Below are 56,414 nucleotides of genomic sequence, written 5' to 3'. Positions count from 1 at the left end.
CCCGCACGCGCCCATGCTGCCGCTGCTGCGGGAACTGCTGCGCGATCGCTGGATCTGGTCACACGCGTTGCTGGTGATGGCCTTCAACGTGGCGATGTACAGCTGGTATGTGCTCGGCCCCTTCGTGTTTGCGCGCCTGCACTGGCCAGCCACCTGGTTCGGCGCCAGCGGCGCGGTGCTGGCACTGGGCTCGGCACTGGGCGCGTGGGGCAATGGCCGCCTGCTGCGTGCAGGCGTTGCCGCAACCACGCGTATCCGCATCGCCGCAGTACTGGTTCTGACGGGAGGCCTGCTGGCCGCGCTGCTGCATGATCACCCTGCCCTGATCGCGGCGATGGTGCCGGTGGTGACGGGCTTCGGCCTTGCCATTCCCAATGTGCTCGGCCAGGCCCTGCGCGGCTATCCACACTGTCTCGGCAGCGCAGGCGCGCTGTTCGGCCTGCTCTACTACCTGTTGATCGGTGCGGCAATGGCGCTGGTCGGTGCAGTGCAGATGCTGGCACCGACCGTTATCGCGTGTGGCCTGCTGGCCTTGTGGCTGCAACGGCGGCGTCCCGCTGCAGCCTAGGAATTGCTGCAAAAGCAGCGCACTGTGCTGGCCTTCCGGGAACGGCTTTGATTCCCCGGCTATCGTGCGCGCGCTCCCACACAAGGCAGATGCCCATGATCACCATCACCGCCGAACAGGCCCGCGCCAACGTCGATGCCGCCAAGCGCCCAATCGAACTGTTCTACCGCGACCTCGACAACGCCATCCAGATCGGCTCGGAAAATGGCCGCCGCTACATCGTGTTCGGCTTCAGCCAGGTGATGGCCAGCGAGCAGCTCGTCGAAGATGTGGTCGCACAGCTGCTGAAGAATGGTTTCGGTGTCGAACGGTTGTTGAGCGATTCCGAACAGCACTACATCCGCATCAGCTGGGGAACTGCCGCGCCGTCGCGCCTCAGCGCCGGCTGAGGGTGAACGCGGTGCCGTCCACGCCCAGATCCCAGCCCTTGCCGGTACCGGACAGGGCCAGCGAGATGTCGCCCTTGGTCATCACCTGCGCGTTGCTGGACTTCACCGCACCGGCATGCGCGCCCACCGAGGCGTAAGTACCCAGCAGCTCGTTGACGCTGACTGCGCCGGTGAAGCTGCCACGCCCGTTGGTGATCTTCGACTTGCCCACGGTCAGACCGCCGCCCTTCATCTGGATGCGCACCGGCATGCTGGCGCCATTGCTGCAGGTGACCGTGCCATTGCCGGATGCAGTCTTGTAGATCAGCGACCAGCCAGAGAGGTTGTAGCGCAGCTCGCAGTCGAGGTTGCCAGCGGCGTGCGCGGCCGGGGCCAGCGATGCGGCAGACAGGCCAAGCAGCAGGGCGAAGGGCTTGTTCATGGCAGGACTTCCAGTTCGGTCGGACTGCTGGCGAATCTAGCAGCGCGCGCGTGCACGTTGGATGCAGGCGCGCGCGCTGGTGCAGCAGTGTTCAGGCCGTCGCTCAGGCCTGTTCGTCCAGGTGGAAGGCATCGGCATCGAGCATCGCCGGGAAACGCGCGCGGTGAGCGGCCAGCGCCTCGGCCGAGATGGTGGTGGTGACCACCTGTTCGCGCTCGCGGATCTCCACCTGCGGCTGGCCGAGGAAATCCAGCACCGCGCTGTCGCCTGCGTAGTGCAGCTGGTTGCCATCGACGCCGACGCGGTTCACCGCCGCCACGAAGCACAGGTTTTCAATCGCACGTGCACGCAGCAGGGTCTTCCACGCATAAGCGCGTGCCGACGGCCAGTTGGCGACGAAGATCTGCAGGTCGAAATCCAGCTGCTGCGGACGCTCCACGTTGTAGCGGTTGCGGCAGAACACCGGGAAACGCAGGTCGTAGCAGACCTGCGGATTGATCCGCCAGCCCTTCCATTCCACGCTCAGGCGGTCGCGACCGGCGGCATAGCGCTCGTGCTCGCCGCCGTAGCGGAACAGGTGGCGCTTGTCGTAGTACTGCAGGTCGCCATCGGGCGTGGCGAACAGCAGGCGGTTGTAGACGCCCTCGCCGTCGCGCAGCTGCACGCTGCCGATCACCGCCGCGTTCAAGGTGCTGGCCTGTTCGCGCACCCAGGCCACGGTCGGGCCGTCCATGCCTTCGGCCTGGGCAATGGCGTCGTTGGAGAAACCACTGGTGAAGGTCTCCGGCAGGATCACCAGGTCGGTGGTGCCGGCCAGCGGTGCCAGCAGCGCGCCGTAGTAGGCGCGGTTGCCGGCCGGATCGTGCCAGCGGGTGTCGCCCTGGACGAGGGAAATGCGCAGGTCCTGCATGTTCACGCCTCCGCTCAGAGCAGGCGCAGGCGTTCGATCGCCGCGTCCATCGTTGCTTCATTCTTGGCAAAGCACAGGCGCACCAGGCGCTGGCCGGCCGGCGGGTTTTCGTAGAACGGCGACAGCGGGATCGCGGTCACGCCCTTCTCGATGGTCAGCCACTTCACGAACTCATGGTCCGGCAGGTCGCTGATGGCCGAGTAGTCGACCAGCTGGAAGTAGCCGCCGGGGACCGGCAGCGCCTTCAGGCGGGTGCCGGCCAGCTGCTCGCGGAAACGGTCGCGCTTGGCCTGGTAGAACGCGCCCAGCTCCAGGTGGTGTTCGGGTTCGTCGCGGATCATCGCGGCGAAGCCGTACTGCGCCGGGCCGAAGCTGGTGAAGGTGTTGTACTGGTGCACCTTGCGGAACTCGGCGGTCAGTGCCGGCGGTGCGATCGCATAGCCGATCTTCCAGCCGGTGCAGTGATAGGTCTTGCCGAAGCTGGAGATGACGAACGCGCGCTCGCGCAGTTCCGGGTAGCGCAGCGCCGATTCATGGCGGCGGCCGTCGTAGATGATGTGTTCGTACACCTCATCGGAGATCAGGTAGATCTGCGTGCCACGCAGCAGCTCGGCCAGTGCCTGCATGTCCTGCGCCGACAGCATCGCGCCGGACGGGTTGTGCGGGGTGTTGACGATCAGCATGCGGGTGCGCGGGGTGATCGCCGCACGCACGCGGTCCCAGTCGACCGCGAAGGTCTGCGGATCCAGCGACACATGCACGGCCTTGGCACCGGCCAGGTCGATCGCCGGTTCATAGCAGTCATACGCCGGGTCGAGCACGATCACTTCCTCGCCGGCACGCACCACGGCGTGGATGGCGTTGAAGATGGCCTCGGTACCGCCACTGGTGACGGTGATCTCGCTGTCCGCATCGACCTGCGCGCCGTAGCAGTCCAGCGCCTTCTGCGCGATGGCCTGGCGCAGCGGCGCCACGCCGGTCATCGGCGGGTACTGGTTCAGCCCGGCGGCCATCGCCCTGGCGGTCTCGTCGATCAGGCGCTGCGGCGCCGAAAAGTCCGGGAAACCCTGGCCCAGGTTGACTGCGCCGTGTTCGGCGGCGAGCTGGGACATCACGGTGAAGATCGTGGTACCGACCTTGGGCAGCTTGGTGTTCGGTTGCATCGGCCTGGGCTGTGGGGGAACAGGCCTGCGAGTTTACGCAATCCGCGCGTCGGTAGTGCCGGCCGCTGGCCGGCACCCCTGGGACGATCTGCGGCGCCGGGTCGCATCTGCCGGCCAGCGGCCGGCACTACCATCGGCATTCACCGCTACAATTGCCATCGCACTCCGGCATGAAGACCCCTGCCCCTTGAACACCCCTGCATTGCTGGCCGCCAGCGGCCTGAGCTTCTCCCGCAATGACGAGCCGGTGTTCGGCCCGCTGGACTTCCATGTGGACGCCGGCGAAGCCCTGCTGGTGCAGGGCGGCAATGGCGCCGGCAAGACCACCCTGCTGCGCGTGCTGGCCGGCCTGGCCCGGCCCGGCGCCGGCCAGGTGCGGATCGACGGCAAGCCGGCGAACAATGCCGAACGTGCACGCTACGTGGCCTACCTCAGCCATCTGCCGGCCCTGAAGCCAGACCTGGACACGCTGGAGAACCTGCACTTCCTGTGCGGCCTGCATGGACGGCGTGCGCGGCAGATGCCCGGCAACGCGCTGGCCATCGTGGGCCTGGCCGGTTATGAGGACACCCTCGTTCGGCAGCTGTCCGCCGGGCAGAAGCGGCGGCTGGCACTGGCACGCATCTGGCTGTCGCCGGCGCCGCTGTGGCTGCTGGACGAGCCCTATGCCAACCTCGACCTGGAGGGCATCACCCTGGTCAACCGGATGATCTCGGCGCACCTGCGTGCCGGCGGCGCTGCGCTGGTCACCACCCATGGCGCCTACGCCGCACCGCCGGTGCGTACCCGCCAGCTCGACCTCGGCGGTGCCGCATGATCGCGCCGGGTACCGAACCAGGCCTGTGGCAGACCGCAGGCGCCCTGCTCAAGCGCGACCTGCGCCTGCTCTGGCGCCGCCGCGGCGATGCGCTGCAACCACTGCTCTTCGCGGTGCTGGTAGTGGTGCTGTTCGCGCTGGCCCAAGGCCGCGAACCACAGCTGCTGGCCGCCACCGCGGGCGCGGTGCTGTGGCTGGCCGTGCTGCTGGCGGGACAGCTGTCGCTGGATTCACTGTTCCGTTCCGACGCCGAAGATGGCTCGCTGGAACAGTGGCTGCTGGCGCCGGTGCCGCTGGCCTGGCTGGTGCTGGTGCGCGTGCTCCTGCACTGGGCGACCACTGCGCTGCCGCTGATCGTGGTCAGCCCGCTGTTGGCCGAAATGCTGCATCTGCCGCATGACCAGCTGCCGATGTTGCTGGCATCGTTGCTGCTGGGAACGCCGTTGCTGAGCCTGATCGGTGGCGTGGTCGCCGCACTGACCGTTGGCATCCGACGCTCTGGTATTCTCGTGGCGCTGCTGTCGCTGCCGCTGTACGCGCCGGTGCTTGTGTTCGGCGCCGGCAGCCTGGCGGCAGCCGGACGCGGGCAGGATCCGGTCGGTGCGCTGCTGATGCTGGGCGCTGGCCTGCTGCTCGCGCTGGTGCTGGCTCCGCTGGCCACTGCCGCTGCAATACGTATTTCTCTGAGTTGACCGAGCTGAGAGCCAATCCACCCCTGCTGGATAGCCGCCACGCATGAATCCGATTGTCCGCTGGTTCCACCAACTCGGTTCGCCTCCCACGTTCGACCGTTTCGCTGCCCGCTGGTCGCGGGTGTTCTACCTCGCGGCGGTGCCGGTGCTGCTGGTCGGCATGTGGCAGGCGCTGCTGGTGGTGCCGCCGGAAGCCAAGCAGCTGGACAGCTTCCGCATCCTTTACATCCACGTGCCCAGTGCCTGGATGAGCCTGTTCGTGTTCGCGCTGATGGCGCTGTATGCCGCCATCGCGCTGATCTGGCGGATCAAGGTCTGCGAGATCCTGGCCATGGCCTGTGCACCGATGGGCGCCGGTTTCACCCTGATCACCCTGCTGACCGGCAGCATCTGGGGCAAGGGCACCTGGGGCACCTGGTGGGACTGGGACCCGCGCATGACCAGCGAGCTGGTGCTGCTGTTCCTGTACCTGGGCGTGATCGGCCTCTACCACGCCATCGAGGACCGCCGCAGCGCCGCACGTGCGGCGGGACTGCTGGCCATCGTCGGCGTCAGCCTGCTGCCGGTGATCCGCTATTCGGTGGACTGGTGGGGCGGCCTGCATCAGCGCCAGTCGATCAACGTGTTCGGTGAATCGGCGATCAGCAGCGCGATGATCGCGCCGCTGTGGTGGATGGTGATCGGCACCAAGTTCTGGTTCGCCGGTTCGGTGCTGGCCAAGGCGCGCGCCGACAATCTCGACCGCGAGGCCGGCAAGGCCTGGGTCGGTGGACGCGTCGGTGCCGAACGCCCGGTCCGGGAGGCCCAGCCATGACCCACCTTCCCTATGTGATCGGCGCCTACGCCGTGTTCGTGCTGGTGCTCGGCGCCGACGCCATCGGTTCGTGGCTGCGCCTGCGCGTGGCACGCCGGCTGGCACTGGCCCGCCAGCAGCGGCAGCAGACCCGCGCCGGCAGGCAGGACGCAGCTGTGCCGCTGTCGACGGAGCTGGAACGATGACCCCGGTACAGCGTCGCCGCTTGGCATGGGTGCTGCTGGCCCTGCTCGCCTCCGGGCTGGCCACTGCGCTGGTGGCGATGGCACTGGAGCGCAACATCGCCTACCTGTACACGCCTTCGGAAGTGCTGCGCGGTGATGTCGATGCGCAGTCGCGCTTCCGCTTGGGCGGCATGGTGGTGAAAGGCTCCTTCAATCGGCCGGTCGGCTCGCTGGAAGCACGTTTCGAAGTGACCGACGGCGACGCGCAGCTGGCAGTGACCACCTCGCGGATCCTGCCGGACATGTTTGCCGAAGGCACGGCGGTGGTCGCCAGCGGCCGCCTGCAGGACGGCACCTTCGTCGCCGACGAAGTGCTGGCCAAGCACGATGAGAAGTACGTGCCGAAGGAAGTGGCCGACAAGATGGGCGATGCCCACCGCAAGCACGATGTGCCGGTGACAGCCCCCGAGGTGCGCTGAGTGCTGCCCGAACTGGGTCAGATCCTGCTGATGTGCGCATTGCTGGCCTCGCTGCTGCAGGCCGGCCTGCCGCTGGTCGGCGCACATCGCAACAACACGGCATGGATGGCGGTCGCACGGCCAGCCGCGTTCGCGCAGCTGCTGCTGCTCGCCGGCGCGTTCGCGGTGCTGACCGCCGCGTTCGTGCAGCAGGATTTCTCAGTGCGCTACGTGGCCGAGAACTCCAATTCGCTGCTGCCGATGATCTACCGCTATTCGGCGGTCTGGGGCGCGCATGAAGGCTCACTGCTGATGTGGGCGCTGGTGCTGGCATTGTGGACCGGCGCGGTGGCGCTGTTCTCCCGGCACCTGCCGGCACCGGTGCAGGCGCGTGTACTGGCGGTGATGGGCATCGTCAGCGTCGGCTTCCTCGCCTTCCTGATCTTCACTTCCAACCCGTTCCTGCGCCTGAACCCGGCGCCGCTGGAAGGACGCGATCTCAACCCACTGCTGCAGGACCCGGGGCTGATCATCCATCCACCGATGCTGTACATCGGTTACGTGGGTTTCGCCGTTCCGTTCGCATTCGCGGTGGCGGCGCTGCTGGAAGGTCGCGTGGATGCGCGCTGGCTGCGCTGGACGCGGCCGTGGACGAACGTCGCGTGGGGCTTCCTGACCCTGGGCATCGCGCTGGGCAGCTGGTGGGCCTACTACGAGCTGGGCTGGGGTGGCTGGTGGTTCTGGGACCCGGTGGAAAATGCCAGCTTCATGCCCTGGCTGGTCGGCGCGGCACTGATCCATTCGCAGGCGGTCACTGAGAAGCGCGGCACCTTCGGCAGCTGGACCCTGCTGCTGGCGATCGCCGCCTTCGCGCTGTCGCTGCTGGGCACCTTCCTGGTGCGCTCCGGTGTGCTGACCAGCGTGCATTCGTTCGCTGCCGATCCCTCGCGCGGCCTGTTCATCCTGGTGTTCCTGTCGGTGCTGGTCGGCGGCAGCCTGCTGCTGTACGCGCTGCGCGCCAGCCAGCTGAGCGTGGATGCCGACGACCCGCGCCGTGGTTTCACCGCCACCTCGCGCGAGACCCTGCTGCTGGCCAACAACCTGCTGCTGGCCACGGCCTGCGCGATGGTGCTGCTCGGCACGCTGTATCCGTTGCTGGCCGATGCGCTGTCGCTGGGCAAGATCTCGGTCGGCCCGCCCTACTTCGGCAGCCTGTTCCTGCTGCTGATGGCGCCAATGATCCTGCTGCTGCCGTTCGGCCCACTGGTGAAATGGCAGCATGACCAGCCCTCGCGCGCCTTCGCGCTGCTGGCACCGTGGCTGGGCCTGGCGCTGCTGCTGGGCGCGCTGGCCTGGTGGCAGGCGCCGCAGAACGGCTGGAAGGCCGGCATCGGCGTGGCCGCTGCGGCCTGGGTCGCACTCGGTACCGCACGCTTCGTCTGGCAGCGACTGCGCGGCAACGGCCGCTTCACCGCCGAAATGCTCGGCATGATCGTTGCCCACGCCGGCATCGCCGTGTTCCTGGCCGGCGCGCTGCTGGTGGAAGCCTTGAACGTGCAGCGCGAAGTGGCGCTGGCCCCGGGCCAGCAGCTGGTGGTCGGTCGCTACGAAGTGCGCTTCGAGGGCGTGGACCATCGCGAAGGCCCCAATTTCATCGCCGACCGCGGTCACCTGCGGGTGTTCCGCGACGGCCGCGAACTGGACCTGCTGCACCCGGAGAAGCGCCAGTACGCCAGCGGCGGCCAGGTGATGACCGAGGCCGGCATCGATGCACGCTTCGACGGCGATGTCTACGTGGCATTGGGCGAGCCGCTGGGCAACAATGCATGGGCGGTACGGGTGCACATCAAGCCGTTCGTGCGCTGGATCTGGCTGGGCGCGCTGTTGATGGCCCTGGGCGGATTCATCGCCGCCGCCGACCGCCGTTTCCGTCGTCCGTAGGAGTTTCCATGTCCGAGTCCCCCGCCCCGCGCCCCTCCCGCCCGCTGCCGCCGGTAGCCATCGTGATCGGCGTGCTGTTTTTCTTCGGCCTGCTCGGGCTGATGATCTACGGGGTTATGAAATCGGGTGATCCGCAGCGCGACGTGCTGCCATCGGCGCTGATCGACAAGCCGGCGCCAGCGTTCGCGCTGCCGGTGCTGCACGACCCGGAAATGATCGTGCACAGCGACGAACTGCGTGGCGCGCCGTACCTGTTGAACGTGTGGGGCAGCTGGTGCGCGGCCTGCCGCGAGGAACACCCGGTGCTGACCCGTTTCGCCGAGAGCAAGCGCGTGCGCGTGATCGGCTACAACTGGAAGGATGAACCGACCGATGCCCTGCATTGGCTGGAACAGCTGGGCAACCCGTTCATGGTCGTGCTCAGCGACGTGGAAGGCCGCACCGCGATCGACTGGGGCGTGACCGCCGCACCGGAAACCTTCCTTGTCGACGGCAGCGGCATCGTGCGCTGGAAGTACAGCGGTGCGATGACCCAGCGCGTGGTCGACGAGAAGCTGATCCCGGCGCTGGAGAAGATCGAGAAGGCCCAGGGCAATGCCGGCAGCACGTTGCACACGGCGCCCTGAGCCCATGCGCTGGCTGCTGGCGCTGCTGCTCCTGATGCTGCCGCTGGCCGCGCTGGCACAGCAGCCGCTGCATGATCCGCAGCCGCTGCAGTTCCGCGATGGCGCCGAAGAACGCCGCTTCCACGACCTGGCCGCGCAGCTCCGCTGCGTGCAGTGCCAGAACCAGTCGCTGGCCGATTCCAACGCGCAGATCGCGCAGGACCTGCGCCGCGAGGTGCTGCAGCTGATGCAGCAGGGCCACGACGACGCGCAGATCAAGCAGTTCCTGGTCGCCCGCTACGGTGAGTTCGTGCTCTATCAGCCACCGTTGCAGCCGGGCACCTGGCTGCTGTGGGGCGGTCCCCTGCTGATGCTCGGTGCGGGTGCTCTGGTGGTGCTGGGCATCGTCCGCCGCCGTGGCCGTACGGTTGGCGCCGCAGCGGCCGGCAAGGCCGATGAAGGAGACGGATGGTGAGCCATTGGCTGCCGATGCTGGCCGGTCTGGTTGCTGCGTTGATGGCAGCGCTGGTGCTGTGGCCGCTGCGCCACTCTGGCCGCCGCGGTTTCGTGGTCGGCGTATTCGCACTGGGCGTGGCCGGTGCCTGCCTGTACCTGCTGGTCGGTGATCCACGTGCCGCACAGGTGCAACCGACGCCTTCGGTAGCCACCCTGCGCGATGGCGTGCAGGCCCTGCAGGATGCACTGAAGCGTGACCCACAGCGGGCCGATGGCTGGGCGCTGCTTGGCCGGTCGCAAGCCGAACTGGGCAACGCCGCTGCCGCGGCGGACGCGTTCGCGCGGGCCGCCACTCTCGCCCCGGAAGACCCCGGCGTGCTGGTGGAAGCGGCGCAGGCACGTGCGCAGGCCGATGCCGGCAAGCAGTTCGATGACACGGCGATGGCCTGGCTGCAGCAGGCGCGTGCGCTGGCACCCGATGCCGAGCGTGCCAGCTGGCTGCTGGGGATCGCCCTGCGCCAGCGCGGAAAGAATGCCGAGGCCGCAGATGTGTGGAGCGGCCTGCTGCCACGGCTTGAGCCCGGCGCCGCGCAGGCGCTGCAGGCGCAGATCGCCATCGCCCGTGAAGCCGCCGGTCAGCCGTCCGACGCAGCCGTTGCGGCGCCACCGGCGCTGTTGCAGGTGCGCGTGCAGTTGCCTGCGTTGAAGGGCACCGAGTGGCCGGCCAGCACCCAGGTATTCGTGCTGGCCCGCGCCGTGGGTGGACCGCCGATGCCGGTGGCCGCACGCAAGCTGCCCTTGGCAGGATTCCCGGCCACGGTCGGGCTGGGTGACGCTGACAGCCCGATGCCAACCGCACCGCTGTCGGCCCATCGCGAAGTGGAAGTGCTGGCACGCATCTCGCGCACCGGCAGCGCCAACCGCAGCGAAGATGACCTGCAGAGCGTACCGGTGAAGGTGAGCCTGCCCCACGACGGTGTTGTGGAGCTGCGCTTCCCGTAACGCGCCGCGGTAGTGCCGGCCGCTGGCCGGCAAGCTCATGAATCGTGATGCGCCTGCGAGGTTGCCGGCCAGCAGCCGGCACTACCTGCATCGCCGATGGAAACCAGCGTGTCGCCAGCTCCACATGCGGCCCCGCTAGAATGCCTGCATGACCGAATTCATCCCGCCCGGCACCCGCTTCCACGCCCTGCCCTCGCCCTTCCCGTTCAAGCGCGGCGGCGCCCTGCACGGCGCGCGCGTGGCCTATGAAACCTGGGGAACACTGGCGGCCGACGCCAGCAACGCGATCCTGATCGTGACCGGCCTCTCGCCGGATGCACACGCGGCAGCCAACGACGCCAACCCGGCAGCGGGCTGGTGGGAAGGCATGGTCGGACCCGGCAAGGCGATCGATACCGACCGCTGGTTCGTGGTCTGCGTGAACTCGCTGGGCAGCTGCAAGGGCTCGACCGGTCCGGCCTCGCTCAACCCGGCCACCGGCCAACCGTATCGTCTCGACTTCCCCGAGCTATCGATCGAAGACGGCGCGCGCGCCGCGATCGAAGTCGTGCGCGCCCTGGGCATCGAACAGCTGGCCTGCGTGGTCGGCAATTCGATGGGCGGCATGACCGCGTTGGCCGTGCTGATGCTGCACCCGGGCATTGCGCGCAGCCACGTCAACATTTCCGGCAGCGCGCAGGCGCTGCCGTTCTCGATCGCGATCCGCTCGCTGCAGCGCGAAGCGATCCGCCTTGATCCACGCTGGAATGGTGGCCACTACGACGACGACGCGTATCCCGAGTCCGGCATGCGCATGGCGCGCAAGCTGGGCGTGATCACCTACCGCTCGGCACTGGAATGGGATGGCCGCTTCGGCCGCGTGCGGCTGGATTCGGACCAGACCGACGACGATCCGTTCGGTCTGGAATTCCAGGTGGAAAGCTACCTGGAAGGCCACGCACGGCGCTTCGTGCGTTTCTTCGACCCCAACTGCTATCTGTACCTGAGCCGCTCGATGGACTGGTTCGACCTGGCCGAGTATGCCGATGGCGATGTGCTGGCCGGGCTGGCGAAGATCCGGGTGGAGAAGGCGCTGGCCATCGGCGCCAACACCGACATCCTGTTCCCGGTGCAGCAGCAGCAACAGGTCGCCGATGGCCTGCGTGCCGGAGGCGCTGACGCCCATTTCATCGGATTGGAGTCACCGCAGGGTCACGACGCCTTCCTGGTCGATTTCGAGCGTTTCGGCCCCGCCGTGCGCGGCTTCCTCGACGCGCTGTAAGTGGCGTGGCGGCGTAACCTCGCGTTGGCCGCGTTCGGCGCGTTGATCGCGCTGATGGTCAGCGGTGTGCTGCCGCTGTGGCTGGGCGGCTGGTGCATGCTGACCAGCGCGGTGTCGTTCGCGCTGTACGGCCAGGACAAGCGCGCGGCGCAGCGAAAGCAATGGCGCATTCCCGAACGCACCCTGCAAATGCTGGCCTTTGCCGGTGGCTGGCCGGGCGCGCTGCTGGGCCAGGCGCTGTTCCGACACAAGCACCGCAAGGCCGCATTCCAGTGGGTGTTCTGGTTGTGCGTGCTGGCCAACGTGGCCTCGATCGCGGTGATGCTGCGCGAGTTCTCGCGGTAACCGTTCGAATGGGTAATGCCGGCCGCTGGCCGGCAATTCCGTGTCCGTATCAGGCGCCATGAGGTTGCCGGCCAGCGGCCGGCACTACCGGTTCACGCTTCGCGGACCAGAGCCCCGTCGCGCAACCGGTACTGCGCATCGACCACGCCTTCGGGCAGGTCGTCGTGGGTGATCATCAACAGGCTGCGCCCGTCCAGCAAACCGGAAAGGTCCTGCAACAGCGCGCGTGCGGTATCCACGTCGAGGCCTTCGGTCGGTTCGTCCAGCAGCAGGATCGGCGCATTGCGCAGCAGTGCACGGGCCAACGCCAACCGCCGCGCCTGCCCGGCCGACATCGTCGCGCCGTTCTCGCCCACCCAGGCCTGCAGGCCGCCGTTGCGCTCGGCCCATTCGCCCAGGCGCACGCGGCGCAGCACCGCCCACAAGGCGGCGTCGCTGGCATCGGGATCACCCAACCGCAGGTTCTCGGCCACGCTGCCGGCAAACACCGGCGCGTTCTGCGGCAGCCACGCCAGTTGCCGGTGCCATTCGGCCTGGGCGAAATCACGCAGGTCGCGGCCACCGTAGGTCAGCCGTCCCTGCTGCGGATCCCACAGCCGCAGCAGCAGGCTCGACAGCGTGGTCTTGCCACTGCCGCTGTCGCCGCGAATCGCGATGCGTTCGCCTGGCGCCAGGGTCAGCTGCAGGCCGGACAACACCGGCCGCGCGCCGCCTGGCCACTGGAAATGCACGTCATCCCAATGCACGCGCGCAGCCGGCGGCACCACCTGTGGCGCCTGCGGATCGTCCACCGTCGGCGGTTGCTCGACGATCGCCTGCAGGCGATCGGCGGCAATGCGCCCGGACTGCAGCGACTGCCAGGCCAGGCCCATGCCGGCCCACAGCTCGACCAACGCCACGGTGAGGAACACCAAACCTGCGGCCATTTCCGGTGCGATGCGCTGCTGCTCGGCCGCGTGCAGGGCCAACGCCAGCATCGCCACCAGGCCCAGCCCCGCCACCAGGCCGTGCAGGGTCGAGGCCGCGATCAGGCGCCAGCGGCGGCGGCGGTCACGCGAGGCCAGCTGCTTGGCTGCCACGCGCACCTTCAGCTGCCACGCTGCATCGGCATGCAGCGCGGCCAGGTCACCCGCACCTTCCAACCCCTCAAAGGCCGCGGTGCGCAATGCGGCACGGTGCGCGGCACGGTCGGCCTCTTCGTCGTCATGGCCACGCACGCCCAGCCACGGCACGCCGAAGGCGATCAGCAGCGCCAGCACCGCCAGCAGCACCGCAGCCGACGGCAGGATCAGTGCTGCCGAAACGATCGCGACCAGCGACAATCCGCCCAACGCCAGCAGCGGCCCGATCGCACGCACCAGCAGGCCGTCCACTTCACCGATGTCGCCGAGCAGGCGCGCCAGAAGGTCGCCGGTGCGCGTAGCCCCCAACCGTGCGGGTGCCAGCGGCAACGCGCGGCGGAAGAACCACACGCGCAGGTCGCGGGCGATGCGCAGCGTGGCGTCGTGGCCGACCAGCTTCTCGAAATAGCGCGACACGATGCGCGCCATCGTCAGCCCGCGTATGCCCGCGGACGGTGAGAAGAAGTTGAAGCCTTGGCCGAGGCCGGCCGCACCAGCCAACGCGGCGGCGGTGAGAAAGCCACCGGACAGGCCGAGCAATGCGGTGCCGGCCAGCATGGTGGTCCACAGCAGCAGCACGGTCAGCAGCAGGCGCGGCCGATGGCGCAGAAACACCGCGCGCAGCGAATCAGGCGAACGGCTCATGCGCGCACCGCCTGTGCCGGTTCGACCAGGCGCCCTTCCGGCAGCAGCAGGCAGCGGTCGGCCCAGGCGATCACCGCCGGGCTGTGGGTGGCGACCACCACACTGCGACCCCGCGCATAGGCAGCCAGGCTGCGCAGCAGTGCGGCCTCGGTATCGGCGTCGAGAAACGCGGTGGGTTCGTCCAGCAACAGGACCTGCGGGTCGCGCAGCAACAACCGGGCCAGGCCGATACGACGGGCTTCGCCGCCGGACAGGCCGAAGCCACGTTCGCCGATCACCGTGTCCAGGCCCTGTGGCAGGCGCTGTGCGAACTGCAGCACCTGCGCGGCCTCGGCCACCGCGCGCAGCCGCGCATCGCTGGCACCGGGATCAGCCAGCCGCAGGTTGTCGGCGATGCTGCCGTGGAACAGGTAGGGGCGCTGGCTGGCATAAGCCACCTGCACGCCAGGCCGCAGCTGCAGCTTGCCGGCGCGCGGCGGCAGCCAGCCGGCCAGCGCTTCCAGCAGGGTGCTTTTACCGGAGCCGCTGGGACCAACCAGGGCCAGGCGCTGGCCCGGCTCCAGCCGCAGGTCCAGATCCTGCAGCACATCCTGCGGCGCGCCCAGCGGGCGCAGCACCAGCCCTTGTGCCTGCAGCGGCGGCAACGCGGCCTCGGCCGGCTCCACCGCCAGCGGTGCAACCTCGTTCTCGACCAGGCCCTGCTCATCGGGCAGCGACTGCAGCAGGCGCTCCACTTCGGCGGCGGCGGCCAGTGCATTGGCGCGATCATGGTAGTGCGCGGCCAGCCGTCGCAGCGGCGCATAGAATTCCGGTGCCAGCAGCAGGCAGAACAGCCCCGCACCCAGCGTCGGCACCGCTGCATGCAGCGACATCATGCCCAGATAGCTCAGGCCCAGGTACAGCGCCACCATCGCCACGCTCACCGAGGCGAAGAATTCCAGCACCGTGGACGACAGGAAGGCAATCCGCAGCACCTTCAGCGTGCGCACGCGCACGCCTTCAGCGGCGGCCTCGATACCCTCCAGCTCGGCGTCACCGCGGCCATACAGGCGTAGCAGGCCCAGGCCCTTGATCCGGTCGGCGAAATGGCCGCTCATGCGTGCCAGCTCACCCAGCTGCGCACGGCCGGCCGCTTCGGCGCCCCAGCCCACCAGCATCATGAAGAACGGCACCAGTGGCGCGGTGAACAGCAGGATCAGCGCCACCACCCAGTCCACCCAGGCCACCGCGGCCAGGATCAGCAGCGGCACCACCACCACTTCAGTGCGCACCGGCAGGAAGCCGCTGTAATAGCTCTCGATCGCATCACCGTGATGCAGCATCAGTTCGCCCAGTTCGCCGGTGCGGCGCTGCCGCAGCCACAGTGGGCCGTGGCCCAGCAGGCGTGCGAACACGCGTTCGCGCAATGCCAGGCGTGCGGCGTCGGCCACGTCACCGGCGGCGGCCTGGGTGGCGCTGCCCAGCAGGGTGCGCAGCACCAGGATCACCGCCAATCCCGCCAGCACCGGCAGGCCAGATTCCAGCGGCACGCGCTCCACCAGCACCTGCTGCACCAGCCAGGCGATGGCGGCAGCCTGGCCGATCAACAGTGCGCCGGACAGGCTGATGCACAGCGCGGCCAGGCGCTGGCGGCCCCGGGCGGAGCGTGCCAGGTCGGCCAGCCAGGCCGTGCGCACACGCCGCTGGCGGGCGGTTTCAGCTTCCGGGGACAGGCCATCAGGGGTCGTTTCGGCAGCGCTCAAGAGGTCTTCACGGGCAACGGGGGAGACACGGCATTGTAGGCGCAGGCAATAGCCCGCCCCTGCGGCCGGCGGTCGCAGTCTTCATCAGGTTGGCATACGATCAACCGGGGCACCTGTTCATACATTGATCTGGATCAAGGCTGTTTGAAGTAGTCGGTCACATCATTCACGTCGTAGACCACCCTTCCCGCCACCTGCAACGGCACTATCCAACGAGGTAGCCAGGCCATGATTGATCAGACAGTCGTAGAACTGTCGCGGCTGCAATTCGCGCTGACCGCGATGTACCACTTCCTATTCGTACCGCTCACCCTCGGCCTGTCCTTCATGGTGGCCATCATGGAGAGCGTGTATGTGATGACCGGCAAGGAGATCTGGCGCAGGATGACCCTGTTCTGGGGCGTCCTGTTCGGCATCAACTTCGCCATGGGCGTTGCCACCGGCATCGTCATGGAATTCCAGTTCGGCATGAACTGGTCCTACTACAGCCACTACGTGGGTGACATCTTCGGTGCGCCACTGGCCATCGAAGGCCTGATGGCGTTCTTCCTGGAAGCGACCTTCGTCGGCCTGTTCTTCTTCGGCTGGAACCGCCTGAGCAAGGTCAAGCACCTGATGGTGACCTGGCTGATGGCGCTGGGGACCAACCTGTCGGCGATCTGGATCCTGGTGGCCAATGGCTGGATGCAGAACCCGACCGGTGCGGTGTTCAACCCGGAAACCATGCGCATGGAAGTGGTCGACTTCATGGCGGTGGTGTTCAACCCGGTGGCGCAGGCCAAGTTCGTGCACACCGTCAGCGCCGGCTACGTGACCGGTGCGGTGTTCGTGATGGCGATCAGCGCGCTGTTCCTGCTGCGCAACAAGCACAAGGACCTGGCCCGTCGTTCGTTTGCGGTGGCCGCGGCGTTCGGCCTGCTGTCATCGCTGTCGGTGGTCGTGCTGGGTGACGAGAGCGGTTACGCCGCCAGCGAACACCAGAAGATGAAGCTGGCCGCGATCGAAGCGATGTGGGAGACCGAGCGTGCGCCGGCCGACTTCACCGCCTTCGGCATCCCGAACCAGGAGACCCACCAGAACGACTACGCGGTGAAGATCCCCTACCTGATGGGCCTGATCGCCACCCGCTCGTTGAACCAGCCGATTCCCGGCATCCTGGAACTGGTCGAGCGCGCCGAACACCGCGTGCGTGGCGGCCAGCTGGCCTACGGTGCATTGGAACGCCTGCGCGCCAACAAGAACGACGTTGAAGCGCGCGAGATGTTCGACCGTCACTGGCAGGACCTGGGCCACGGCCTGCTGCTCAAGCGCTATCGCGATGACATCCTCAACGCCACCCCGCAGGAAATCTCGCAGGCGGCGATGGACACGGTGCCGCGCGTGATGCCGTTGTTCTGGACCTTCCGCGTGATGGCCGGCCTCGGCTTCTACCTCATCGCCTTCTTCGCCCTGGCCTTCTACTACTCCTGCCGCAACAATTTCCAGGACAAGCGCTGGTTCCTCAAGCTGGCCCTGTGGACGCTGCCGGCGCCGTGGATCGCGATCGAGTGCGGCTGGTTCGTGGCCGAGTATGGTCGCCAGCCGTGGGCGGTCGATGGCGTGCTCCCGACCTTCTATGCAGCATCGGGGCTGGCCCTGCATGAAATCGTGCTGACCCTGGCCGGCTTCACTGCCATCTACACCGCGCTGATCGTGGTCGAGATCAAGCTGATGCTCAAGGCGATCCGCAAGGGTCCGGACGAGGTGCTGCCGTCACTGCAGTCGCCCCAGCCGCATGCTTCCCACAATGCCTCGGCGCCGGCCGCCGGCCAGGCCTGAGGCAGGAGAACCAAGATGGATTTCATTCTTCTGGACTACACCACGCTGCGCGTGATCTGGTGGCTGCTACTCGGCATCCTGCTGATCGGTTTCGCCGTGATGGATGGTTTCGACCTGGGCGTGGGCACCCTGCTGCCCTTCGTCGCCCGCAACGACGCTGAGCGCCGGCTGGTGATCAATACCATCGGTCCGGTATGGGAAGGCAACCAGGTGTGGCTGATCCTGGGCGGCGGCGCGATCTTCGCCGCATGGCCGCCGCTCTACGCGGTCAGCTTCTCCGGGTTCTACCTGGCGATGTTCGTGATCCTGTTCGCGCTGATCCTGCGACCGGTCGGCTTCAAGTTCCGCAGCAAGATGCCCAGCGAGCGCTGGCGCAACACCTGGGACTGGGCGCTGTTCATCGGTGGCTTCATCCCGGCGCTGATCATGGGCGTGGCGGTGGGCAACGTGGTGCTGGGCGTGCCGTTCCACTTCGATGACAGCATGCGCATCTTCTACACCGGCTCGTTCTTCGGCCTGCTGATGCCCTTCGCGCTGCTGGCCGGCCTGCTCAGCGTGTCGATGCTGGTCGCCCACGGTGCCGCCATGCTGGTGCTGAAGACCGACGGCCCGGTGGCCGAACGTGCGGCCCGTTTCGGCAGCATCGCCGCGATCATCGCCTTCGTGCTGTTCGCGGTGGGCGGTGCCTGGGTGGCCTTCGGCCTGCCGGGTTACCAGATCACCTCGCAGGTGGTCACCGACGGCGCCACCAATCCGCTGCTGAAGACCGCCGAACTCGGCGCCGCCGGTGGCTGGATGCGCAACTACAGCGCCATGCCGGCCACGATCCTGGCGCCGCTGCTGGGCCTGGCCGGACTGCTGGCCAGTGCGGTACTGCTGCGGGCCCGTCGCGGCGGCCTGGCCTTCATCGCCTCGGGGGCCGCCATCGCCGGCATCATCCTGACCGTCGGCTTTGCGATCTTCCCGTTCCTGCTGCCGTCCTCGAGCCAGCCCACCTCCAGCCTGACCGTGTGGGACGCCTCGTCCAGCCACCTGACCCTGTGGATCATGCTGCTGGCCACGGCGGTATTCCTGCCGATCATCCTCGCCTACACCACCTGGGTGTACCGCGTGCTGAAGGGCAAGACCACCACCGAAGAGATGGGTAACAACCCGAACGCGTATTGATTGCTTGCACGTGTGCCGACCAACGGTCGGCACCTACCCGGAATGAAGGAGACTGATCATGTGGTATTTCGCCTGGATTCTCGGTGCCGGCCTCGCCTCGACGGTGGCCATCCTCAACGGCATGTGGTTCGAAGCCCGCGAGCAGAACCGCATCGAGAAGGAAAATCGTCGCTGAGCTGTAAAAAAGCCTTGCCGCCTTGGCCTTCACACGGTATCTTAGGCGGCTCCTTCGGGGTGTAGCTCAGTCTGGTAGAGCGCTACGTTCGGGACGTAGAGGTCGCAGGTTCGAATCCTGTCTCCCCGACCACTTCGGTGGTCGCATTGAAGCCTGGTGAAGTCGTCCAGGCTTTTTTGTTCCCTGAAGTGGCACTGCTTCGGCAGTGTGAAGAAAACAGCATTCACCCCTTGCCGCCATCGGGGTGAATCGCTAGAATAGGCGGCTCCCTTCGGGGTGTAGCTCAGTCTGGTAGAGCGCTACGTTCGGGACGTAGAGGTCGCAGGTTCGAATCCTGTCTCCCCGACCACTTCGGTGGTCACCAAGAAGCCTGGAAGACATCACTGTCCTCCGGGTTTTTTTGTATCAGGCACCTGGCCGCCCGCATGACGGGACCTTGCCGGAGCCCGCACGTACAATGGCCGCGCTGCCGGCCCGCCAGCAGCCCCTCCCCCACCTGCCGCTTCGGCGTAGACCGATGCCGGCGCTGCATGCCATTGCCCCGGCGTGCGACACCTGCAAGGACCACCGATGAGTTCCTCCACTTCCGATTCGCCGTCGCTGCTGCACGGCCGCGTCCTCGCATTCGCCGCGATCCTGCTGGCAGCGATCAACCTGCGCACCGCGGTCACCTCGATCACCCCGCTGCTGGACGTGCTCGGCCAGCAGTTCGGTTTCGGTACCACCATGACCGGCGTGCTGGGCATGCTGCCGACCGCGTCGTTCGCACTGTTCGGCGTGGCCACGCCGGCGCTGGCGCGGCGCCTGGGCCTGGAGCGCACCACGCTGCTGGCGATGGTGATGGCGATGGCCGGCCTGCTGCTGCGTTCCAGCGCCGGCAACGTCGGCACGCTGCTGTTGGGTTCGGTGGTGGCACTGGCCGGCATGGGCATCGGCAACGTGGTGGTGCCGCCGCTGGTGAAGCGCTATTTCGCCAACAAGGTCGGCACCATGAGCACGCTCTACATCAGCGTGCTGCAGCTGGGCACCATGCTGCCGGCGCTGCTGGCGGTGCCGGTGGCCAACGCCGCAGGCTGGCGCGTGTCGCTGGGCATGTGGGCACTGCTGGCACTGGCCGCAGCATTGCCGTGGCTGGTTCTGGCCAGGCGCGCACCGAAGCCGCAGGCAGATGCCACCGACCCGGCCGCACAGCCGCATGGGAAAGTCTGGCGCACCTCACTGGGCTGGAGCATGACGCTGATGTTCGGCATGACTTCGCTGATGACCTATTCGATGTTCACCTGGCTGCCACGCATCGTGGTCGAGGCCGGCGGCACACCGGCCTTTGGTGGCGTGATGGTGGCGGTGTTCTCGGCGCTCGGGCTGCTGCCGTCGCTGGTCATTCCATCCATGGCAGTTCGCATGCAGAACCCGTTCCCGCTGGTGCTGATCGGCTTCTTCTCGTTCGTGATCGCCTTCACCGGCCTGCTGCTGGCACCGATGAAGGCCCCCCTGCTGTGGGCGTGCCTGCTCGGCGTCGGTCCATCCACCTTCCCGCTGGCGCTGACCCTGATCAACCTGCGCACGCGCACCCCCACCGGCTCGGCGGCACTGTCCGGCTTCATGCAGGGCGTGGGTTACAGCTTCAGCTGCCTGGGGCCGTTCCTGGTCGGCTGGCTGCATACGGTCAGCAACGGCTGGACGCTCCCGTTCAGCTTCCTGTTCGGCTGCGCCACCCTGATGCTGTGCGCCTCCTGGGTGGCCTGCAAGCCGCGCAAGCTGGAAGACCTCTGGTAAGCCGCGCAGGGCCTCGCAACCGGCCCTACCTACCGCTCGTCAGCCCGTCTGCGCATTTTGACACCGGGCTGACAATTCCGGGCGGATAGTGCCCACGAATGCCCATCCTTGCCGCGTGCCGGCATCGGGCATGGGGGCGGCAGCGCCGCCCAGGCCGCCATTCGGTGTGCGGGGGACTCTCGTTTCAGACAAGACATTGCAGGTCGCTGTCCGGGTTTGTATCCGTCCTTGCTGGACGGGAATGCACGAAGGGAGTGACGCGGGCCACGGCCACGCCAAAAGCTGGCATGTGATGTGCGTCACATTTCTCAGGTTGTCTGGTTCGGAAGCCAAGGGGGTCCCCAATGGTTGTCCACCGCCGGCTGGCGCTCTGCGTCGGCCTTGCCTGTACCGCCCTGGCCTGGGCCAGCAGCGCTGCCCCGCCTGACCGCGAGGCGGCCCTGGCCGAGATCGGCCGCTACCGCGACCAAGCCCGCTGGCTGGATGCCCTCGGCGCGATCGAGCGCGCCAGCCAAGAGCAACCCAACGACGACCTGCTGTTCAAGCTGCGCGTACTGACCCTGGGCGACATCGGCAACGCCTGGCGCGCCTGGGAGCTGTACCAGCAGCGCCCACAGCTGTTCGACGCTGCACAGAAGCAGCGCATCGAAGGCGACTACCTGGCCAAGCTTGTGGTCTGGAGCCTGGCCTACAGCAGCAGCGAAGACAGCCGCCTGGAAGAAGCCGAATCGACCCTGGCGCGCATGCAGCGCTACCTGGGCAGCGAAGGCACCCCGCCCGCGCAGGCGCCGCTTCGCGTCCGCATGGACCGGCTGATCCTGCTCAACCGGCTGGGCCGCCATGCGCAGGTGCGCGAGGAAGCCCGCGCACTGCAGGCCGAAGGCCATGCCCTGCCCGACTATGTGCTGCCTGCGGTCGGCGATTCGCTGATGGGCACCCTGCATCCGGAAGAAGCCATACCGGTGCTGCAGGCGGCAGTGGCCGGCGACCCGACACGCGATGCTTCGCACTCGGAACTGGCCTATGCCTACCTGGAGAGCGAGCAGCAGGAAAAGGCGATCGACCTGCTGCAGGCCTGGCGTGACAAGGAGCCGGCGTGGCGCTGGAGCAACGGCAAGTCACCGTACGCGAACTGGTCACGTTACGAGGCCGACCTGAATCTGGCGATGGTACGCGCCTACAGTGGCGACCTGCGCACCGCACAGCACGACCTGGAATCGATGGTCGACATCGCACCGGGCAACGGCGGCCTGCAGAGCGCGCTGGGCAGCGTGTACATGATGCGCGGATGGCCACGCATGGCACTGCAGCGCCAGCAGATGGCACATGCGCTGGACCCTCGCGACATCGAGCCGCGGCTGGGCATGGAGGAGGCCTACGTCGCCCTGCAGCGTGATGACCTGGCAAGGCCACTGCACGACGATCTTGTCGCACACTACCCGACTCAACCCGCCGTCGAACGCATGGACCAGGCCTGGCGGGCGCATCGCGGTTGGCAGCTGAAGGCATGGACCGACATTGGTCGCAGCTCCGGCGGTGGCGGCACCTCGCCGCTGGGCAACAACGACCGTCACTACGGCATGGAAGTGCAGACACCGGTGCTCGACGACCGCTGGCGGTTGTTCGCCTTCGCCGACAGGCGCTCGGTCGACTTCCAGGACCAGCGCATCGACCCGCTGTGGCTGGGCGCGGGCGTACGCTACCGCTTTGGCCAGCTGGATGCGGAAGCGGCGGTACTGCGCGCCAACGACCACATTGGCGATACCGGCCTGCGCATCGGCGTGGGTTGGCAGTTCAACGATTACTGGCATGCCGGGCTGGTGGCCGCACGCAATGACCCGGAAGCCTCGATGCAGGCGCGCGTGGCGGGCATCACCGCTGACAGCGTGAGCGCGCAGGTCGACTACCGGCGCAGCGAGCTGACCCACTGGATGTTCGGCGCCAGCCGCTTCCGCTACGACGACGGCAACCACCGCGAGCTGTTCAGCACCAGCATCGAACAGCGCCTGCTGACCCGCCCGCGCTGGTTGATCGACGGCCTGGCCAGTGCCTACACCAGCCGGGGCAGCCGCGACGACGCGCCCTACTTCAACCCGAAGCGCGACCGCATGGTCGAGATCGGGCTGCGCATCGACCAGCAGCTGTGGCGGCACTACGAGCGCCACTTCCGGCACCGCCTGACGGTCTCGCTGGGTGACTACTGGCAGGACGGCTTCGGCAGCGCTCTGGTCCCTTCGGTGTCCTACATGCACGAGTGGCAGCTGGGCCAGGGCCGCGTGTTCGAGTACGGCGTGCGCTGGTCGCGGCCGGTCTACGACGGCCACCGCGAGCGTCATATCGGCTTCGAAGCCGCACTGCGCTGGGGAGAGTGACATGGCCCGCATCCTGCGACTGATCGTGCTCCTGCTGCTGGCCGCCACGCCGCCGGCGTTCGCGCAGCAGGCCCTGCATCTCGATGCCACTGACAACGGCCTGCTGATCCTCAGCTACCACGACATCCGCGACCGGGTCGCGGCCAAGGGCGACGCCGACACCTACGCGGTGAGCACGCAGAACTTCGCCGCGCACCTGGATTGGCTGGGGGCACACGGCTACCACCCGGTGTCGCTGTCGCAGGTGATCGACGCCTCCCAGGGACGCGCCACGCTGCCACCGAAACCGGTACTGCTGACCTTCGATGATGGCCTGCGCAGCGTCTACGACAAGGCGTTCCCGCTGCTGCAGGCGTACCGCTACCCGGCGCTGGTGGCAGTGATCACCGATTACGTGGACATGGCGCCCGGGCGCACGATCGACTATGGCTACCGGCCGTTCGGCCACGATGACTTCGTTACCTGGGCGCAGCTGAAGCAGATGCACGACAGCGGCCTGATCGAAGTGGCCAGCCATACCGACGACCTGCACCACGGAGTGCTTGCCAATCCGCAGGGCAATTCGACGCCAGCGGTGGTCACCCGCATCTACCGGCCGGCCACGCGCAGCTATGAGAGCGAGGCGCAGTACGAGCAGCGCCTGCGCGCCGATCTCGGCCGCAGCGTGCAGCGCATCCAGCAGCACCTGGGCGTGCGCCCGCGCGCCATCGTCTGGCCGTACGCCGCCTACAACCAGTTGAGCAACGACATCGCCGAACAGCTGGGCATGCCGGTGTCCTTCGATCTGGAAGGCCGCAGCACGCCAGTGGCCAGCGACCTGCATGGGCTGGCGCGCTTCCTGGTCAGCGACAACCCGACCGTGGAGGGCCTGGCCTACGAGCTGCGGCGCGACGTTGCGCTCGACGGCATCCGCGCGTTGCAGGTCGACCTGGATGATGTGTACGACCCGGACCCGGCGCAGCAGGGGCGCAACCTCGATGCGCTGATCGAGCGGGTCAAGCGCATTTCGCCCACCCACGTCTACCTGCAGGCGTTCGCCGATCCGGACGGCAACAACACCGCCGATGCACTGTACTTCCCCAACCGGCACATGCCGATGCGCGCGGACCTGTTCAGCCGGGTCGCCTGGCAGCTGAAGTCGCGCGCGGGGGTGAAGGTTTACGCATGGCTGCCGGTGCTCGGCTTCGAGCTGCCCGACCCCGTGCAGCGCAAGGCACTGGCGATCGACAACGGCGATGCCGACGGCATGTACCGGCTGGACTTCACCAATCCGAAGGCACGCCAGATCATGCTCGACATCTACGAGGATCTGGCCGTCAACTCGTATTTCGAAGGCCTGCTCTTCCATGATGATGGCTACCTGCGCGACACAGAACTGCCCACGCTGGCGGCCGGCGACGATGGCAGCGCTCGCACCCGGGCGCTGATCGACTTCACCCTGGCCCTGCGCGACAGTGCGCAGCGTTGGCGGCCGAAGCTGGCCACAGTGCGCAACCTGTACGCGGAGCCGGTGCTGCGTCCGCAGAGCGAGGCCTGGTTCGCGCAGCGCCTGGACCTGTTCAACAAGGCCTACGACCAGACCGCACTGATGGCGATGCCGTGGATGGAAGGCAGCAGGCATCCGGAACGCTGGCTCGACCAGCTGCTGGCCGCGGTGCGTGCGCACGATCCCCAGTTGCAGCACACCCTGTTCGAACTGCAGACCGTCGATTGGCGCAGCGGGCAACCGATTCCCGCCGAGCGGCTGCGCGCGCAGATCCGCCAGCTGCAGGCGCACGGCGTGCACCACTTCGCCTGGTACCCGGATGACTTCATCGCCGGCCAGCCTTCCACCCATGATGCCCGCGCGGCGATGTCCGCCGGCAACTTCCCGTACCCGGAGAAGTGACATGGACATGCACCCGCTGCTGCAGGTCCTGTTCCAGTTCGCCTTCTACTACCCGATGGTGATGGCGTTCTTCTGGATGTCGGGCGGCCTGTATTACTACTTCCGGCGCGAACGCCATTCGCGCCCACGCAACGACCCGCCGCTGATGGTCGATCCACCGTTCGCGAGCCTGTTGATTCCCTGCCACAACGAGTCCCCGAACCTCGACGACACACTCGGCGCGGCGCTGGCACAGCGCTATCCGGCCGACTACGAGGTGATCGCCATCGACGATGGCAGCAGTGATGACACCGGCGCCCGGCTCGACGTGCTGGCGGCGAAGCATCCGCGGCTGCGCGTGCTGCACCTGGACCGCAACCTCGGCAAGGCCAACGCGCTGCGCATGGGTGCGCTGGCGGCCCGCTCGGAGTACCTGGTGTGCATCGATGGCGATGCCATGCTGGAGGAACACGCCCTGCACTGGATGGTCTGGCACCTGGTCAGCGGCAACCGCGTCGGTGCGGTCACCGGCAACCCGCGCATCCGCAACCGTTCCACCCTGCTTGGACGCCTGCAGGTGGCCGAATTCTCCTCGATCATCGGCATGATCAAGCGCGCGCAGCGCGTGTACGGGCGCATCTTCACCATCTCCGGAGTGATCGCAGGCTTTCGCCGCACCGCCCTGCACCAGGTCGGCTGGTGGTCGGACGACATGGTGACCGAGGACATCGACATCAGCTGGCGCCTGCAGCGTGCGCATTGGGACATCCGCTACGAACCCAACGCGCTGTGCTTCATCCTGATGCCGGAAACGCTGAAGGGTCTGTGGCGGCAACGGCTGCGCTGGGCGCAGGGTGGCGTGGAAGTGATGCTGCGGCATGCGCGTTCACTGCTGCACTGGAAGGAACGGCGCATGTGGGGCGTACTGCTGGAGTACGTGCTGAGCGTGATCTGGGCCTACACCATGTTGTTCATCGTGGTGCTGTGGGTGCTGGGCAAGCTCATCGACGTACCGCCGCAGCTGTACATCGCCAGCCTGCTGCCGCAATGGCATGGCGTGATCCTGGCCCTGGTCTGCCTGATGCAGTTCGCCAGCAGCCTGATCATCGACCGTCGTTACGAAACACAGATTGGACGCAACTACTTCTGGGTCATCTGGTACCCGATGGCGTACTGGCTGATCAGTCTTTCCACCACCCTGGTGGCGTTGCCGAAGACCCTGCTGCGCCGTCGCAGCAAGCGCGCCACCTGGACCAGTCCCGATCGGGGGATCCGATGAACGCACAACGCCCGTCCAACCGCTTCGACTCGCGGATGATTCGCAAGCCGCATCGCCAACCACGCTTCCAGCGCACCGCCTGGGGCTTCGTCACCCTCGCGTTCTGGGGGTTCTACTTCTACCTGTGGGCACCGTTGGTGACCCTGTTCTCGTGGCTGATCGGCGGCCAGCTGGCCTGGCAGCAGCTGTACGAACGGCAAAGCCAGTTCGACCCCTATGTGCTGGTGGCACTGCCGCTGATGCTGCTGTGTGCCAGCGTGCTGCTGATCGGCTGGGCCGAGTACAACCGCGCGCGCTTCCGTGGCCACGAGCGACGCCTGCCGCGACCGCTGGCCAGCCTCAATGAAGTCGCGGCCGATCTGGGTGCCAGCACCGGCCTTGCCGAGCGCCTGCTGGGCTGCAAGGCCGCCACGCTGCACATGGACGATCACGCGCGGCCGATCGGTATCCGCCGCGAGGTGGTGTGACGCCCCGGTAGTCGCCGACCCGGGTCGGCGCTTGCTTGGGTAGCTGCCGACCCTGGTCGGCGCTTGGGCCTGGTGGGCGCCGACCTTGGTCGGCACCGGGGTCTACCGCGAAGGGCATCCGCGCATCGCGTGGATCTACTTGCGCGTCTGCCCTTCACCGCGCACGACGAATCGTTCGACGGTGAGTGCTTCCAGGCCCATTGGGCCGTACGCATGCAGGCGCGTGGTGGAAATGCCGATCTCGCTGCCCAGGCCCAGCTGTCCACCGTCGGAGAAGCGCGACGAGGCATTGACCATCACCACCGCCGAGCGCAGTGCGTTGACGAAGCGCTCGGCATGGCCGGCGTCTTCGGTGACGATCACTTCGGTATGGTCGGAGGTATAGGCACGGATATGCGCGATGGCCGCATCGAGGTCGTCGACCACCCGCACGGCCAGCACCAGGTCGAGGAACTCGGCAGCGTAGTCGTCTTCGCTGGCGGCGGTGCTGCCCGGCAGCAGCGGCTGCGCGTTCGTGTCGGCGCGCAGCTCCACGCCACGCTCACCGAGCGCCTGCGCCACGCGCGGCAGGAAGGCTTCGGCCACATCACGATGCACCAGCAGGGTTTCCAGCGAGTTGCAGGCCGACGGACGGCTGCACTTGCCGTCCACCAGAAGGTCGATGGCTTTGCCGAGGTCGGCGCTGGCATCCACGAACAGGTGGCAGACACCCTTGTAGTGCTTGATCACCGGCACCCGCGCATGCTCGGAAACGAAGCGGATCAGGCCTTCGCCGCCGCGCGGAATCGCCAGATCGATCAGTTCATGCAGCTGCAGCAGCTCCAGCATTGCTTCGCGGCGCAGGTCGGTCAGCACGGTCACTGCCGCCGCCGGTACGCCATTGGCCTGCAGGGCGACGGCCAGCGCCTGGGCGATGGCGGTGTTGGAGTGGACCGCTTCGGAACCACCGCGCAGGATCACGCCATTGCCGGCCTTCAGGCACAGCGCAGCCGCTTCGGCGGTCACGTTCGGGCGCGCCTCGTAGATCATCGCGATCACGCCCAGCGGCACGCGCACCTTCTGCACGCGGATGCCGTTTGGACGCACATCGTCGCGGGTGATCTGGCCGACGGGATCGGGCAGCGCGGCGACCTCACGCACGGCTTCGGCCATCGCGAACAGGCGTGCCGGGTCCAGCGCCAGGCGGTCGAGCATGGCACTGCCAATGCCTTTCTCGCGCGCAGCGGCAAGGTCGCGCGCATTACCGGCCAGGATCAGCCCGGCATTCACTTCCAGTGCCTGGGCCATTGCCAGCAGCAGCGTGCGGCGCGCCGCACTGTCGAGGCCGGCAACGATCTGGGCCGCGTCACGGCAGGCACGCGCCTGCGCTTCGATTTCGCTCATCGGGGAGTCCTTCAAACCGGTCATGGCAGCACCAGATCGTCGCGATGGACGACACTGCCACCGTAGTTGTAGCCCAGCACGGCCTCGATGTCGCGCGAATGGCGGCCGGCGATCCGGCGCACATCATCGGCCGCGTACTGGCTGACGCCGCGCGCCACGCAGACGCGGCCCTGTGGCGCGTTCCAGCACACCTGCACCATGTCGCCACGGCGGAACATGCCCTCCGCGCCGGTGATGCCGCCGGGCAGCAGCGAGGCGCCCTTCTCGCGCATCGCCTGCGCCGCGCCGGCATCGATCACGATCGCTCCCTCGACCAGCGGCGCGTGCCGCAGCCAGTGCTTGCGGGCCGCCTCACGGCTGCGCGCGGCGTGGATACGGGTACCGAACAGGCGGTCCTGGGCCAGCGCGCGTACCACGTCACCGCTGCGGCCATTGAACAGATAGGTTTCGATGCCGAGACGACCCGCCTTCGCTGCCGCTTCCAGCTTGGTCCGCATGCCGCCGGTACCGGCGCGCGAGCCGGCGCCGCCGGCCATCGCCAGCACCTCGTCACTCAGTTCCGGCACGTCGTGCAGCGGCCGCGCGTCGGCCACGGTGCGCGGGTCGGCGCTGTACAGGCCATCGATATCGGTGGCGATGAACAGCGCATCGGCATCGACCAGCGCCGCCACCGTCGCCGCCAGGTTGTCGTTGTCGCCAAGCTTGAGCTCGTCCACCGACACGGTGTCGTTCTCGTTGACCACCGGCAACGCGCCCAGCCGCAGCAGTTCGTTGAGCGTGGCGCGTGCGTTGAGGTAGCGGCGGCGGTTGCGCAGGTCGTCATGGGTCAGCAGCACCTGCGCCACCGGGCGCTCGAAGAAGCGCTGCCAGAGCCCGATCAGCTGGGCCTGGCCGAGCGCAGCCAGCGCCTGCCGCGCCGCCATCGCCGCGCCAGGCTCATCGGCCCGCGGCAGGATCGCGCGCCCGGCAGCGACCGCGCCGGAAGACACGATCACCACCTCGCGCCCGGCCAGGACATTGGCCGAGACGAACTGCGCCAGGCCCAGCGCGTGGCGTGGTGACAGGCCGCCGCCATCGGCTGCCAGCAGGCTGCTGCCGACCTTCAGCACCGCACGCCGCCATGGCGGCAGCGCTTGTTCGGGGAACGGCGAGGCGACGTTGGCAGCGTGCGGGATCATCGGTCAGTGTCTCAGCGGGTGTTCCATTCGTGCACGGTCAGCTCGGAGGCCTGCATCGTCACCAGCGGATCGGTGGCGACGATGGCCTGCGCCTGCGCCAGGCTGTCCACGTTGCACAGCACATAGGCGCCACCACTGCCGTCGGCGAAACCACCGGTCAGCTGCAGCTTGCCCTGCGCCTGCAACGCATCGAGGAAATCGCGGTGCGGCTGCACCGCTGCATCGTTGAAGTCCGGCCGGCGCATCGCCATCACCAGGTAGACAGTGCCCGCCATCAGGACAGCGCCTGCCAGCGCGCGCGCAGTTCGTCCAGGCGCAGGTCGGCGGCCGAACCCGGCGACACGCGCGCGGCGAGGCTGCCTTCCGGGGTACGCCCCTGCCCTGCACTGTCGGCACCGGCCGCAGCGGCCTTGTAGGCCTCACGGAACGGCACGCCGGCCACGGCCGCTTCCACCGCCACGTCGGTGGCATACATGCCCGAATCGATGGCCGCACGCAGCTTGTCGTCACGCCATTCCAGGTTGGCCAGCAGCGCCGGCAGCAGCTCCAGCGCGGCCAGGCCACGGCCGAAGCCGTGGAAGATGGCACCCTTGGACGACTGCAGGTCGCGGTGGTAGCCCGACGGCAGCGACAGCAGCTGCTCGATCTCGGTGCGCGCTGCGGCGACGCTGGCGTGGGTCGCACGCATCAGCTCGATCACGTCCGGGTTGCGCTTGTTGGGCATGATCGAACTGCCGGTGGTGTACTGCGCCGGCAGCGCGACGAAGCCGAACTCGGCGCTGGTGAACAGCGACAGGTCCCAAGCGATGCGGCGCAGGTCCAGCGTGGCACCACCGAGCGCTTCCAGCGCGGCCAGCTCGAACTTGCCGCGCGACAGCTGTGCGTAGATCGGCGAGATCTGCATGCGCGCGAAACCGAGCGCGGCCGTGGTGTGTTCGCGGTCCAGCGGCAGGTTCACGCCGTAGCCGGCAGCCGTGCCGAGCGGATTGGCATCGACCAGCGCATGGGTGTCACGCGCGCGGATGGCATTGTCGATGAAGGCCTCGGCCCAGCCCGCCCACCACATGCCGGCCGAGGACACTACGGCGCGCTGGATGTGGGTGTAGCCGGGAATCGGCAGGTCCTTCTCGGCCTGTGCGCGGTCCAGCGCGACCTTGGCCACTTCGGCGCTGAGCTGTGCCACGCGCTGCAGCTTCTCCTTCAGCCACAGGCGGGTGGCGACCAGGATCTGGTCGTTGCGGCTGCGGCCGGTGTGGATCTTGCGGCCGGCATCGCCGAGGCGTTCGGTCAGGCGCGCTTCGATCGCCGAGTGGCCATCCTCATACTGGGTATCGAGCACGAAGCGGCCTTCGCGGAAGTCCTGCGCCAGCACCTCCAGTTCGCGCAGCAGGCCGTCCAGCTCGTCGGCACTGAGGATGCCGATGTGCTGCAGGCCTTGTGCATGTGCGGCGCTGGCGGCGATGTCATGCAGGAAGAACTCGCGGTCGAGGATCACGTCGTCGCCGGCGAGGAAGGTCTGGATCTGGGCGTCGACAGCGACGCCGGGCTTCTGCCAAAGAAGGTCTGCCATGGGGGCTCCGGAAGGCGTGTTCAGTGCGGGATGGACATCAGTTCATCGATGCCCAGCGCGAGGTTGAGGTTCTGCATGGCCTGGGTGGCCGCGCCCTTGAGCAGGTTGTCCAGGGTCGCCACCACGACGACCCGCTTGCCGCCCGGCGCGAGCGTGAAGCCACCGACCTGGGCACCGTGTCGGCCGGCGATGCGACTGACCCACGGCGCGTCATCCACCACGTCGATCAGGGGTTCGCCGGCATAGGCCTGCTGGAAGCGCTCGACGATCTGTTCGCGGGTCTGCACGCGGTTCAGCCACAGGTTGGCGGTAAGCGTGATGCCCCGGAAATGCGGCGCGACATGTGGCATGAATTCAACAGCCACGCCCAGCTGCACCGACACCTCGCGCTCGTGCACGTGGTTGGTCAGCGCGTAGGGCATCAGGTTGTCGGCCAGCAGTTCGACGTTGTTCTTGTCCGACGGCGTGGTACCGGCGCCGGAGTAGCCGGAGACACCGAAGCACTGCGGCGGACCGGCCAGCAGGTCCAGCAGCGGATGCACCGCCAGCTGCATCGCCGTGGCATAGCAGCCCGGGTTGCTGATGTGCTTCTGGCCGTTGTAGCGGCCGCGGGTCAGCTCCGGCAGGCCGTAGTACCAGCTGTTGTCGAAGCGATAGTCGGCCGAGAGATCGACGATGACGGTGTCCGGCTTCGCGGCTTCCAGCGCAGCCACGAACGGTGCGGCCAGGCCATTGGGCAGGGCCAGGATCACTGCGTCCACACCCTTGGCCGCCACCGCGTCGGCGTCCAGGTTCTCGTACTGCAGATCGCCCTGGAATTCCGGGTGATGGTCGGACAGGCGCTGCCCGGCGCGCTCGCGCGAGGAGACGAAAGCCAGTTCCAGCCGCGGATGGGCGGCCACCAGCTTGATCAGCTCGGCACCGGTATGGCCGCGGGCACCGACGATGCCAAGGGTAAAGGTCGAATCGTTCATGCGTGGCTGTCCAGGCGGTACTGCAGGTGGCGCTTCACGCCCTGCCATTCCGCATCGATGATGGAGAAGATGACGGTGTCGCGCGGCGTGCCGTCGGCATGCCGCTTGTGATTGCGCAGCACGCCGTCCTGCTTGGCGCCGAGGCGGGCGATGGCAGTGCGCGAGGTGGCGTTGAACCAGCTGGTTTCCAGCACCACGCTGATGCAGCCCAGCGTTTCGAAGGCGTGCTGCAGCAGCAACAGCTTGGCTTCGGTGTTGGCGCCGGTACGCTGCACGCGCGGCGCATACCAGGTGTAGCCGAGGCTGAGTTTCGGCACACCGGCATCCATGTCATAGAAACGGGTACTGCCGACGATTCCGCCAGCCGCATCACGGATCACGAACGGCAGCACCTTGCCTTCGCTCTGCGCCTGCAGCGCGGCCCGCACATAGGTCTCGGCCTGTTCCGGCGACGGCACCTGGGTGTACCAGAGCTGGTCCAGGCCGCTGCCTTCAAGCGCATCGCGCAGGCCGGGCACGTGTTCCATCTGCAGCGGCTGCAGGGTTACGTGCTGGCCGCGCAGGGTAGGAACCGTGTTCCAGGCATCGAGGTTGCTCATTGCTCAGCCCTGCAGGCTCGGGGTGCGCTGCGCGCAATGATCGACATAGGTCTTGATCCGGTCGATGCCATCGGCACCGAACCAGAATACCTTCCAGTGGTCCTGCTTGTAGCAGCCGTCGGATTCGGCGTAGTAGAAGTGATTGATCGGGTTGCCATGGCGCGAGCGCCAGAACAGCTGCGGCGTCTCTTCCAGCATCACGTTCCAGACCGCACGGCCCAGGCCCTCGCCCTGCGCGTCGTCGAGCACGGCGAACTTGTCCAGGTACACGCCCTCTGCCTCGTCGGTGAGGATGACCGCGGTGCGGTAGTTCTCGCTGACGTAGGCGCGCAACAGCTTGGTCTTCTCGAAATAGTCCGGCACCAGCGCGCGGCCGAAGCTGGATTCGATCAGGCCCTTCAGGCGCGGCAGGTCCAGTTCGTTCCAGGCGGTGGCGCGCAGCACCTTTTCACCCTTGCGCACCAGCGTGCCCGAACCCTTGTGGGTGAACAGTTCCTTGGCCAGGTCGGCCGGGCGCGTGATCGACACCGACGATTCCAGCGGCAGGCGGTCGAGCAGATCCTTGATCTGTTCGATCTTCACCTTCATGCCGCCGTGGATCCACGGCTGCGCGATCAGGTGGTCGTACTCGGTGGACAGGTTGATCGAATCGATCACGTTGCCCGCCTCGTCCAGCAGGCCGCCCGTGCCGGTCAGGAAGATGATCTTGTACGGCTGCAGTTCCTGTACCAGCTCGTTGGCGGCGAAGTCGGCGTTGACGTTGAGGATCTGGCCGCCGGCGGTCTCGCCCAGGCTGGTGATGACCGGGATCGAGCCGGCGCGCAGGCTGGCCTCGATCGGTGCCAGGTTGACCTTCTTCACCTCGCCGACCAGGCCGTAGGTATCCACATCCAGGTACTCGGCTTCGAACACGCCGCCGGTGATCGAGGTGGCGCGCGCGCCGTTCTGCTGCAGCGCCTCGACCAGCCGCAGGTTGGACTGCTGGAACACCCGGCGCACGATCGCCAGCGCTTCCGGCGAGGTCACGCGCAGGCCGTTCACGGTCTGCTTCTCGATGCCGGCGGCCGACAGTTCGGCATCCAGCTGCGGGCCGGCGCCGTGCAGCACGATCGGGGTCAGCCCGACTTCCTGCAGGAACGACAGCGAAGAGGTCAGCGCGTCGAGGTCGTCGCGCAGCACCGCGCCGCCGACCTTGACCACGGCGAAGCGCTTGGCATCCAGCTGCGAGAAGCGCTTGAGGTACTGGCTGATCTCCTTCGCGCTGGCCATGCTGGAAAGCAGGCGCACGATGGTCTGGCGGGTCTGGCGATGGGGCTGGAGGGCAGGAGACATTTCGGTTTCGTCGGAAAGGGAAGAATCAGGCGCCGGCGGCGATGATGCGGTGCACGGCGTCGGTGTAGCGCTGCAACTGCTCCAGCGTCACGAACTCATCGGCGGTGTGGGCCTGGGCGATGTCACCCGGGCCGAACACCAGCGTGGTGTAACCACCGGCCGAGAACAGCGAGGCCTCGGTCCAGAAGTCCACCGCGTTGCCGATCGGCAGTTCCAGCGCATCGGCCACGTCACGTGCCAGCAGGCGGCGGTTCTCGGCTTCGGCGATGTCGCCGGCCGGCAGGCTGGGGCCACGGAAGGTTTCGGTGAACAACGCCGCTTCCGGCTCGGCGAAACCGGCGAAGGTGGCCAGCAACGCGTCGATGTTCATCGACGGCAGCGGCCGGAAGCCGAAGCGCACTTCAGCAGCGGGCGCGATCATGTTGGCCTTGATCCCGCCTTCGACGCGGCCGATGTTGAAGCGCAGGCCCGTCAGCCCACCGAAGCGCGCCGAAGCCAGCGATTCCACATGGTCCAGCGCGCGGTTGCCCCAGCGCATCGCCTGGTGCAGCGCGCTGGCAGCCGCATCCTGCTTGCCCGAGGCGTGCCCTGCACGACCGGCGAACTGCATCAGCACCGAGCTGATGCCGCGATGCGCCAGCACCGCTTCGCTCATGGTCGGCTCGGCCACCAGCACCGCGTCGTACGGAATGCCGCGGGCCAGGAACGCGGCGATGCAGCGCGGATCGTTGGCTTCTTCATCGCTGGAGAACAGGAACGCGGCATCACCATCGCTGGCATTGGCCGCAGCCACCAGTGCAGCGGCCGCGCCCTTGATATCACACACGCCCAGGCCGACCACGCGGTCGTCCAGGCGCCGCATCACATGCGGGTCCGCACTCCAGTGCGGCGAGTCCGGCACCGTATCCAGGTGCACGTTGAACAGGTACTTCGGCGTACCACGCACGGCGTACAGGCTGACCGCGCCCGCGCCATGGTCGATCACCTCGACGTTGAAGCGGGGCAGGTTCGCGCGCAGGTAATCGAAGATGCCACCGGTGGTGATCGCACGCGGCGGGTTGCGGGTGTCGAAAGACACCAGGGCCTGCAGGTGATCGAGCGTCTGTTCAAGCATGTGTCTGAATATCCGTAGGGTTCGAAATCGGTAGTGCCGGCCGCTGGCCGGCTCCGCAATGATCCAGCCGTGCCACGAGCCGGCCAGCGGCCGGCACTACCCTCCATCGACGTTGCGAGGCGCCGGCCAGCGGCCGGCACCCCGTCACAGGTCAACCACGATTGACCTGCGCATAGACAGTGGAGCTCATCCCGAACAGCTTGATGAAGCCTTCGGCCTCTTCCACGCCCCAGTCGGCCGACTGCGCGTAGGTGGCGCCCTTGGTGTTGAGCAGGTGCGGCGACTTCACCGCCACTGCATCGACGCGGCCACCGCGGGTTTCCAGCACCACTTCGCCGTTGACCTTGGCCTGCGAGGACTTCAGGAAGGCTTCGATGTCGGTCTTCAGCGGGTCGTGGTAGAAGCCTTCGTACACCAGCTCCACCCACTTGCGCGCCACGTCCGGCTTGAAGCGGTTCTGCTGCTTGGTCAGCACCGCATCTTCCAGCGCGCGGTGTGCGGCCAGCAGCGAGACCAGGCCCGGGGCCTCGAACACGATGCGGCCCTTCAGGCCGATCACGGTGTCGCCGGTGTACACGCCGCGACCGACGCCGTACGGGGCGAACAGCTTGTTGAGCTGGGCCAGGATCTGGTCGCCCGGCAGCGCCTTGCCGTTCAGTTCAACGGCTTCGCCTTCAACGAACTTCAGGGTGACGGTCAGCGCCTGCTCCGGCCACTCGCTGCGCGGTGCGCACCAGCCACGGGCGCCCTCGCCCGGGGCTTCCCAACGGTCGATCTCGCCGCCGGACATGGTCAGGCCCAGCAGGTTCTCGTTGATGGTGTAGGCCTGCTGCTTGGCGCGCACGCCGAAGCCGCGCTCTTCCAGGTACTTCTGCTCGTAGGCGCGGGTCTGGGTGTGTTCCTTCTGGATCTCGCGGATCGGCGCGATGATCTGGTAGTCACCCAGCGCCTTCACGGCCAGGTCGAAGCGGACCTGGTCGTTGCCCATGCCGGTGCAGCCGTGGGCGATGATGTTGGTGCCCAGTTCGGCGGCACGCTTCAGCGCGGCATCGACGATCAGGTAGCGGTCCGAGACCAGCAGCGGGTACTGGCCCTGGTAGCCTTCGCCGGCCCACACGAACGGCTTGACGAAGCCTTCCCAGATGGCCGGGCCACCGTTGACGGTGACGTGGCTGGTCACGCCCAGTTCGGCGGCGCGCTTTTCGATGAAATCGCGCTCTTCATCATCCACGCCGCCGGTGTCGGCGAACACGGTGTGCACGTTGTAGCCGCGCTCCTGCAGGTACGGCACGCAGAAGCTGGTATCCAGGCCGCCGGAGAAGGCGAGAACGACGTCTTTGTTGCTCATGGGAGTCAGGTCCACTTGGGGGATGGGAATTCGGTAGAGCCGACCGTTGGTCGGCTGGAATGTTGGATGCGCCGCTGCGGGAGCAGCCGACCAACGGTCGGCGCTACCCCTTGTTCGATCTAGCGCCCGGCAACCGCCGCCATGATCGCCTTCTGCACGTGCAGGCGGTTCTCGGCTTCGTTGATGGCGATGCACTGCGGCGAATCCATCACCGCGTCGGTGGCCTTCACGTTCCGGCGCAGCGGCAGGCAGTGGCTGAACACACCGTTGTTGGTCAGTGCCATCTTCCGCTCGTCCACGATGAAGTGCTTGAACTGGTCGCGGATCGGCTTCTCCGGCTCCCAGTTGCCGAAGAACGGCAGCGCGCCCCAGCTCTTGGCGTAGACCACGTCGGCGCCGGCGTAGGCGCTGTCGATGTCATGGCTGATCTTCAGCGAACCGCCGCTCTCGGCCACGTTCTGCTCGGCCCAGCCCATGTAGCGATCGTCGAGGATGTAGTCGGCGGTCGGGCACAGCAGGGTCACGTCCATGCCCATGCGGGTGGCGATGGTCAGTGCCGAGTTGGCCACGGCGGTGTTCAGCGGCTTGGGGTGGTAGGTCCAGGTCAGCACGTACTTCTTGCCACGCAGGTCCTGGGTGCCGAAGTGCTCCTGCAGGGCCATGACGTGGGCCAGTTCCTGGCACGGGTGGGTGATGGTCTCCATGTTGATGACCGGCACCGGCGAATACTTGGCGAAGCTGTTGAGGACGATGTCCTGGCGGTCGTAGGCCCAGTCGATGAACTTGGGGAACGCACGCACGGCGATGATGTCGCAGTAACGGCCCAGCACCTTGGCCACTTCCGCAATGTGTTCTTCGGTATCGCCGTCCATCACCGTGCCGAGGTTGAACTCGATCGGCCACGCATCCTTGCCCGGCTGCAGCACCACCGCGTGGGCGCCGAGCTGGAACGCGCCCAGTTCAAAGCTGGTGCGGGTGCGCATGGAGGGGTTGAAGAACACCAGCGCGATCGACTTGCCCTTGAGCTGGTCGCCGAGCTTGTTGCGCTTGAACAGCGCGGCCTGGGTCAGCAGCGCGTCAAGATCGCTGCGGCTCCAGTCCTGGGTGTTCAGGAAGTGCTTGGGGGACATCATCTTTCCTTGCGTGGCGGCGCCGGGTTCGACGCGGTGGAAGGGAAAAGCAGGAAGCAAAGGTGGATCGAAAAGGTTGCAGTTGCAGCTTTCAGCACATGCATTTTTGAAGCGCGGAAACGAAAAAACCCAGCCGGCGGGCTGGGTTTTTTTCGGACGAACAGCAGAAAGCTCCGGTTACCCAGCGAGGATGTGGGGTTCCGGTCGACGCGCACGCGAGGTCATGCCCGACGCCTGTCGGGCTGCGCTGCTGTCGTGCTGGAAGTCGGTGAGCTTCATGGCCGCCAATCTTTGCATGCGGCCGGGGCCGACGCAAGGGGCCGGGGTCGCAGAATCAGGGATTACCGGCGGCGCCCTGCTCGGGGCCGACCCAGGGGGTGATCGAAACCCGGATCTTCAGCCGGTTGCCGGGGTCTTCCGGCAGGCGCGACCGGTACTTGGTGCCCTTGTAGACGTAATCCACGTCATAGGCGATCGGCCGGCGGAATTCACGCCCGACCGGCACGATGCGGCAGTCGCGGGTCAGCATCGGGCCGTTGTTGGCCGGTGCCGGGGCAGGCGTCTCGGCGGCGGTCTCCTCGGAGACCTCTTCATCGCTGCGCTTGAACATCGAGCGCACCGAGTCCCAGAAGCGGCTGATCCGGCCCTTGTCCTCGACCGGCTCTTCACCGGTGACGTTGACCGGGGCCAGGGTGCGGGTCGAGATCGGCTCGCAATGCTCCTCGGTGCGGGTCGCGCGCAGGGTCTGGAACACCGGCTCGACGTTCAGCACCTGCGCATAGTCGAACTTCACGTTCTCGACGATCACCACCCGGTTGCGCGGCTCGGCCTCCTGCGCCTGGGCCACGGCGGCCGTCGCCGACAGGCAGGCCAGGGTCAGCAACGCGGTGGATTTCAGTGGCGACGGGAGCAAGGACACGGCAATAGTGTAGGCAGTGACGAGCGCAAGGGGCTGAACATTACCCGTCCACGCCGCTCCTGCCCACCCCACCTTGGGTGGAGCCGGCGTCCACCGGTGGCAATCGGCGCCCCAAAGCGGGCCGACACGTTCTAAAATCACAGGCTTGTCCCCCAGCCACAGCCCCATGACCCTGCGCCTGCACAACAACCTGACTCGCCAGCTCGAACCGTTCACCCCGCTCGATCCGGCCTGTCCGACCCTGTATGTGTGCGGCCCCACGGTCTACAACTACGTGCACATCGGCAACGCCCGTGGCCCGGTGGTGTTCGGGGTGCTGGCCGATCTGCTGCGGCGGCGTTTCGGTGGCCTGCGCTACGCGCGCAACATCACCGACGTGGACGACAAGATCAACACCGCTGCACGCGAGCAGGGGGTGCCGATCAGCACCATCACCGACAGGTTCGCCGCCGCCTACCGTGAAGACATGGCCGCGCTGGGCGTGGTGCCGCCGGACATCGAGCCGGAAGTGACTGCGCACATGCCGCAGATCATCACCATGATCGAGCAGCTGATCGCCAATGGTCATGCCTATGCCGCCGAAGGCCATGTGCTGTTCGCGGTGGCCAGCTTCGACGGCTACGGCAAGCTCTCGCGACGCGATCCGGAAGAGATGCTGGCCGGCGCCCGCGTCGATGTCGCCCCCTACAAGCGTGATCCGGGCGATTTCGTGCTGTGGAAGCCGTCCAGCGACGACCTGCCCGGCTGGGAATCGCCCTGGGGCCGCGGCCGCCCGGGCTGGCACATCGAATGCTCGGCGATGGCGGCCGCCCATCTGGGCGAGACCATCGACATCCATGCCGGCGGTGTCGACCTGCAGTTCCCGCACCACGAGAACGAGATCGCGCAGAGCGAATGCGCGCATGGCGGCAGGATCTTTGCCCGCTACTGGCTGCACAACGGCATGCTCAACTTCGGCGGCGCCAAGATGAGCAAGTCGCTGGGCAACATCGAGCGCGTACACGACCTGGTGCGCCAGCATCCGCCGGAAGCGCTGCGTCTGGCCCTGCTGTCGGCCCATTACCGGCAGCCGCTGGACTGGTCCGATGGCCTGATCGAGCAGTCGGTGCGCACCCTGGACCGCCTGTACGGCACGCTGCGCGAGCTGGCGTCGATCGAAGCCAGCGCGGTGATCCCGGCCAGCGTCGAGGCGACCCTGGATGACGACCTGAACACCCCGCAGGCGCTGGCCGAAGTGGCCCGCATCGCCGCCGATGCACGCCGCGCCACCGACCCGGCCGAACAGGCACGGCTGAAGGGCGAGCTGCTCGGCGCCGGCCTGGCGCTGGGCCTGCTGCAGGCCGATCCGGCGCAGTGGTTTGGTACCGCTGCGGGCGATAACGGCGACGATGCCCGCATCCAGGGCCTGATCGACGAGCGTGCAGCGGCCAAGAAAGCGCGTGATTTCGCCCGTTCCGATGCCATCCGCGACCAGCTGGCCGCCGAAGGCATCGTGCTGGAAGACACCCCGCAGGGCGTGCGCTGGTCGCGCAAGCGCGGCTGACCTGCCCTGCCCCGTGCCGGCCCGCCGGCCACGCCCCCACTGTAGAGACTGTTGTGACCGACTCCCCGTTCCCGCTTGAACCTACCGCCGCCGAGGCCCAGACCGCCATCGCCGAGGAATTCGGCTTCTTCGGCGACTGGTCCGAGCGCTACCAGTACCTGATCGACCTCGGCCGCAAGCTGCCCGCCTTCCCGGACGAATGGAAGACCGAAGAGCACCGCCTGCTCGGCTGCCAGTCGATGGTCTGGATCGTGCCGGAAGGCAACGCGCAGTCGCTGCGCTTCCATGCCATCAGTGATTCGGCCATCGTTTCCGGCCTGATCTTCCTGGCCCTGCGCGTGTACTCCGGGCGCTCGGCACAGGAAATCCTGGACACCGAGCCCAGCTACATCCAGGACATCGGCCTGGCCCGTCACCTCTCCCCCACCCGCAGCAACGGCGTGGCGGCGATGCTGGCCTTCATCCGCGAGACCGCGCAGGCCCAGCTGCAGCGCGACCCGTCGTGAGCGAGCCTGCCACAGCCGAAGACACCGCGCTGGGCCTGCTGTCCCGGCCCGGTTTCGCCAAGCTGCTGGCCTACCGCATCTTCGCGATGCTGTCCTACCAGGTGGTGGCGGTCACCGTCGGCTGGCACATCTACGAAGTCACCCGCAATCCGTTCTCGCTGGGCCTGGTCGGCCTAGCCGAGGTGCTGCCGTTCTTCTGCGTGGCACCGTTCGCCGGCTATCTGGTCGACCACCTGCCGCGCCGCCGGCTGGGCATGGTCGCCTGTTCCGGGCTGATCGCCACGGCGCTGGTGCTGACCGGCGTTGCGACGGGTTGGCTGCCGTTCGAGGGCGTGTGGCCCATCTATGCGGCCATCGCCCTGACCGGCATGGTCCGCGCCTTCCTGTCGCCAATCTACAACGCACTGTTCGCCCGCGTGCTGGCCCGCGACCAGTTCGCGCGTGGCGCCGGACTGGGTGCCGTGGTGTTCCAGGCCGGCATGGTGGCCGGCCCGGCGCTGGGCGGAGTGCTGGTCGGCTTCGGCGGCAAGGGCCTGTCCTACGCGGTGGCTACGGCCTTTGCCCTGGTGGCGATGGCCTGCCTGGCCACGCTGAAAGTGGAGGAGCCGGTGCACACCGGTCCGGCCGCGCCGATCTTCAAGAGCATCGCCGAAGGCGCGCGATTCGTGGTCGGCAACCGGATCATGGTCGGCGCGATGGCGCTGGACATGTTCTCGGTGCTGCTGGGCGGCGTGGTGGCGATGCTGCCGGCCTTCCTGCACGAAATCCTGCACCACGGTCCGGAGGGCCTCGGCATCCTGCGCGCGATGCCGGCGCTCGGTTCGGTGTGCGTGGGCCTGTGGCTGGCCCGCCACCCGCTGCACCGCAATGCCGGCCGCGTGTTGCTGTTCGCGGTGGCGGGGTTCGGCCTGTGCGTGATCGGCTTCGGCCTGTCGCAGCACTTCTGGCTGTCGGCGCTGATCCTGCTGTTCTATGGGGCCTTCGATGGCGTTTCGGTGGTGATCCGCTCGACCATCCTGCAGTTGGCCACGCCGGAAGAAATGCGCGGACGGGTGTCGTCGATCAACGGCATCTTCATCAGTTCGTCCAACGAGCTGGGCGCGTTCTATGCCGGCACGATGGCCCGTCTGCTGGGGCTGGTGCCTGCAGTGGTGCTGGGTGGGTTTGCGGTGCTGAGCGTGGCCGGGATCACCGCGTGGAAGAACCCGACGCTGCGGAAGTTGAATCTTCGCGACCTGCAGTGAGCCTGCGAACAGCGGATTCGGCGGCGCCGGGCGTTTGGCTGGCCACGTCACTTTCCCTCGATGAATGGGTTTGTCACTTTCTTTGCGCGCGCAAAGAAAGTAACCAAAGAAACGCGCCGCCATCCGCGAGCCGGTGCTGCGCACCGGTGCCCTGCGCTCCTCGGTGAATCAGGGGACGGCGCCGAACTCGCTGCGCTCAAACAGCGGCGCCTCTTCGCCCCGATTCCCCTGCGGTGCTCGGCTCGCTACAAGGCGGACCCAAGTCAACGGCCACAACTGCCCGTGCCAGCCACGGTCGCTTACCGACGATCCCCCAACAAAAAACCCGGCCGAAGCCGGGTTTTCTGCATGACCATACAACGAGCGGGAATCAGTCGCCCTGCTGCTTCTGCAGGTGCTCCCAACGCTCCTGGGCGTCGATGGTGCGTTCGGCGGTGAGGCGCGCTTCCAGGCGCTCCAGGCCGATTTCCTCGCCGGTGTCGACGCAGTAACCGTAGTCGCCCGCTTCCAGGCGCTTCAGGGTGCTGTCGATCTTGCCGATCAGCTTGCGATAGCGGTCGCGGGTACGCAGTTCCAGCGAGTTCTCGGTCTCGCGGGTCGCACGCTCGGCTTCGTCGCCGATGTCACGCACTTCCTCGCGCAGGTTCTCGATGGTCTGCTTGGACTCTTCCACCAGGTCCGCGCGCCAGTTCTGCAGGCGCTGGCGGAAGTACTCCTGCTGCAGCGGGCTCATGTATTCCTCTTCCGAGGACGGCTTGTAGCCAGCCGGCAGGATCGGGCGGCCGGTGGCCTCGTCGGTCTTGTACTCGACCACCTTGTACTTGCTGCGCGGGGCCGGTGCCGCCGAGCGGGCGGCGACGGCCACGGCAACCTTGCCGACAGGGCGCGACACGGTCTTCGGGGCGGAATCGGATTTCACGGCGGTTTTGGCAGGCGATTTCGAAACGGGCACGGGATTCTTGGATTGCGGGGCCTTCGAGGCGGCAGGAGCGGCGGCCGGGGCCGGCTTGGAGGCCGGTTGGGCTGCTGCCACTGCCACGGTCTTGGCCGGGACAGGCTTGGCCGGAGCCGGCTTGGCAGCAGGCTTCGGTGCGGACTTCACTACTGGGGCCGGGGTCGGCTTTACGGCCGGCGCGGCAACATTCTTGGCAACCTTCTTTACAGCGGCAGGTGTGGCGACCGGCTTGGCCGCAGCGACCTTCTTTGCTGCGGGCTTGGCGACCGGCTTGGCTGCAGCCTTCTTCACCACCGCCTTCGGCGCCGGCTTGGTTGCTGCCTTCTTCGCCACTGGCTTGGCGGCAGCCTTCTTCACCGGCGCGGCCTTGCTGGCGGCCTTCTTCACCACCGGCGCCTTCTTGCTGGCAGCGGCAGGCTTGGCCTTGGCGGGCGCAGCAGCCTTCTTGGCCACCGGCTTGGTTGCCTTGACCGGCGTTTTCTTTGCGGTGGCCTTCCTGGCCGCCGGTTGCGAGGACGCTGCCTTGGTCGCCGGCTTGCTGGCCGGTTTCCTGGCAACGGGCTTTGCCGCCAACTTCTTCACAACAGGCTTGGCGGTTTTCTTGGCGGCCGTTGCGGCCTTCTTTGCAGTTTTTTTAGCAGCCACGAAACGCTCTTCCTTGGATTCCCCGGGGCCCGGGAAAGCGGGCCTTTATAGCCTACCCGACCCGCAGCAGCAACCTCGGCACCCTGCTCCATTCAGTCCTGGAGTCAAGGCGCCCTTGGAGGCAGTCCGACGAACACGGACCGCCTTGCGCGGTACGGAACCTGGCCAGCACCCGCAGGTGCTGGTACCGGTCGCAGGCCATCGGCGACATGCGACCAACGGCCCATCCTGCACAAATGCGGCCTTCATGCCAACTGGCATAAGATGACTGGGTGATCTCGCGCCTGCTCATTGCCTTGCTGCGCTTCTACAAGCGCTTCATCAGCCCCTTGCTGGGGCCACGCTGCCGTTTCGTGCCGAGCTGTTCTGAATACGCGATGGAAGCCATCTCGCGGCACGGCCCGCTGCGCGGCAGCTGGCTGGCTGCACGCCGGCTCGGTCGCTGCCACCCGTTCCATCCCGGCGGCTTCGACCCCGTGCCCGAGTCTCCCAACGCCCCCTCTTGCCGTTGCACAGGAAAACACTGACATGTCCTCCACCCTCATCACCAACGCCCGGATGGTCAACGAAGGCCGCACCTTCGACGGCGACCTGCGCATCGAGAACGGCCGCATCGCGCAGATCGGCAGCGGGCTGGCGCCGCGCGACGGCGAGCAGGTGGTGGATGCGGCCGGACGCTGGCTGCTGCCCGGCATGATCGATGACCAGGTGCACTTCCGCGAACCGGGCCTGACCCACAAGGGCGACATCGCCAGCGAATCGGCCGCGGCCGTGGCCGGTGGCCTGACCAGCTTCATGGACATGCCCAACACCAACCCGCCGACGCTGGATTCGACCATCCTGGAAGCCAAGTACGAGCTCGCGCGCGGCCGCGCCTGGGCCAACTATGGCTTCTACCACGGCGCCAGCAATGACAACCTCGACGCGATCCGTGCCCTGGATCCAAAAAAGGCCCCGGGCGTGAAGGTGTTCATGGGTGCTTCGACCGGCAACATGCTGGTGGACAACCCGGAAACGCTGGATGCGATCTTCCGCGAATGCCCGACCCCGATCATCACGCACTGCGAAGACACGCCGATGATCGATGCCAACCTGAAGGCCTTCCAGGAAAAGTACGGCGATGCGCTGACCCCTGACATGCATCCGGACATCCGTTCGCGCGAGGCCTGCATCAAGTCGACCCGGCTGGCGATGTCGCTGGCGCGCAAGCACGGCACCCGCCTGCATGTGCTGCACATCTCCACCGCCGACGAGCTGGCGCTGTTCGAGAAGGGCCCGCTGATCCGCGCCGACGGCAGCCGCAAGCAGATCACCGCCGAGACCTGCGTGCACTTCCTGCACTTCGCGCGCCCAGACTATGCGACCAAGGGCAACCTGATCAAGTGCAACCCGGCCATCAAGGAAGTGTCCGACCGCGAGGCGATCACCGCTGCGCTGGCCGACGACGTGCTGGACGTGCTGGCCACCGACCACGCGCCGCACACCTGGGAAGAGAAGCAGAAGCCGTACGCGCAGGCACCGTCGGGCCTGCCGCTGGTGCAGTACGCGCTGGTGGCCGCGCTGGAGCGCGTGCACGAAGGCAAGCTGACCCGCGAACAGGTGGTGCAGAAATTCGCCCACGCGCCGGCACAGTTGTTCGACGTGGAAGAACGCGGCTTCCTGCGCGAAGGCTACTTCGCCGACCTGGTGCTTGTGGAAGACGTGCCGTTCACCGTCAAGCGCGAGGACGTGCTGTCCAAGTGCGGCTGGTCGCCGTTCGAAGGCACGACCTTCCGTTCGCGCGTGGCCTCCACCTGGGTGAACGGCCAGCTGGTGTGGGACGGCAGCAAACTGGTGGGCGAGCCCGCCGGCCAGCGCATGACCTACGACCGCTGATGCGCGCGGCTCTATTTACCGGGGCGCTGCTGCTGGCGGCACCCCTGCTCAGCGTACCGTCGGCTCACGCGCAGGATGGCATCGGCAGCCTGATCGACAGCCGCGTGGTGTTCCCGGCCAGTGCGTCGCAGGGCGCACTGGTGATCGGCAAGGTGCCCGCCGGCAGCCGCGTGCAGTACGCCGGTCGCCAGCTGCGGGTGAGCGGCTACGGCAGCGTGGTGCTCGGCATCGGCCGCGACGAGAAGGGACCATTGCGCGTGCAGGTGCAGCGCCCTGATGGCGGCAGCGAGACCGCGACCATTGCGGTGACGCCGCGCGACTGGCCCACCGAGCGGGTCAACGGCGTGCCGCCGAAGACGGTCAATCCGCCGCCGGCGATTGCCGAGCGGATCAAGCGCGAACAGGCGCAGGTGACCGCCGCGCGTGCCCGCGATGACGACCGCACCGACTTCACCCAGACCTTCATCTGGCCGGTGCAGGGCCGCATCAGCGGTCGCTTCGGCAATGCGCGCGTGTACAACGGACAGCCCGGTGCCGGTCATTCCGGCATGGACATCGCGGTACCGACCGGCACGCCGGTGAAGGCACCGGCCGCCGGCATCGTCACCTTCGCCGGGCCGGACCTGTACCTGACCGGCGGTACGCTGCTGCTCGACCACGGTTTCGGGGTCAGCTCCAACTTCCTGCATCTGTCGCGCATCGACGTAAAAGTTGGCGACCGTGTGGAACAAGGCCAGGTGATCGCCGCGGTCGGCGCCACCGGCCGTGCCACCGGCCCGCACCTGCACTGGGGCATGAACTGGTTCGATACCCGTATCGATCCGCTACTGGTACTGGAACGCAAGTAACGCGCGCAATGCGCTTTGGTGGGTGCCAACCTTGGTCGCACAACCTCACAGAGCGTGCGGACCAAGGTCCGCACCCACCAGAAGCAGTCAACAGCGCCGATCGATCAACCGCGCGCAGCCCACCACACGCGCAACAAGGTGCGCACCGGGGTCGCTTCAATCGGCTTGCCTGCGGCCTGCGCGGCAACGCGGGCGCGCGCCAGGCTGGACCACACACGGCGCGGTCGCGGGCCGGGCACGCGCGTGCCCCAGTCCTTCAACAGATGCTGCGCCCAGCGCTGTGCAGCCGTGCTGGCATCACCGTCCAGCAGGCTGCGCGGTACACCGGCCACGCCGGCGTCCTGCAGGCGCTGGGCCAGGGTCTGCAACTGCACCGCGCGACCGGCACCGGTGCGCGGCTTGTCCGCGAACAAGGCCGCCTCGACCGCAGCCACGGCTTCAGCGTAGTTGGCCAGCGCACGCTCGGCGCTGGCCGCATCCAGCGCTACCGTGCGCGCTTCAACCAGATCCGGCAGGGCCTCGGCCAGCTGCGCCCACGGCGCACGCACCGGCTCCAGCAGACGGCCCAGTGGATGGCGCGAACGATGCCCGGCCCAGCTGCGCAGTTCCTCGCCCCACCATGCCAGCTTGGCATCGGCCGGCAGCGGATCGCCGCCGGTATTGAGCATGTCGTCGAACTCCTGCAGCAGCGCGAACCACGCCACGGCAAGCTCGCGTTGCGATTCGGCCACGAACGGGGCGGCCACCGACCATTCCGGCCAACGGCTGCGCCACTTGTCGAGGAAACTGTCCAGCGCGGTACTGCTCACTACGTGATTCCTTACGGCTGGGCCGGGGCTGCCGGCCGGGTCGGCCAGAGACTGGCCAGTTGCAGAAGTTCGGCGCTCTCGACCAGCACGTCGGCCTGCCAGGCCAGCGGGTCGTCGCTGTGCAGGCGGTAGCCCCACAGCGCCGCCACCGACGGCATGGCGGCAGCGCGTGCGGCGATGATGTCGCGCTCGTCGTCACCCACGTATACGCAGTCTTCGGCGGCGATGCCGATCGCCTGCGCAGCGTGCAGCAGCGGCAGCGGGTGCGGCTTGCGTTCGGCCAGGCTGTCACCGCCGACCAGCACCGCGCAGCGCTGCTGCCAGCCATGCTGCGGCAGGATCAGGCGCGCCAGGTACTCGGGTTTGTTGGTGACGATGCCCCACACCGTACCGGCCTCATCCAGCGCGGCGAGCATGCCGGCCACGCCGTCGAACAGCACTGCGTGCTGGCCGATCAACGCTTCATAGCGCTGCAGGAATTCCGGGATCAGTGCATCGCGCGCAGCGGCATCCAGGTCCGGGAACGCGGCCGAGACCATCGCCCGCGAGCCCTTCGACACCACCGGGCGCAGTGCGGCCGGATCGATGGGTGCACGACCACGCTCGGCCAGCATCGCGTTGCAGGTGGCGACGAAGTCCGGCGCGCTGTCCAGCAACGTGCCATCCAGGTCGAACAGCACCGCACGCGGGAAGCGGGCGGAGGTCATGCCGGCTTGACCGCGTAGGCCAGGTAGTTGATGTCGGTGCGGCTGCTCAGGCGGGCGTGGTTGCGCCACGGCTCGTAGGCCATGCCGCTGACGTCCACCAGCTGCATGTCGGCCTCGCGCAGCCAGCGCGCCAGCTCGGCCGGCTTGATGAATTCCTGGTAGTGGTGCGTGCCCTTGGGCAGCAGCCGCGCGACGTACTCGGCACCGACAATCGCCACTGCGAAGGCGGCAGCGGTGCGGTTGATGGTCGACAGGAACAGGTGGCCGCCCGGCTTCAGCAGGCGCTTGCAGGCCTCGATGATCGCGCCCGGGTCCGGCACGTGCTCCAGCATTTCCATGCAGGTCACCACATCGAAGCTGCCCGGCTGCTCGGCGGCCAGGTCCTCGGCGGCCTGCACCCGGTAATCGACCTTGGCGCCGCTTTCCAGCGCATGCAGGCGCGCGACCTTGACCAGCTCCGGCGCCAGGTCGATGGCGGTGACGTCGGCGCCGGCCTGGGCCAGCGCTTCGCTCAACAGGCCGCCACCGCAACCGATGTCGAGCACACGTGCGCCGCGCAGCGGAACGCGGTCGGCCACGTATTTCAGGCGCACCGGGTTCAGCGCATGCAGCGGCTTCTGCGGGCCGTCAGCGTCCCACCAGCGGTTGGCCAGCGCGGCGAACTTGTCCAGCTCGGCCTGATCGAAATTGGAGGAAGCGTGGGGGGCAGTCATGAGGGAGTCCTTGCGGCGCCGGGGTTCAGGCGCGGATATGACGGATGCGCTCGCGCCACTGGCGCGCGTTGGCGATGATGCCCGGCAGGTCCATGCCGACCAGCTCGCGCTGCACCAGCTTCGGCTTGCCGGCGATCCAGACGTCGCTGACCTGCTGGCGGCCGGTGGCGTACACCAGCTGCGACAGCACGTTGTGCAGCGGCTGGGTTTCCAGTGCGGACAGGTCGACGCAGACCAGGTCGGCCTGCTTGCCGACTTCGATCGAACCGATGCGCTCGCCGAAGCCCAGCGCGCGGGCACCGCCCAGGGTGGACGCGCGCAGCGTGGTCGCAGCGTCCAGCGCGGTGGCGTCATCGGCCACGGCCTTGGCCAGGATCGCCGCGGTGCGGTTCTCGCTGAACATGTCCAGGTCGTTGTTGCTGGCGCAGCCGTCGGTGCCGATCGCCAGATTCACGCCAGCACGCTGCAGGGCGCAGGCCGGGCAGAAACCGGAGGCGAGCTTCAGGTTCGATTCCGGACAGTGCACCACGCTGACGCCACGCTCGGCGCACAGGTGGATTTCCGCATCGGTCAGCTGGGTCATGTGCACCGCGATCAGGCGGTCATTGACCAGGCCGAGGCGATCCAGCCGCGCCAGCGGGCGCTGGCCATGCAGCTTGATCGAATCGTTGATCTCCTGCGCGGTCTCGTGGGTGTGCAGGTGCACCTGCATGTCGAGCTGGTCGGACAGCATCCGCACCCGCTCGAAGTTGGCATCGTTGACCGTATACGGCGCATGCGGCGCGAACGCGGTGCCGATCAGTGGATCGGTGCGCCACTGGTCATGCAGTTCACCGGCCTTGGCGAAGTACTCGTCGTCGGTCTTGGCCCAGGCGGTGGGGAAATCGATGATGACCGCGCCGACCAGCGCGCGGAAACCATGCTTCTTGTAGACGGCGGCCTGCACATCGCCGAAGAAGTAGTTCTCGTTGGCGCAGGTGGTGCCGCCGCGCAGCATCTCGGCGATGGCCAGGGTGGTGCCGTCGGCGACGAATTCGGGGCCGATCACCGCCGCTTCCACCGGCCAGATGTGCTGCTGCAGCCAGGTCATCAGCGGCAGGTCGTCGGCGACGCCGCGCAGCAGGGTCATCGGGTTGTGCGTGTGCGCATTGACCAGGCCCGGCATCAGCGCCGCCTCGGGGCGGCTGACCACCTGGGTGGCGCGGAACCGTGCGCGCGCCTCGGCACGCGACAGGATGGCCACGATCTCGCTGCCACGCACGGCAACGGCATGGTCTTCCAGCACCACCGCATGCGGCTCGATCGGAACGACGTAACCGGCTTCGATGAGCAGGTCGCAGGCTTCGGGGAGGTGCGGGCTATCGCTCATGCGGGCTCACTGGCTGGGGGGCGGCGAGATACTTCTGGGGGACACGCCCCTGAGTCAGGGGCTGCCGCGAAGCGGCGGGGTCTGGAGACCCGTGAAGCGGGGCCCATGATCTGCCGAAGCAGATCATGGGAGCGCCAGCGCGAACGCGATGGCGCGTATCCGGCCAGCGGCCGGCACTATCGTAATCCGGCTGCGCCGGATTACTTGACGCGTGCGGAGTATTCGCCCGAACGGGTGTCGACGCGGATCACTTCGTCCTGGTTCACGAACAGCGGCACGCGGACCACGGCGCCGGTTTCCAGCGTGGCCGGCTTGCCGCCGCCGCCCGAGGTGTCGCCACGGACGCCCGGATCGGTTTCGGTGATCTTCAGCTCGACGAAGTTCGGCGGCTGCACGAAGATCGGCTCACCGTTCCACAGGGTGACCACGCAGGACTCCTCGCCCTTCAGCCACTTCTCGGCGCCGCCCATGCCGGCCTTGGTGGCCTGGACCTGCTCGAAGGATTCCGGGTCCATGAAGTGCCAGTACTCGCCGTCGCTGTACATGAAGTTCATGTCGGTATCGACGACGTCGGCTGCATCCAGCGAGTCGGTCGACTTCATGGTCACTTCCTGGGTACGGCCGTCCTTGATCAGGCGGTACTTCACGCGGGTGAAGGCCTGGCCCTTGCCCGGCTTGACGTATTCGGTGTCGATGATGACGGCCGGTTGGTTGTTGACCAGGATCTTCATCCCGTTCTTGACGTCGTTCATGCCGTAGCTGGCCATGCGTAAACTCCTGAGTGGCAAAAACGCCGCGGGTGCGGCGAGCCGTTAGAATGGAAAGCCCACCGGATGCCGGTGGGCGACTGTTTTTCTGCCCCCATGATAACCGCAGGCCCCCTCTCCATGCAGCTTTCCGCCTTCCCCCGGCCCCAGTCGCCAGGCGCGCCCGCGCGCTGGCAGCAGCTCTGGCGCCAGGCACTGCGCGACCCGCAGGCGCTGCTGGCCCGGCTGCAGCTGGACCCGGCGGCACTGGGCGTCTCCGAAGCGGCCATGGCCCAGTTCGCGCTGCGCGTGCCGGAGGGGTTCGTGGCCCGCATGCGCAAGGGCGATCCGGCCGATCCGCTGCTGCGGCAGGTGCTGCCGATCGACGAGGAAATGCGCCCGGCGCCCGGGTTCAGCTTCGATGCGGTGGGTGATGGTGCCGCCAAGAAGGCCACCGGCGTCATCCAGAAGTACCGTGGCCGCGCCCTGCTGGTGGCGACGGGCAGCTGTGCGATCAACTGCCGCTACTGCTTCCGCCGCCACTTCGACTATGGCGCGGAAAATGCAGCCAAGGGCGGCTGGCAGGAGGCCGTAGCCGCCATCGCCGCCGACCCCGACATCGACGAGGTGATCCTGTCCGGCGGTGACCCGCTGTCGCTGGCCACGCACAAGCTGGTCGAGCTGACCGACGCCCTGCGCGCGATCCCGCATATCCGCCGCCTGCGCATCCATACCCGGCTGCCGATCGTGCTGCCCGAGCGCGTGGACGATGAACTGGTCACCTGGCTGGGCAGCCTGCCGTGGCCGCTGGCGGTCGTGGTCCACGCCAACCATGCCAATGAATTCGATGCCAGCGTGGACGCGGCGATGGCCCGCCTGCGCGGCATCGGCGCCCAGCTGCTGAACCAGGCGGTATTGCTGCGCGGGGTCAACGACAGCGTGCAGGCCCTGCAGGACCTGAGCGAGCGCAGCTTCGCCGCCGGCGTGCTGCCCTACTACCTGCACCAGCTGGACCGGGTCGAGGGCGTGGCCCACTTCGAAGTGGACGACACCCGGGCCAAGGCATTGATTGCCGGGTTGACCGCGCGCCTGTCCGGCTATCTGGTCCCGAAGCTGGTGCGCGAACTGCCCGGCGACCCGAGCAAGCGCCCGGTGTAATTCCGTAGCGGGGCCATCCCTTTTCCTGCGGAAAAGGGATCTGACCCCAGGCACAACGTCAATCGGTCAAACGCCCGATTCGATCATCCGCACCACTTCGGTGGCAGTGACCGGGTGGCTCAGCCAGTAGCCCTGCCCCAGATCGCAGCCGCGCTGCGCCAGCAGCTCGAACTGCGCCTGCTGCTCGATACCCTCGGCCACCACCGTGATGCCCAGCGCGTGGGCCATGGCGATGATCGCCGTGGTCAATGCGAGGTCGTCGGGATCACGCTGCATGTCGGCCACGAAGCTCTTGTCGATCTTCACGCCGTCCACCGGCACCTGGCGCAGATGGCTCAAGCCGGAGAATCCGGTGCCGAAGTCGTCCAGCCAGACCTTCACGCCGGTGCGGTGAAGCTTGTCCAGCAGCTGCGCGGCGACCATCTCGTCACCGATCACCGCGGTCTCGGTCAGCTCCAGATGCAGGCGCGACGCTGGCAGCCCGGACTCATGCAGGCATTGCGCGACCAGCGCCGGCAGTTCGCCGCCGCGCAGCTGCCGCGGTGACACGTTCACCGACACGAACAGGTCGTCGCCGGCCGCCCCGCGCGGCCACTGCGAGGCCTCCATGCAGGCCGCACGCAGTACTTTCGGGCCGATGATCTCGATCAGACCACTCTGCTCGGCCACCTCGATGAACACCGATGGCGGAATCGTGCCCAGGGTCGGATGCTGCCAGCGCAGCAGCACTTCGACGCCGACCATGCGGCGGTCGCGCATGCGGAAGATCGGCTGGTAGGCCAGGCGCAGTTCGCCGCGCTCCCAGGCCCCGCGCAGCTCCTGTTCCATATGCACGCGACGTTCGACCGCGTGGTCCATCGCCCGGCTGTAGTAGCGATAGCAGTTCTTGCCGGCCATCTTCGCCTGGTACATGGCGATGTCGCCGTTTTTCAACAGGGTGGTCGCATCGGCCGCATCGTCGGGAAACAGGGTCACGCCGATCGAGGTGCCCAGGAACAGCTCCCTGCCCTGCACCACCAGCGGCCTGCCCAGCTCGCGCACCAGCACTTCGGCCAGCAGCCGCGCGTTGGCGGCCACATCACCGTCGCCCACCAGGATCACGAACTCGTCACCGCCGAAGCGGGCCAGCAGGGCCTCGTCGCCGCCTGCCTCCGCAACGGCGCGGCCGATGCGCTGTGCGAACTGCAGCAACGCCTCGTCACCGGCCTCATGGCCAAGCGTGTCGTTGACCCGCTTGAAATCGTCGATGTCGGCGAACAGCAGGCCCAACCGGTGATTGGCGGCACGCGCGGCCATCAGCCGATGGTCCAGCGCTTCGCGGAATGCCAGCCGGTTGGTCAGCCCGGTCAGCGCGTCGGTATAGGCCATGCGCCGCACTTCACGGTCATGGCGGGCGATCGCATCGCGCATGCGGGCGAAGCCGCGCACCAGCTCACCCACTTCGTCGTCACGGGTGTTCTCGGCCAGGGGCGTCTGGTAGTCACCGGCCTCGATGCGGCGCGCGGCCGCGGCCAGATCGCGGATCGGCGCGACCAGCGTGCGCTGCACGTACAGGATCACCACCACGCCGATCACCACCAGCAACCCCAGCATCAGCAGCAACCAACCCAGGTGGCGGCTGCCGACCAGTTGCAGGCGCTCGCCAAGGGTGGCGTTGGCCGCCTGCTCGCGTTGCTGTACTTCGTCCAGCGCCATGCCGACGCGGACGCCGCCGATGCGCTGGTTGCCGACCATGATCGGCATCGTGTTGTCCAGCACCTTCGGCGATTCCTGCACCAGCAAGGCCTGCGCCGCCGCAGCCTTGGGTGCCAGGGGATCGCCCATCGGCTGGCCGAATCCCGGGACCTCGACCGAGCCGTCGTGCACCAGCCGGCCGCGCTCGTCGAACACCAGTACATAGCGCACCACCGGCTGTCGCGCCGTGCTGCGCACCAGCACGCCGACCTGGTCCAGGTCGCGGTAATACAGCGGGTTGGCCAGCGCATCGGACAACTCGCGCGCCATCGCCTCGCCGCGGCTGCGCACGCTGCGGTCGAACAATTCATGGATGACGCCACCGCTGAGGGTGCGCACCTCGCTCTGCATCGCCGTCTGGCGCCCCAGCAGCACCGCCAGAATGGCGACCACCACGACCATCGCTCCGCCCATCGCCAGCAGGAACCGGGCCTGCATCCCCGAGCCGAGCCACTTCATTCCACTTCCATCCGCACGCGCGTCAATCCTTGTTTCAATTCATCCAACCGCTGCTGCGCATGCGCATCGACACGGTGGAAACCGGAAGTGCCAAAAAACCGATGCAACGCGCCCTGTGCCTGCGGGTCGCTGGCTGCCTGCAGCAGGACTTCCTGCAGGCGGTCGCGCACCCGGGCATCGAGGTCGGCGCGGACCATCTCCACCGCACGCGGATAGGGTTCGGTACGCAGCAGTTCGCGGAAATCGCGTCGGAATGCAGACGGCACCCGCCGCTCGTCGTTCCAGTCCACGCTGCTCACCGCCCCCACATCCGCCATCCCCTTGTGCACGTATGTCGCGATGTTCAACTCGCTGCGCGCGAACACATACCCCACGCTGTCACGCCCTGGCACGTCCCAGACCCCGGCCAGGATCTGCGGCGACAGGCCATGGTCCAGCAGGGTCATCACCGGTACCAGGTAGGCGCTGGTGGATGCCGTGTTCTGCAGGGCCAGGCGATGGCCGCGCAGATCCTGCACCCGCTGGATGGGACTGTCGCTGCGCACGAAGAACACCGTCTGGTATTCGCGCACCCCGTTGCGCTCGGTCAACAGCAGCGGCCGCGCACCACTGCGCTGGCCCAGTGCCACCGCCGTACCGGAGGTTTCCGTGACCCAGTCGACCCGTCCCCGCCGCAGATAGCTGGCCATCTGCTGCGGGTCGCGGGCCATCAGTACCCGCCCCTCCTGGATGCCGACGTCATGCATGCGCGCCACCACGTAGTCCAGCAGGGGTTGCAGCTGCTCGTAGTGAGCCTGGGGGTCATCGCTGATCCGGCCCAGCACCAGCACCGGATCCGGTGCCGCATGCACGGCTCCGGCCAGCAGGACCATGGCCAGGCTCAGCAGTCCCCCCTGCATTGCCTTTCGCAGACCCGACACAGACGTCATCCCCCCTGGGTATCCAGACAGACTACCCGAAAAAATGAGAACGTCGTCAGCTGTCCTTGCTGCCGGCCTGGGCCAGACGCGCCATGCGCTGGGTATCGGCGAGGATGCCGCGCAACAGGCGCACTTCCTGCTCGCTCGGCTCGCTGCGCAGGAACAGGCGGCGCAGCTTGCGCATCGCCGATTCCGGCGCGCGGCCCTTGTGGAAATCGATCTCGTCCAGGGTGTCGCCGAGCTGGGCGAAGAAGCTCTCCATCTGCTCATGGCTGGCGGCCTGTTCGCGGAAGCCCGGCTCGGCGTCGGCGGCCGGCTGCGCGCCCAGCAGCTGCATGCGCGTTTCGTACGCCAGCACCTGCACGGCGGCGGCCAGGTTGAGCGAGCTGAACTCCGGGTCTGACGGGATGTGCACTGCGGCGTGGCAGAGCTGCAGCTCCTCGTTGGTCAGGCCGGTACGCTCGCGGCCGAATACCAGTGCGACCTCGGCACCTTCGCCCGCCTTGGCCACCGCACGGGCGGCAGCGTCGGCCGGCAGGTATTCCTCCAGCTGGACGCGGCGGGCACGGGCCGTGCAACCCAGTACCAGGCGGCAATCCGCCACGGCCTCGGCCAGGGTGGCCACCACCGGAGCGTCCCCCAGCACGTCTTCGGCACCGGCCGAGCGGCGGAAGGCCTCCTCGTCCAGCGGCTTTTCGGGGGCGACCAGCACCAGGCGGGCCAGGCCCATGGTCTTCAGGGCGCGGGCGGCAGCCCCCATGTTGCCGGGGTGCTGGGTACCGACCAGGACGAATCGGAGGCGGGTGGCGGCGGGAAACTGGGACATGAACAGGGAAAAGGTCGAGCTGGACGATGACCAATGGTAAACTGTGCGGCCGGCCACTGCGCCGGACCCGCTCTTTTCCCCCGCCAGTCCATCTCTTCTGCCTTTCCGGGAGCCCACGCCATGCAGAAACCCGCCGTCACCGTCATGGTCAAGGCCGCCCGCCTCGCCGGCAACGTCCTGTTGCGCAACATCAACAAGCTCGAGGCACTGAACGTGGTGCAGAAGGGCCGGATGGACTACGCCAGCGAAGTGGATGCGGACGCGGAAAAGGTCATCGTCAAGGAACTCAAGCGCGCCTACCCGGATTACGGCATCTTCGGTGAAGAAGGTGGCGTGCAGGGCGAGCGCCGCCAGATGTGGGTCATCGACCCGCTGGATGGCACCAGCAACTACCTGCGCGGCGTGCCGCACTACTGCGTGTCGATCGCCCTGGTCGAGAACGGCGAGCCGACCGATGCCGTCATCTTCGATCCGCTGCGCAATGAACTGTTCACCGCCAGCCGTGGCGCCGGCGCCGTGCTGAACGACCGCCGCATCCGCGTGGCCGACCGCAAGGATCTGGAAGGCACGATGATCCACACCGGCTTCGCCCCGCGCGAACGCAGCCGCGCCAGCGCGCAGCTGAAGTCGGTCGACACCCTGCTGGTCCAGGCTGAGGACATCCGCCGCACCGGTTCGGCCGCGCTGGACCTGGCCTACGTGGCCTGCGGCCGCGCCGACGCCTATTTCGAAGCCGGCGTGAAGGCGTGGGACATCGCTGCCGGGCTGCTGCTGGTCCGCGAGGCGGGTGGCAAGGTCTGCGACTTCAAGGGCGCGACCCTGGGCCGGATGGACAACCGTGGCCCGGAGACCCACCAGATCGTTGCCGGCAACCTGAAGGTGGCCGAGTCGCTGCAGAAGGTGCTGGTGAACACTGGCTACGCGGCGGAATTCGACGCGAAGTTCTGAGGTTTCGCGTAAAGCGGTTCATGGAGACGGCACCTGCGAAGGTGCCGTTTTCGTATCCGCAGTGATCGTGCTTGTCACTTTCTTTGCTCGTGCAAAGAAAGTAACCAAAGAAACACGCCGCCAGGGCGCGAGCCGATGCTGCGCATCGGTACCCTGCGCTCCTCGGCCCGCCGAGGGACGGTGCGGGAACTCGCTGCGCTCAGACACCCGCACCTCTTCGCCCTCGCCGGACCTGCGGTGCTCGGCTCGCTCAAGGCGGGTCCCAAGGTCAAATGCCACAGCTGCACCCAGTAGCAACTGTCTTGTCAGGGGCAGCCGAGGGCCACCTCGGCGTCTCGCTTACGGGCGTTGAGGATCACCAGCATTTTGCGCATGACCGCCACGAGCGCCACCTTGCTCGCTTTGCCCTTGGCCTTCAGGCCAGCGT

54 protein-coding genes, 2 tRNA genes and 1 pseudogene (1 of these 57 running past the window's edge) are annotated in these 56,414 nt (G+C 67.5%); 31 read left to right on the top strand and 26 right to left on the bottom strand.

Translation table 11 applies throughout. The annotated features are described in order from the left end of the window. A protein-coding gene (locus AC5P5S_RS07400; protein ID WP_062607427.1) for an MFS transporter crosses the window boundary here: on the top strand, positions 1-568 show its 3' portion. Its footprint begins 560 nt before the window's first position; the window shows 568 of its 1,128 coding nt (coding positions 561-1,128); its start codon lies beyond the left edge, outside the window; its stop codon occupies positions 566-568. 95 nt (positions 569-663) lie between these two features. Then, positions 664-957: a hypothetical protein gene (locus AC5P5S_RS07395; protein ID WP_005413984.1), complete on the top strand. Its 294-nt coding sequence runs from the start codon at positions 664-666 to the stop codon at positions 955-957. Here the strand turns inward: AC5P5S_RS07395 and AC5P5S_RS07390 are convergent. From AC5P5S_RS07390 to AC5P5S_RS07380, 3 genes are all read right to left on the bottom strand, one after another. Continuing rightward, positions 944-1,378, bottom strand: a complete 435-nt coding sequence (locus tag AC5P5S_RS07390) for a hypothetical protein (protein WP_062607428.1) — start codon at positions 1,376-1,378, stop codon at positions 944-946. The genes AC5P5S_RS07395 and AC5P5S_RS07390 overlap by 14 nt on opposite strands. Positions 1,379-1,481: 103 nt before the next feature. After that, positions 1,482-2,288, bottom strand: coding sequence for an amidohydrolase (locus tag AC5P5S_RS07385; RefSeq protein WP_062607429.1), 807 nt, complete (start codon positions 2,286-2,288; stop codon positions 1,482-1,484). A 14-nt stretch (positions 2,289-2,302) separates the two neighbouring features. Continuing rightward, positions 2,303-3,451: a pyridoxal phosphate-dependent aminotransferase gene (locus tag AC5P5S_RS07380; protein ID WP_005410338.1), complete on the bottom strand. Its 1,149-nt coding sequence runs from the start codon at positions 3,449-3,451 to the stop codon at positions 2,303-2,305. Between AC5P5S_RS07380 and ccmA the strand changes: the two genes are divergently transcribed. From ccmA to AC5P5S_RS07325, 11 genes are all read left to right on the top strand, one after another. Next, positions 3,405-4,268, top strand: a complete 864-nt coding sequence (gene ccmA, locus AC5P5S_RS07375; RefSeq protein ID WP_414489912.1) for a heme ABC exporter ATP-binding protein CcmA — start codon at positions 3,405-3,407, stop codon at positions 4,266-4,268. The two genes, AC5P5S_RS07380 and ccmA, sit on opposite strands and share 47 nt — an antisense overlap. Continuing rightward, positions 4,265-4,960 (top strand): heme exporter protein CcmB, encoded by a 696-nt coding sequence (gene ccmB, locus AC5P5S_RS07370; RefSeq protein ID WP_062607430.1) that lies wholly within the window; start codon positions 4,265-4,267, stop codon positions 4,958-4,960. The genes ccmA and ccmB overlap by 4 nt, the downstream gene beginning before the upstream one ends. Positions 4,961-5,003: 43 nt before the next feature. Then, entirely contained in the window at positions 5,004-5,774 is a 771-nt protein-coding gene (gene ccmC / locus AC5P5S_RS07365; protein ID WP_005410341.1) for a heme ABC transporter permease CcmC, read from the top strand. Next, positions 5,771-5,959, top strand: a complete 189-nt coding sequence (gene ccmD, locus AC5P5S_RS07360; protein ID WP_005413988.1) for a heme exporter protein CcmD — start codon at positions 5,771-5,773, stop codon at positions 5,957-5,959. The genes ccmC and ccmD overlap by 4 nt, the downstream gene beginning before the upstream one ends. Continuing rightward, positions 5,956-6,417 carry a cytochrome c maturation protein CcmE gene (gene ccmE / locus AC5P5S_RS07355; RefSeq protein ID WP_005410343.1) on the top strand — a complete coding sequence of 154 codons (462 nt, stop codon included), beginning with the start codon at positions 5,956-5,958 and terminating at the stop codon, positions 6,415-6,417. Before ccmD ends, ccmE begins: the two co-directional genes overlap by 4 nt. Then, positions 6,418-8,337, top strand: coding sequence for a heme lyase CcmF/NrfE family subunit (locus tag AC5P5S_RS07350; RefSeq protein WP_062607431.1), 1,920 nt, complete (start codon positions 6,418-6,420; stop codon positions 8,335-8,337). An 8-nt stretch (positions 8,338-8,345) separates the two neighbouring features. Continuing rightward, positions 8,346-8,963 (top strand): DsbE family thiol:disulfide interchange protein, encoded by a 618-nt coding sequence (locus AC5P5S_RS07345; RefSeq protein WP_005410345.1) that lies wholly within the window; start codon positions 8,346-8,348, stop codon positions 8,961-8,963. Positions 8,964-8,967: 4 nt separating this feature from the next. Further along, positions 8,968-9,417, top strand: a complete 450-nt coding sequence (locus AC5P5S_RS07340) for a cytochrome c-type biogenesis protein (protein WP_005413991.1) — start codon at positions 8,968-8,970, stop codon at positions 9,415-9,417. Beyond that, entirely contained in the window at positions 9,411-10,400 is a 990-nt protein-coding gene (locus AC5P5S_RS07335) for a tetratricopeptide repeat protein (protein WP_049459788.1), read from the top strand. The genes AC5P5S_RS07340 and AC5P5S_RS07335 overlap by 7 nt, the downstream gene beginning before the upstream one ends. Before the next feature lie 148 nt (positions 10,401-10,548). Continuing rightward, positions 10,549-11,661, top strand: a complete 1,113-nt coding sequence (metX, locus tag AC5P5S_RS07330) for a homoserine O-acetyltransferase MetX (RefSeq protein ID WP_043035339.1) — start codon at positions 10,549-10,551, stop codon at positions 11,659-11,661. After that, a complete protein-coding gene (locus AC5P5S_RS07325; RefSeq protein WP_062607432.1) occupies positions 11,662-12,006 on the top strand; it encodes a DUF1294 domain-containing protein in 345 nt (114 codons plus the stop codon). 92 nt (positions 12,007-12,098) lie between these two features. Here AC5P5S_RS07325 and cydC read toward each other — a convergent pair whose 3' ends face one another. Beyond that, positions 12,099-13,772, bottom strand: coding sequence for a thiol reductant ABC exporter subunit CydC (cydC, locus tag AC5P5S_RS07320; RefSeq protein WP_043035341.1), 1,674 nt, complete (start codon positions 13,770-13,772; stop codon positions 12,099-12,101). Next, positions 13,769-15,514, bottom strand: a complete 1,746-nt coding sequence (gene cydD / locus AC5P5S_RS07315; protein WP_495276298.1) for a thiol reductant ABC exporter subunit CydD — start codon at positions 15,512-15,514, stop codon at positions 13,769-13,771. The genes cydC and cydD overlap by 4 nt, the downstream gene beginning before the upstream one ends. 228 nt (positions 15,515-15,742) lie before the next feature. On the opposite strand from cydD, the gene AC5P5S_RS07310 reads away from it, so the two are divergent. The 10 genes from AC5P5S_RS07310 (at position 15,743) to pgaD (ending at position 26,435) form a co-directional block, all read left to right on the top strand. Further along, positions 15,743-17,332, top strand: coding sequence for a cytochrome ubiquinol oxidase subunit I (locus tag AC5P5S_RS07310; RefSeq protein ID WP_005410352.1), 1,590 nt, complete (start codon positions 15,743-15,745; stop codon positions 17,330-17,332). A 15-nt stretch (positions 17,333-17,347) separates the two neighbouring features. Next, positions 17,348-18,499, top strand: coding sequence for a cytochrome d ubiquinol oxidase subunit II (cydB, locus tag AC5P5S_RS07305; RefSeq protein ID WP_005410353.1), 1,152 nt, complete (start codon positions 17,348-17,350; stop codon positions 18,497-18,499). A gap of 58 nt (positions 18,500-18,557) precedes the next feature. Next, the gene (cydX, locus tag AC5P5S_RS07300; protein ID WP_005410354.1) at positions 18,558-18,674 is read left to right on the top strand and encodes a cytochrome bd-I oxidase subunit CydX; all 117 of its coding nucleotides are present in this window, start codon (positions 18,558-18,560) and stop codon (positions 18,672-18,674) included. Between the two features lie 55 nt (positions 18,675-18,729). Next, positions 18,730-18,806 (top strand) — tRNA-Pro (locus AC5P5S_RS07295). A gap of 140 nt (positions 18,807-18,946) precedes the next feature. Beyond that, a tRNA-Pro gene (locus AC5P5S_RS07290) sits at positions 18,947-19,023 on the top strand. A 221-nt stretch (positions 19,024-19,244) separates the two neighbouring features. Continuing rightward, entirely contained in the window at positions 19,245-20,450 is a 1,206-nt protein-coding gene (locus AC5P5S_RS07285) for a CynX/NimT family MFS transporter (RefSeq protein WP_033832954.1), read from the top strand. 344 nt (positions 20,451-20,794) lie between these two features. Further along, complete coding sequence (pgaA, locus tag AC5P5S_RS07280) at positions 20,795-22,822, top strand: poly-beta-1,6 N-acetyl-D-glucosamine export porin PgaA (protein ID WP_062607434.1); 2,028 nt, start codon at positions 20,795-20,797, stop codon at positions 22,820-22,822. 1 nt (position 22,823) lies between these two features. Continuing rightward, complete coding sequence (gene pgaB / locus AC5P5S_RS07275) at positions 22,824-24,710, top strand: poly-beta-1,6-N-acetyl-D-glucosamine N-deacetylase PgaB (protein WP_062607436.1); 1,887 nt, start codon at positions 22,824-22,826, stop codon at positions 24,708-24,710. A 1-nt stretch (position 24,711) separates the two neighbouring features. Then, positions 24,712-25,968, top strand: coding sequence for a poly-beta-1,6-N-acetyl-D-glucosamine synthase (gene pgaC, locus AC5P5S_RS07270; protein WP_062607438.1), 1,257 nt, complete (start codon positions 24,712-24,714; stop codon positions 25,966-25,968). Continuing rightward, positions 25,965-26,435 carry a poly-beta-1,6-N-acetyl-D-glucosamine biosynthesis protein PgaD gene (pgaD, locus tag AC5P5S_RS07265; RefSeq protein WP_005410359.1) on the top strand — a complete coding sequence of 157 codons (471 nt, stop codon included), beginning with the start codon at positions 25,965-25,967 and terminating at the stop codon, positions 26,433-26,435. Before pgaC ends, pgaD begins: the two co-directional genes overlap by 4 nt. 135 nt (positions 26,436-26,570) lie before the next feature. Here pgaD and AC5P5S_RS07260 read toward each other — a convergent pair whose 3' ends face one another. The 11 genes from AC5P5S_RS07260 to AC5P5S_RS07210 all read right to left on the bottom strand — a co-directional run bounded on the left by AC5P5S_RS07260 (position 26,571) and on the right by AC5P5S_RS07210 (position 37,961). Continuing rightward, the gene (locus AC5P5S_RS07260; protein ID WP_005410360.1) at positions 26,571-27,842 is read right to left on the bottom strand and encodes a glutamate-5-semialdehyde dehydrogenase; all 1,272 of its coding nucleotides are present in this window, start codon (positions 27,840-27,842) and stop codon (positions 26,571-26,573) included. Further along, complete coding sequence (gene proB, locus AC5P5S_RS07255; RefSeq protein WP_043035348.1) at positions 27,839-28,996, bottom strand: glutamate 5-kinase; 1,158 nt, start codon at positions 28,994-28,996, stop codon at positions 27,839-27,841. The genes AC5P5S_RS07260 and proB overlap by 4 nt, the downstream gene beginning before the upstream one ends. Before the next feature lie 11 nt (positions 28,997-29,007). Continuing rightward, a complete protein-coding gene (locus AC5P5S_RS07250) occupies positions 29,008-29,271 on the bottom strand; it encodes a YciI family protein (RefSeq protein ID WP_005414003.1) in 264 nt (87 codons plus the stop codon). Then, the gene (argH, locus tag AC5P5S_RS07245) at positions 29,271-30,566 is read right to left on the bottom strand and encodes an argininosuccinate lyase (RefSeq protein WP_005414004.1); all 1,296 of its coding nucleotides are present in this window, start codon (positions 30,564-30,566) and stop codon (positions 29,271-29,273) included. The genes AC5P5S_RS07250 and argH overlap by 1 nt, the downstream gene beginning before the upstream one ends. Positions 30,567-30,586: 20 nt before the next feature. Further along, positions 30,587-31,540, bottom strand: a complete 954-nt coding sequence (gene argC, locus AC5P5S_RS07240) for an N-acetyl-gamma-glutamyl-phosphate reductase (protein ID WP_049395390.1) — start codon at positions 31,538-31,540, stop codon at positions 30,587-30,589. After that, complete coding sequence (locus AC5P5S_RS07235) at positions 31,537-32,139, bottom strand: GNAT family N-acetyltransferase (RefSeq protein WP_049418141.1); 603 nt, start codon at positions 32,137-32,139, stop codon at positions 31,537-31,539. The genes argC and AC5P5S_RS07235 overlap by 4 nt, the downstream gene beginning before the upstream one ends. A 3-nt stretch (positions 32,140-32,142) precedes the next feature. Beyond that, positions 32,143-33,471 (bottom strand): acetylglutamate kinase, encoded by a 1,329-nt coding sequence (locus tag AC5P5S_RS07230; protein ID WP_005410366.1) that lies wholly within the window; start codon positions 33,469-33,471, stop codon positions 32,143-32,145. Between the two features lie 25 nt (positions 33,472-33,496). Next, positions 33,497-34,585: an acetylornithine deacetylase gene (locus tag AC5P5S_RS07225; RefSeq protein WP_062607442.1), complete on the bottom strand. Its 1,089-nt coding sequence runs from the start codon at positions 34,583-34,585 to the stop codon at positions 33,497-33,499. Positions 34,586-34,736: 151 nt separating this feature from the next. Continuing rightward, positions 34,737-35,933 carry an argininosuccinate synthase gene (locus AC5P5S_RS07220; RefSeq protein WP_005410368.1) on the bottom strand — a complete coding sequence of 399 codons (1,197 nt, stop codon included), beginning with the start codon at positions 35,931-35,933 and terminating at the stop codon, positions 34,737-34,739. Positions 35,934-36,052: 119 nt separating this feature from the next. Then, positions 36,053-37,063, bottom strand: a complete 1,011-nt coding sequence (locus AC5P5S_RS07215; RefSeq protein WP_005410369.1) for an N-acetylornithine carbamoyltransferase — start codon at positions 37,061-37,063, stop codon at positions 36,053-36,055. A 334-nt stretch (positions 37,064-37,397) separates the two neighbouring features. Beyond that, positions 37,398-37,961, bottom strand: a complete 564-nt coding sequence (locus AC5P5S_RS07210; protein ID WP_024958440.1) for a glycine zipper 2TM domain-containing protein — start codon at positions 37,959-37,961, stop codon at positions 37,398-37,400. A 187-nt stretch (positions 37,962-38,148) separates the two neighbouring features. On the opposite strand from AC5P5S_RS07210, the gene cysS reads away from it, so the two are divergent. Genes cysS through AC5P5S_RS07195 form a run of 3 tightly spaced genes read left to right on the top strand, consistent with a single transcriptional unit; the run spans position 38,149 to position 41,275 of the window. Continuing rightward, positions 38,149-39,525, top strand: coding sequence for a cysteine--tRNA ligase (cysS, locus tag AC5P5S_RS07205; protein ID WP_062607445.1), 1,377 nt, complete (start codon positions 38,149-38,151; stop codon positions 39,523-39,525). Between the two features lie 53 nt (positions 39,526-39,578). Further along, positions 39,579-40,031: a SufE family protein gene (locus AC5P5S_RS07200; RefSeq protein WP_005410372.1), complete on the top strand. Its 453-nt coding sequence runs from the start codon at positions 39,579-39,581 to the stop codon at positions 40,029-40,031. Then, the gene (locus AC5P5S_RS07195; protein ID WP_005414014.1) at positions 40,028-41,275 is read left to right on the top strand and encodes an MFS transporter; all 1,248 of its coding nucleotides are present in this window, start codon (positions 40,028-40,030) and stop codon (positions 41,273-41,275) included. The genes AC5P5S_RS07200 and AC5P5S_RS07195 overlap by 4 nt, the downstream gene beginning before the upstream one ends. 370 nt (positions 41,276-41,645) lie before the next feature. Here the strand turns inward: AC5P5S_RS07195 and dksA are convergent, their stop codons facing one another. Further along, positions 41,646-42,875: an RNA polymerase-binding protein DksA gene (dksA, locus tag AC5P5S_RS07190; RefSeq protein WP_005410374.1), complete on the bottom strand. Its 1,230-nt coding sequence runs from the start codon at positions 42,873-42,875 to the stop codon at positions 41,646-41,648. Positions 42,876-43,147: 272 nt separating this feature from the next. On the opposite strand from dksA, the gene yidD reads away from it, so the two are divergent. The 3 genes from yidD to AC5P5S_RS07175 are packed head-to-tail and all read left to right on the top strand — an operon-like array spanning position 43,148 to position 45,598. Continuing rightward, positions 43,148-43,402 carry a membrane protein insertion efficiency factor YidD gene (yidD, locus tag AC5P5S_RS07185; protein ID WP_005414016.1) on the top strand — a complete coding sequence of 85 codons (255 nt, stop codon included), beginning with the start codon at positions 43,148-43,150 and terminating at the stop codon, positions 43,400-43,402. Between the two features lies 1 nt (position 43,403). Further along, on the top strand, positions 43,404-44,750 hold the full coding sequence (locus AC5P5S_RS07180; RefSeq protein WP_012480835.1) for a dihydroorotase: 1,347 nt from the start codon (positions 43,404-43,406) through the stop codon (positions 44,748-44,750). Continuing rightward, positions 44,750-45,598 (top strand): M23 family metallopeptidase, encoded by an 849-nt coding sequence (locus AC5P5S_RS07175; RefSeq protein WP_049397344.1) that lies wholly within the window; start codon positions 44,750-44,752, stop codon positions 45,596-45,598. The genes AC5P5S_RS07180 and AC5P5S_RS07175 overlap by 1 nt, the downstream gene beginning before the upstream one ends. 104 nt (positions 45,599-45,702) lie before the next feature. On the opposite strand, the gene AC5P5S_RS07170 is transcribed toward AC5P5S_RS07175, so the two are convergent. From AC5P5S_RS07170 to efp, 5 genes are all read right to left on the bottom strand, one after another. Next, entirely contained in the window at positions 45,703-46,407 is a 705-nt protein-coding gene (locus AC5P5S_RS07170) for a squalene/phytoene synthase family protein (protein WP_062607447.1), read from the bottom strand. 11 nt (positions 46,408-46,418) lie between these two features. After that, positions 46,419-47,114, bottom strand: a complete 696-nt coding sequence (locus AC5P5S_RS07165) for a phosphoglycolate phosphatase (protein WP_062607450.1) — start codon at positions 47,112-47,114, stop codon at positions 46,419-46,421. After that, positions 47,111-47,827 (bottom strand): bifunctional 2-polyprenyl-6-hydroxyphenol methylase/3-demethylubiquinol 3-O-methyltransferase UbiG, encoded by a 717-nt coding sequence (gene ubiG, locus AC5P5S_RS07160; RefSeq protein ID WP_005410379.1) that lies wholly within the window; start codon positions 47,825-47,827, stop codon positions 47,111-47,113. The genes AC5P5S_RS07165 and ubiG overlap by 4 nt, the downstream gene beginning before the upstream one ends. Positions 47,828-47,852: 25 nt before the next feature. Further along, on the bottom strand, positions 47,853-49,196 hold the full coding sequence (locus AC5P5S_RS07155; RefSeq protein WP_062607452.1) for a TRZ/ATZ family hydrolase: 1,344 nt from the start codon (positions 49,194-49,196) through the stop codon (positions 47,853-47,855). A 200-nt stretch (positions 49,197-49,396) separates the two neighbouring features. Next, entirely contained in the window at positions 49,397-49,963 is a 567-nt protein-coding gene (gene efp / locus AC5P5S_RS07150) for an elongation factor P (protein WP_005410381.1), read from the bottom strand. Between the two features lie 120 nt (positions 49,964-50,083). Between efp and epmB the strand changes: the two genes are divergently transcribed. Continuing rightward, complete coding sequence (epmB, locus tag AC5P5S_RS07145; protein ID WP_062607454.1) at positions 50,084-51,100, top strand: EF-P beta-lysylation protein EpmB; 1,017 nt, start codon at positions 50,084-50,086, stop codon at positions 51,098-51,100. A 66-nt stretch (positions 51,101-51,166) separates the two neighbouring features. On the opposite strand, the gene AC5P5S_RS07140 is transcribed toward epmB, so the two are convergent. From AC5P5S_RS07140 to AC5P5S_RS07130, 3 genes are read right to left on the bottom strand one after another with little or no spacing between them, the layout of a single operon-like run. After that, positions 51,167-53,293: a putative bifunctional diguanylate cyclase/phosphodiesterase gene (locus AC5P5S_RS07140; RefSeq protein ID WP_062607456.1), complete on the bottom strand. Its 2,127-nt coding sequence runs from the start codon at positions 53,291-53,293 to the stop codon at positions 51,167-51,169. Next, positions 53,290-54,222 carry a phosphate/phosphite/phosphonate ABC transporter substrate-binding protein gene (locus AC5P5S_RS07135; protein WP_043035356.1) on the bottom strand — a complete coding sequence of 311 codons (933 nt, stop codon included), beginning with the start codon at positions 54,220-54,222 and terminating at the stop codon, positions 53,290-53,292. The genes AC5P5S_RS07140 and AC5P5S_RS07135 overlap by 4 nt, the downstream gene beginning before the upstream one ends. Before the next feature lie 46 nt (positions 54,223-54,268). Then, positions 54,269-55,039: an RNA methyltransferase gene (locus AC5P5S_RS07130; protein ID WP_005414025.1), complete on the bottom strand. Its 771-nt coding sequence runs from the start codon at positions 55,037-55,039 to the stop codon at positions 54,269-54,271. Between the two features lie 120 nt (positions 55,040-55,159). Here AC5P5S_RS07130 and AC5P5S_RS07125 point away from each other — a divergent pair, with 120 nt between their 5' ends. After that, complete coding sequence (locus tag AC5P5S_RS07125; RefSeq protein WP_005410386.1) at positions 55,160-55,987, top strand: inositol monophosphatase family protein; 828 nt, start codon at positions 55,160-55,162, stop codon at positions 55,985-55,987. A 305-nt stretch (positions 55,988-56,292) separates the two neighbouring features. On the opposite strand, the pseudogene AC5P5S_RS07120 reads toward AC5P5S_RS07125, so the two are convergent. Further along, a pseudogene (locus tag AC5P5S_RS07120) lies at positions 56,293-56,414 on the bottom strand (IS110 family transposase); the annotation flags it as partial.

This window comes from Stenotrophomonas sp. YJH_SMC_54, assembly GCF_059368435.1.
This window is presented reverse-complemented; position numbering and strand designations above follow the sequence as displayed.

Coding starts and splice junctions, on each gene's coding strand:
- AC5P5S_RS07235 (WP_049418141.1), bottom strand. CDS start 32,139: ATGAGCAACCTCGATGCCTGGAACACGGTTCCTACCCTGCGCGGCCAG.
- AC5P5S_RS07140 (WP_062607456.1), bottom strand. CDS start 53,293: ATGAAGTGGCTCGGCTCGGGGATGCAGGCCCGGTTCCTGCTGGCGATG.
- metX (WP_043035339.1), top strand. CDS start 10,549: ATGACCGAATTCATCCCGCCCGGCACCCGCTTCCACGCCCTGCCCTCG.
- AC5P5S_RS07165 (WP_062607450.1), bottom strand. CDS start 47,114: ATGACCTCCGCCCGCTTCCCGCGTGCGGTGCTGTTCGACCTGGATGGC.
- cydX (WP_005410354.1), top strand. CDS start 18,558: ATGTGGTATTTCGCCTGGATTCTCGGTGCCGGCCTCGCCTCGACGGTG.
- pgaA (WP_062607434.1), top strand. CDS start 20,795: ATGGTTGTCCACCGCCGGCTGGCGCTCTGCGTCGGCCTTGCCTGTACC.
- cydB (WP_005410353.1), top strand. CDS start 17,348: ATGGATTTCATTCTTCTGGACTACACCACGCTGCGCGTGATCTGGTGG.
- AC5P5S_RS07225 (WP_062607442.1), bottom strand. CDS start 34,585: ATGCTTGAACAGACGCTCGATCACCTGCAGGCCCTGGTGTCTTTCGAC.
- AC5P5S_RS07220 (WP_005410368.1), bottom strand. CDS start 35,933: ATGAGCAACAAAGACGTCGTTCTCGCCTTCTCCGGCGGCCTGGATACC.
- pgaD (WP_005410359.1), top strand. CDS start 25,965: ATGAACGCACAACGCCCGTCCAACCGCTTCGACTCGCGGATGATTCGC.
- AC5P5S_RS07180 (WP_012480835.1), top strand. CDS start 43,404: ATGTCCTCCACCCTCATCACCAACGCCCGGATGGTCAACGAAGGCCGC.
- AC5P5S_RS07260 (WP_005410360.1), bottom strand. CDS start 27,842: ATGACCGGTTTGAAGGACTCCCCGATGAGCGAAATCGAAGCGCAGGCG.
- argC (WP_049395390.1), bottom strand. CDS start 31,540: ATGAACGATTCGACCTTTACCCTTGGCATCGTCGGTGCCCGCGGCCAT.
- ccmE (WP_005410343.1), top strand. CDS start 5,956: ATGACCCCGGTACAGCGTCGCCGCTTGGCATGGGTGCTGCTGGCCCTG.
- AC5P5S_RS07345 (WP_005410345.1), top strand. CDS start 8,346: ATGTCCGAGTCCCCCGCCCCGCGCCCCTCCCGCCCGCTGCCGCCGGTA.
- AC5P5S_RS07250 (WP_005414003.1), bottom strand. CDS start 29,271: ATGGCGGGCACTGTCTACCTGGTGATGGCGATGCGCCGGCCGGACTTC.
- AC5P5S_RS07155 (WP_062607452.1), bottom strand. CDS start 49,196: ATGAGCGATAGCCCGCACCTCCCCGAAGCCTGCGACCTGCTCATCGAA.
- AC5P5S_RS07395 (WP_005413984.1), top strand. CDS start 664: ATGATCACCATCACCGCCGAACAGGCCCGCGCCAACGTCGATGCCGCC.
- ccmB (WP_062607430.1), top strand. CDS start 4,265: ATGATCGCGCCGGGTACCGAACCAGGCCTGTGGCAGACCGCAGGCGCC.
- AC5P5S_RS07285 (WP_033832954.1), top strand. CDS start 19,245: ATGAGTTCCTCCACTTCCGATTCGCCGTCGCTGCTGCACGGCCGCGTC.
- AC5P5S_RS07390 (WP_062607428.1), bottom strand. CDS start 1,378: ATGAACAAGCCCTTCGCCCTGCTGCTTGGCCTGTCTGCCGCATCGCTG.
- AC5P5S_RS07380 (WP_005410338.1), bottom strand. CDS start 3,451: ATGCAACCGAACACCAAGCTGCCCAAGGTCGGTACCACGATCTTCACC.
- pgaC (WP_062607438.1), top strand. CDS start 24,712: ATGGACATGCACCCGCTGCTGCAGGTCCTGTTCCAGTTCGCCTTCTAC.
- AC5P5S_RS07125 (WP_005410386.1), top strand. CDS start 55,160: ATGCAGAAACCCGCCGTCACCGTCATGGTCAAGGCCGCCCGCCTCGCC.
- ubiG (WP_005410379.1), bottom strand. CDS start 47,827: ATGACTGCCCCCCACGCTTCCTCCAATTTCGATCAGGCCGAGCTGGAC.
- AC5P5S_RS07175 (WP_049397344.1), top strand. CDS start 44,750: ATGCGCGCGGCTCTATTTACCGGGGCGCTGCTGCTGGCGGCACCCCTG.
- ccmC (WP_005410341.1), top strand. CDS start 5,004: ATGAATCCGATTGTCCGCTGGTTCCACCAACTCGGTTCGCCTCCCACG.
- argH (WP_005414004.1), bottom strand. CDS start 30,566: ATGGCAGACCTTCTTTGGCAGAAGCCCGGCGTCGCTGTCGACGCCCAG.
- AC5P5S_RS07215 (WP_005410369.1), bottom strand. CDS start 37,063: ATGTCCCCCAAGCACTTCCTGAACACCCAGGACTGGAGCCGCAGCGAT.
- AC5P5S_RS07385 (WP_062607429.1), bottom strand. CDS start 2,288: ATGCAGGACCTGCGCATTTCCCTCGTCCAGGGCGACACCCGCTGGCAC.
- proB (WP_043035348.1), bottom strand. CDS start 28,996: ATGATCCCGCACGCTGCCAACGTCGCCTCGCCGTTCCCCGAACAAGCG.
- ccmD (WP_005413988.1), top strand. CDS start 5,771: ATGACCCACCTTCCCTATGTGATCGGCGCCTACGCCGTGTTCGTGCTG.
- epmB (WP_062607454.1), top strand. CDS start 50,084: ATGCAGCTTTCCGCCTTCCCCCGGCCCCAGTCGCCAGGCGCGCCCGCG.
- AC5P5S_RS07310 (WP_005410352.1), top strand. CDS start 15,743: ATGATTGATCAGACAGTCGTAGAACTGTCGCGGCTGCAATTCGCGCTG.
- AC5P5S_RS07135 (WP_043035356.1), bottom strand. CDS start 54,222: ATGACGTCTGTGTCGGGTCTGCGAAAGGCAATGCAGGGGGGACTGCTG.
- AC5P5S_RS07130 (WP_005414025.1), bottom strand. CDS start 55,039: ATGTCCCAGTTTCCCGCCGCCACCCGCCTCCGATTCGTCCTGGTCGGT.
- efp (WP_005410381.1), bottom strand. CDS start 49,963: ATGGCCAGCTACGGCATGAACGACGTCAAGAACGGGATGAAGATCCTG.
- cydC (WP_043035341.1), bottom strand. CDS start 13,772: ATGAGCCGTTCGCCTGATTCGCTGCGCGCGGTGTTTCTGCGCCATCGG.
- AC5P5S_RS07335 (WP_049459788.1), top strand. CDS start 9,411: ATGGTGAGCCATTGGCTGCCGATGCTGGCCGGTCTGGTTGCTGCGTTG.
- cysS (WP_062607445.1), top strand. CDS start 38,149: ATGACCCTGCGCCTGCACAACAACCTGACTCGCCAGCTCGAACCGTTC.
- AC5P5S_RS07340 (WP_005413991.1), top strand. CDS start 8,968: ATGCGCTGGCTGCTGGCGCTGCTGCTCCTGATGCTGCCGCTGGCCGCG.
- pgaB (WP_062607436.1), top strand. CDS start 22,824: ATGGCCCGCATCCTGCGACTGATCGTGCTCCTGCTGCTGGCCGCCACG.
- AC5P5S_RS07230 (WP_005410366.1), bottom strand. CDS start 33,471: ATGTCTCCTGCCCTCCAGCCCCATCGCCAGACCCGCCAGACCATCGTG.